Source organism: Ureibacillus sp. FSL E2-3493 (genome assembly GCF_038077515.1).
Lineage (GTDB): Bacteria > Bacillota > Bacilli > Bacillales_A > Planococcaceae > Ureibacillus > Ureibacillus halotolerans.
In genome coordinates this window covers 3,637,501-3,692,500 of the sequence record NZ_JBBOPK010000001.1, presented here as the reverse complement: position 1 = coordinate 3,692,500, position 55,000 = coordinate 3,637,501, and the positions used below count along the sequence as shown (strand labels likewise).

The 55,000-nt window shown below is 38.0% G+C and carries 42 protein-coding genes, 1 tRNA gene, 5 rRNA genes, 1 other RNA gene, 1 pseudogene and 1 other annotated feature (2 of these 51 running past the window's edge); of the genes and pseudogenes, 11 read left to right on the top strand and 39 right to left on the bottom strand.

What is annotated here, in order from left to right; all coding sequences use genetic code 11:
- From MHH69_RS18915 to MHH69_RS18845, 15 genes and pseudogenes are all read right to left on the bottom strand, one after another.
- A protein-coding gene (locus tag MHH69_RS18915) for a winged helix-turn-helix transcriptional regulator (protein WP_122973749.1) crosses the window boundary here: on the bottom strand, positions 1 to 251 show its 5' portion. It extends 142 nt beyond the left edge of the window; the window shows 251 of its 393 coding nt (coding positions 1–251); the start codon lies at positions 249 to 251; the stop codon falls past the left edge of the window.
- Positions 252 to 970: 719 nt separating this feature from the next.
- Positions 971 to 1,086, bottom strand: a 5S ribosomal RNA gene (rrf, locus tag MHH69_RS18910).
- Positions 1,087 to 1,146: 60 nt separating this feature from the next.
- A 23S ribosomal RNA gene (locus MHH69_RS18905) occupies positions 1,147 to 4,066 on the bottom strand.
- A 455-nt stretch (positions 4,067 to 4,521) separates the two neighbouring features.
- A 16S ribosomal RNA gene (locus MHH69_RS18900) occupies positions 4,522 to 6,074 on the bottom strand.
- Together the 16S, 23S and 5S rRNA genes form the textbook arrangement of a ribosomal RNA operon.
- 353 nt (positions 6,075 to 6,427) lie before the next feature.
- Entirely contained in the window at positions 6,428 to 6,697 is a 270-nt protein-coding gene (locus MHH69_RS18895; protein ID WP_122973260.1) for a pro-sigmaK processing inhibitor BofA family protein, read from the bottom strand.
- 62 nt (positions 6,698 to 6,759) lie between these two features.
- Positions 6,760 to 6,972: a YaaL family protein gene (locus MHH69_RS18890; RefSeq protein WP_174232708.1), complete on the bottom strand. Its 213-nt coding sequence runs from the start codon at positions 6,970 to 6,972 to the stop codon at positions 6,760 to 6,762.
- A 363-nt stretch (positions 6,973 to 7,335) separates the two neighbouring features.
- Complete coding sequence (gene recR, locus MHH69_RS18885; protein ID WP_122973262.1) at positions 7,336 to 7,932, bottom strand: recombination mediator RecR; 597 nt, start codon at positions 7,930 to 7,932, stop codon at positions 7,336 to 7,338.
- 12 nt (positions 7,933 to 7,944) lie between these two features.
- A complete protein-coding gene (locus tag MHH69_RS18880) occupies positions 7,945 to 8,259 on the bottom strand; it encodes a YbaB/EbfC family nucleoid-associated protein (protein WP_122973263.1) in 315 nt (104 codons plus the stop codon).
- Between the two features lie 62 nt (positions 8,260 to 8,321).
- Positions 8,322 to 10,091, bottom strand: coding sequence for a DNA polymerase III subunit gamma/tau (gene dnaX / locus MHH69_RS18875; protein ID WP_341362921.1), 1,770 nt, complete (start codon positions 10,089 to 10,091; stop codon positions 8,322 to 8,324).
- 707 nt (positions 10,092 to 10,798) lie between these two features.
- On the bottom strand, positions 10,799 to 10,990 hold the full coding sequence (locus tag MHH69_RS18870; protein WP_122973265.1) for a 4-oxalocrotonate tautomerase: 192 nt from the start codon (positions 10,988 to 10,990) through the stop codon (positions 10,799 to 10,801).
- Between the two features lie 27 nt (positions 10,991 to 11,017).
- Positions 11,018 to 11,806: a 2-keto-4-pentenoate hydratase gene (locus tag MHH69_RS18865; RefSeq protein WP_122973266.1), complete on the bottom strand. Its 789-nt coding sequence runs from the start codon at positions 11,804 to 11,806 to the stop codon at positions 11,018 to 11,020.
- Positions 11,807 to 11,816: 10 nt separating this feature from the next.
- A complete protein-coding gene (gene dmpG, locus MHH69_RS18860) occupies positions 11,817 to 12,833 on the bottom strand; it encodes a 4-hydroxy-2-oxovalerate aldolase (protein ID WP_122973267.1) in 1,017 nt (338 codons plus the stop codon).
- 30 nt (positions 12,834 to 12,863) lie between these two features.
- A complete protein-coding gene (locus MHH69_RS18855) occupies positions 12,864 to 13,745 on the bottom strand; it encodes an acetaldehyde dehydrogenase (acetylating) (protein ID WP_122973268.1) in 882 nt (293 codons plus the stop codon).
- 14 nt (positions 13,746 to 13,759) lie between these two features.
- Positions 13,760 to 14,341 carry a 2-keto-4-pentenoate hydratase gene (locus tag MHH69_RS18850; RefSeq protein ID WP_341362998.1) on the bottom strand — a complete coding sequence of 194 codons (582 nt, stop codon included), beginning with the start codon at positions 14,339 to 14,341 and terminating at the stop codon, positions 13,760 to 13,762.
- 42 nt (positions 14,342 to 14,383) lie between these two features.
- Positions 14,384 to 14,695 (bottom strand): annotated as a pseudogene (locus MHH69_RS18845) (aldehyde dehydrogenase family protein); the annotation flags it as partial.
- Between the two features lie 276 nt (positions 14,696 to 14,971).
- On the opposite strand from MHH69_RS18845, the gene MHH69_RS18840 reads away from it, so the two are divergent.
- Positions 14,972 to 15,763, top strand: coding sequence for an IclR family transcriptional regulator (locus tag MHH69_RS18840; RefSeq protein WP_122973269.1), 792 nt, complete (start codon positions 14,972 to 14,974; stop codon positions 15,761 to 15,763).
- 372 nt (positions 15,764 to 16,135) lie between these two features.
- On the opposite strand, the gene MHH69_RS18835 is transcribed toward MHH69_RS18840, so the two are convergent.
- The 9 genes from MHH69_RS18835 to ffs all read right to left on the bottom strand — a co-directional run bounded on the left by MHH69_RS18835 (position 16,136) and on the right by ffs (position 28,491).
- Positions 16,136 to 18,730 carry a VWA domain-containing protein gene (locus MHH69_RS18835; RefSeq protein ID WP_341362920.1) on the bottom strand — a complete coding sequence of 865 codons (2,595 nt, stop codon included), beginning with the start codon at positions 18,728 to 18,730 and terminating at the stop codon, positions 16,136 to 16,138.
- The gene (locus tag MHH69_RS18830) at positions 18,714 to 20,465 is read right to left on the bottom strand and encodes a vWA domain-containing protein (RefSeq protein WP_341362919.1); all 1,752 of its coding nucleotides are present in this window, start codon (positions 20,463 to 20,465) and stop codon (positions 18,714 to 18,716) included. Before MHH69_RS18830 ends, MHH69_RS18835 begins: the two co-directional genes overlap by 17 nt.
- An 11-nt stretch (positions 20,466 to 20,476) precedes the next feature.
- Positions 20,477 to 21,355, bottom strand: a complete 879-nt coding sequence (locus MHH69_RS18825) for a DUF58 domain-containing protein (protein WP_122973272.1) — start codon at positions 21,353 to 21,355, stop codon at positions 20,477 to 20,479.
- Positions 21,352 to 22,347, bottom strand: coding sequence for an AAA family ATPase (locus tag MHH69_RS18820; protein ID WP_341362918.1), 996 nt, complete (start codon positions 22,345 to 22,347; stop codon positions 21,352 to 21,354). The genes MHH69_RS18825 and MHH69_RS18820 overlap by 4 nt, the downstream gene beginning before the upstream one ends.
- Positions 22,348 to 22,363: 16 nt before the next feature.
- Entirely contained in the window at positions 22,364 to 23,788 is a 1,425-nt protein-coding gene (locus MHH69_RS18815) for a hypothetical protein (RefSeq protein ID WP_341362917.1), read from the bottom strand.
- 11 nt (positions 23,789 to 23,799) lie between these two features.
- On the bottom strand, positions 23,800 to 24,651 hold the full coding sequence (locus tag MHH69_RS18810; protein WP_341362916.1) for an ABC transporter permease: 852 nt from the start codon (positions 24,649 to 24,651) through the stop codon (positions 23,800 to 23,802).
- Positions 24,648 to 25,583: an ABC transporter ATP-binding protein gene (locus tag MHH69_RS18805; protein ID WP_122973278.1), complete on the bottom strand. Its 936-nt coding sequence runs from the start codon at positions 25,581 to 25,583 to the stop codon at positions 24,648 to 24,650. The genes MHH69_RS18810 and MHH69_RS18805 overlap by 4 nt, the downstream gene beginning before the upstream one ends.
- 2 nt (positions 25,584 to 25,585) lie before the next feature.
- Complete coding sequence (locus MHH69_RS18800; RefSeq protein ID WP_341362915.1) at positions 25,586 to 27,976, bottom strand: hypothetical protein; 2,391 nt, start codon at positions 27,974 to 27,976, stop codon at positions 25,586 to 25,588.
- Between the two features lie 249 nt (positions 27,977 to 28,225).
- Positions 28,226 to 28,491: signal recognition particle sRNA large type (gene ffs, locus MHH69_RS18795), an RNA gene on the bottom strand.
- A 161-nt stretch (positions 28,492 to 28,652) separates the two neighbouring features.
- On the opposite strand from ffs, the gene MHH69_RS18790 reads away from it, so the two are divergent.
- The 4 genes from MHH69_RS18790 to gltP all read left to right on the top strand — a co-directional run bounded on the left by MHH69_RS18790 (position 28,653) and on the right by gltP (position 32,384).
- Positions 28,653 to 28,744, top strand: a tRNA-Ser gene (locus MHH69_RS18790).
- 151 nt (positions 28,745 to 28,895) lie between these two features.
- Positions 28,896 to 30,143, top strand: a complete 1,248-nt coding sequence (locus tag MHH69_RS18785; protein WP_241559393.1) for an ATP-binding protein — start codon at positions 28,896 to 28,898, stop codon at positions 30,141 to 30,143.
- 14 nt (positions 30,144 to 30,157) lie between these two features.
- On the top strand, positions 30,158 to 31,033 hold the full coding sequence (locus MHH69_RS18780) for a response regulator (RefSeq protein WP_122973579.1): 876 nt from the start codon (positions 30,158 to 30,160) through the stop codon (positions 31,031 to 31,033).
- 79 nt (positions 31,034 to 31,112) lie between these two features.
- The gene (gene gltP / locus MHH69_RS18775) at positions 31,113 to 32,384 is read left to right on the top strand and encodes a glutamate/aspartate:proton symporter GltP (protein ID WP_122973580.1); all 1,272 of its coding nucleotides are present in this window, start codon (positions 31,113 to 31,115) and stop codon (positions 32,382 to 32,384) included.
- A gap of 17 nt (positions 32,385 to 32,401) precedes the next feature.
- Here the strand turns inward: gltP and MHH69_RS18770 are convergent, their stop codons facing one another.
- Complete coding sequence (locus MHH69_RS18770) at positions 32,402 to 33,043, bottom strand: RraA family protein (RefSeq protein WP_122973581.1); 642 nt, start codon at positions 33,041 to 33,043, stop codon at positions 32,402 to 32,404.
- A 184-nt stretch (positions 33,044 to 33,227) separates the two neighbouring features.
- Here MHH69_RS18770 and MHH69_RS18765 point away from each other — a divergent pair, with 184 nt between their 5' ends.
- A complete protein-coding gene (locus MHH69_RS18765) occupies positions 33,228 to 33,608 on the top strand; it encodes a sodium:proton antiporter (protein WP_122973582.1) in 381 nt (126 codons plus the stop codon).
- Between the two features lie 234 nt (positions 33,609 to 33,842).
- Here the strand turns inward: MHH69_RS18765 and MHH69_RS18760 are convergent, their stop codons facing one another.
- Both MHH69_RS18760 and MHH69_RS18755 read right to left on the bottom strand, forming a co-directional pair.
- The gene (locus tag MHH69_RS18760) at positions 33,843 to 35,066 is read right to left on the bottom strand and encodes a threonine synthase (protein WP_122973588.1); all 1,224 of its coding nucleotides are present in this window, start codon (positions 35,064 to 35,066) and stop codon (positions 33,843 to 33,845) included.
- A 225-nt stretch (positions 35,067 to 35,291) separates the two neighbouring features.
- Entirely contained in the window at positions 35,292 to 35,825 is a 534-nt protein-coding gene (locus tag MHH69_RS18755; protein ID WP_174232717.1) for an LOG family protein, read from the bottom strand.
- Between the two features lie 72 nt (positions 35,826 to 35,897).
- Here MHH69_RS18755 and MHH69_RS18750 point away from each other — a divergent pair, with 72 nt between their 5' ends.
- A complete protein-coding gene (locus tag MHH69_RS18750; RefSeq protein ID WP_341362914.1) occupies positions 35,898 to 36,656 on the top strand; it encodes an MBL fold metallo-hydrolase in 759 nt (252 codons plus the stop codon).
- A 46-nt stretch (positions 36,657 to 36,702) separates the two neighbouring features.
- On the opposite strand, the gene MHH69_RS18745 is transcribed toward MHH69_RS18750, so the two are convergent.
- The 3 genes from MHH69_RS18745 to MHH69_RS18735 form a co-directional block, all read right to left on the bottom strand.
- Positions 36,703 to 37,476: an SDR family NAD(P)-dependent oxidoreductase gene (locus MHH69_RS18745; protein ID WP_206613383.1), complete on the bottom strand. Its 774-nt coding sequence runs from the start codon at positions 37,474 to 37,476 to the stop codon at positions 36,703 to 36,705.
- Positions 37,477 to 37,692: 216 nt separating this feature from the next.
- The gene (locus MHH69_RS18740; protein ID WP_122973584.1) at positions 37,693 to 38,361 is read right to left on the bottom strand and encodes a deoxynucleoside kinase; all 669 of its coding nucleotides are present in this window, start codon (positions 38,359 to 38,361) and stop codon (positions 37,693 to 37,695) included.
- Positions 38,358 to 38,999, bottom strand: coding sequence for a deoxynucleoside kinase (locus MHH69_RS18735; RefSeq protein WP_122973585.1), 642 nt, complete (start codon positions 38,997 to 38,999; stop codon positions 38,358 to 38,360). The genes MHH69_RS18740 and MHH69_RS18735 overlap by 4 nt, the downstream gene beginning before the upstream one ends.
- 222 nt (positions 39,000 to 39,221) lie before the next feature.
- On the opposite strand from MHH69_RS18735, the gene tadA reads away from it, so the two are divergent.
- A complete protein-coding gene (gene tadA, locus MHH69_RS18730; protein ID WP_174232718.1) occupies positions 39,222 to 39,746 on the top strand; it encodes a tRNA adenosine(34) deaminase TadA in 525 nt (174 codons plus the stop codon).
- Between the two features lie 52 nt (positions 39,747 to 39,798).
- Here the strand turns inward: tadA and MHH69_RS18725 are convergent, their stop codons facing one another.
- Entirely contained in the window at positions 39,799 to 40,953 is a 1,155-nt protein-coding gene (locus MHH69_RS18725; protein ID WP_341362913.1) for an aminotransferase A, read from the bottom strand.
- Between the two features lie 261 nt (positions 40,954 to 41,214).
- On the opposite strand from MHH69_RS18725, the gene MHH69_RS18720 reads away from it, so the two are divergent.
- Together MHH69_RS18720 and MHH69_RS18715 are read left to right on the top strand one after the other, a co-directional pair.
- A complete protein-coding gene (locus tag MHH69_RS18720) occupies positions 41,215 to 42,528 on the top strand; it encodes a short-chain fatty acid transporter (RefSeq protein WP_122973497.1) in 1,314 nt (437 codons plus the stop codon).
- A gap of 111 nt (positions 42,529 to 42,639) precedes the next feature.
- A complete protein-coding gene (locus tag MHH69_RS18715; RefSeq protein WP_341362912.1) occupies positions 42,640 to 43,092 on the top strand; it encodes a DUF5412 family protein in 453 nt (150 codons plus the stop codon).
- Positions 43,093 to 43,217: 125 nt separating this feature from the next.
- On the opposite strand, the gene serS is transcribed toward MHH69_RS18715, so the two are convergent.
- The 3 genes from serS to pdxS form a co-directional block, all read right to left on the bottom strand.
- Positions 43,218 to 44,501 (bottom strand): serine--tRNA ligase, encoded by a 1,284-nt coding sequence (gene serS, locus MHH69_RS18710; RefSeq protein WP_122973499.1) that lies wholly within the window; start codon positions 44,499 to 44,501, stop codon positions 43,218 to 43,220.
- Between the two features lie 100 nt (positions 44,502 to 44,601).
- Positions 44,602 to 44,819: a binding site (T-box leader), on the bottom strand.
- A 69-nt stretch (positions 44,820 to 44,888) separates the two neighbouring features.
- A complete protein-coding gene (gene pdxT / locus MHH69_RS18705; RefSeq protein ID WP_122973500.1) occupies positions 44,889 to 45,494 on the bottom strand; it encodes a pyridoxal 5'-phosphate synthase glutaminase subunit PdxT in 606 nt (201 codons plus the stop codon).
- Entirely contained in the window at positions 45,494 to 46,378 is an 885-nt protein-coding gene (gene pdxS / locus MHH69_RS18700) for a pyridoxal 5'-phosphate synthase lyase subunit PdxS (RefSeq protein ID WP_122973501.1), read from the bottom strand. The genes pdxT and pdxS overlap by 1 nt, the downstream gene beginning before the upstream one ends.
- A 106-nt stretch (positions 46,379 to 46,484) precedes the next feature.
- Between pdxS and pdxR the strand changes: the two genes are divergently transcribed.
- Positions 46,485 to 47,888 carry a MocR-like pyridoxine biosynthesis transcription factor PdxR gene (pdxR, locus tag MHH69_RS18695; RefSeq protein ID WP_174232715.1) on the top strand — a complete coding sequence of 468 codons (1,404 nt, stop codon included), beginning with the start codon at positions 46,485 to 46,487 and terminating at the stop codon, positions 47,886 to 47,888.
- Between the two features lie 34 nt (positions 47,889 to 47,922).
- Here pdxR and asnB read toward each other — a convergent pair whose 3' ends face one another.
- The 5 genes from asnB to MHH69_RS18670 form a co-directional block, all read right to left on the bottom strand.
- A complete protein-coding gene (gene asnB, locus MHH69_RS18690; RefSeq protein ID WP_122973502.1) occupies positions 47,923 to 49,758 on the bottom strand; it encodes an asparagine synthase (glutamine-hydrolyzing) in 1,836 nt (611 codons plus the stop codon).
- A gap of 153 nt (positions 49,759 to 49,911) precedes the next feature.
- Positions 49,912 to 51,210, bottom strand: coding sequence for a D-alanyl-D-alanine carboxypeptidase family protein (locus MHH69_RS18685; RefSeq protein ID WP_148037837.1), 1,299 nt, complete (start codon positions 51,208 to 51,210; stop codon positions 49,912 to 49,914).
- Positions 51,211 to 51,383: 173 nt separating this feature from the next.
- A complete protein-coding gene (gene guaB, locus MHH69_RS18680; RefSeq protein ID WP_122973504.1) occupies positions 51,384 to 52,850 on the bottom strand; it encodes an IMP dehydrogenase in 1,467 nt (488 codons plus the stop codon).
- Between the two features lie 691 nt (positions 52,851 to 53,541).
- A 5S ribosomal RNA gene (rrf, locus tag MHH69_RS18675) occupies positions 53,542 to 53,657 on the bottom strand.
- A gap of 60 nt (positions 53,658 to 53,717) precedes the next feature.
- Positions 53,718 to 55,000: ribosomal RNA gene (locus MHH69_RS18670) — 23S ribosomal RNA — on the bottom strand (it continues 1,637 nt past the right edge of the window).

The window sequence follows — 55,000 nt, the reverse complement described above, 5'->3', positions numbered from 1 at the left end:
TCGGGATACACTTTACGATGAATGATTCCATCCTCCATCAGCTCTCTTAATTGATTTGTTAGTATTTTATGTGATATTTTTGGAAAAATTTTTTGCAATTCACTAAATCGATGTGGTCCCTCTACACCTAGATGCCATAAAATAACCACTTTCCATTTTCCACTTATAATCGATAAGGTTAATTCTTTCTCACAATGAAAGTCACCATTGCTAATCTTTTCTTTTATCTCATCGCGTAATCTATCGGTCATAATTTTTGACTCTCCATTCACAAATTTCAATATAGGCAACTAACATACCTTACTATTGTTTAGTATATCATTATTAAATCTAGATAAATGAAACTACGCTTAGCTGGTATATGTATGTCAACTAACAAAATATCAATGATACTCTTTTGAACCTCAAGTTAAAGATTAAATCCTGAAAGCTGCGAAGCGCGATGACACGTCGAAAAACTGCGTCATCTGCGTCAGTCCGATGCTCATGTAACGAGTCACACTGCGCTTCGAGCCTCCTTGATTCCTTGTTTTCCTCGGTCCTCCCACTTCTCGAGATTTTCCTTCTGTATTTTTGATTGTTCTTAAACGCGCCGATTAAAGCCTTCGGCTTTTTGTACGTTGAGGGCTTTTTAGGTATAAAAAAGACCACTGAATTTTCAGTGGTCTCTGTTGCCTAGCAACGTCCTACTCTCACAGGGGGTACCCCTCAACTACCATCGACGCTTTCTGCGAAGCGCGATGACACGTCGGAAAACTGCGTCATCTGCGTCAGTCCGATGCTCATGTACCAAGTACACTGCGCTTCGGGCTTCCTTGATTCCTTGTTTTCCTCGGTCCTCCCGCTTCTCGAGTTTTTCCTTCTGCATTTTTGATCGTTCTTAAACGCGCCGATTAAAGCCTTCGGCTTTTGTTTGTTGGGGGCTTTTTGGATATAAAAAAAGACCACTGAATTTTCAGTGGTCTCTGTTGCCTAGCAACGTCCTACTCTCACAGGGGGAAGCCCCCAACTACCATCGGCGCTAAAGAGCTTAACTTCCGTGTTCGGTATGGGAACGGGTGTGACCTCTTTGCCATCATCACTAGACTATTTAGTTGAGAGCTTGTTCTCTCAAAACTGGATAAAGACATTGAATGCATTCAAGATTTGGTTAAGTCCTCGATCGATTAGTATTCGTCAGCTCCATGTGTCACCACACTTCCACCTCGAACCTATCTACCTCATCGTCTTTGAGGGATCTTACTTACTTGCGTAATGGGAAATCTCATCTTGAGGGGGGCTTCATGCTTAGATGCTTTCAGCACTTATCCCGTCCACACATAGCTACCCAGCGATGCCTTTGGCAAGACAACTGGTACACCAGCGGTGTGTCCATCCCGGTCCTCTCGTACTAAGGACAGCTCCTCTCAAATTTCCTACGCCCACGACGGATAGGGACCGAACTGTCTCACGACGTTCTGAACCCAGCTCGCGTACCGCTTTAATGGGCGAACAGCCCAACCCTTGGGACCGACTACAGCCCCAGGATGCGATGAGCCGACATCGAGGTGCCAAACCTCCCCGTCGATGTGGACTCTTGGGGGAGATAAGCCTGTTATCCCCGGGGTAGCTTTTATCCGTTGAGCGATGGCCCTTCCATGCGGAACCACCGGATCACTAAGCCCGTCTTTCGACCCTGCTCGACTTGTAGGTCTCGCAGTCAAGCTCCCTTGTGCCTTTACACTCTACGAATGATTTCCAACCATTCTGAGGGAACCTTTGGGCGCCTCCGTTACCTTTTAGGAGGCGACCGCCCCAGTCAAACTGTCCACCTGACACTGTCTCCTACCCCGCTAAGGGGTATGGGTTAGAATTTCAACACAACCAGGGTAGTATCCCACCGACGCCTCCCTCGAAGCTGGCGCTCCGAGTTCTCTGGCTCCTACCTATCCTGTACAAGTTGTGCCAAAATTCAATATCAGGCTACAGTAAAGCTCCACGGGGTCTTTCCGTCCTGTCGCGGGTAACCTGCATCTTCACAGGTACTATAATTTCACCGAGTCTCTCGTTGAGACAGTGCCCAGATCGTTACGCCTTTCGTGCGGGTCGGAACTTACCCGACAAGGAATTTCGCTACCTTAGGACCGTTATAGTTACGGCCGCCGTTTACTGGGGCTTCAATTCAGAGCTTCGCTAATGCTAACCCCTCCTCTTAACCTTCCAGCACCGGGCAGGCGTCAGCCCCTATACGTCACCTTACGGTTTTGCAGAGACCTGTGTTTTTGCTAAACAGTCGCCTGGGCCTATTCACTGCGGCTCTCTCACGAGAGCACCCCTTCTCCCGAAGTTACGGGGTCATTTTGCCGAGTTCCTTAACGAGAGTTCTCTCGCACACCTTAGGATTCTCTCCTCGACTACCTGTGTCGGTTTGCGGTACGGGCACCTCCCGCCTCGCTAGAGGCTTTTCTTGGCAGCGTGAAATCAGGTACTTCGCTCAATAGAGCTCCCCATCACAGCTTGGCGTATTAGGAAGCGGATTTGCCTACTTCCACGCCTTATTGCTTGGGCGCGCATATCCAACAGCGCGCTTACCTTATCCTACTGCGTCCCCCCATTACTCAAACGGCGGGGAGGTGGTACAGGAATATCAACCTGTTGTCCATCGTCTACGCCTATCGGCCTCGACTTAGGTCCCGACTAACCCTGAGCGGACGAGCCTTCCTCAGGAAACCTTAGTCATACGGTGGATGGGATTCTCACCCATCTTTCGCTACTCATACCGGCATTCTCACTTCTAAGCGCTCCACCAGTCCTTCCGGTCTGACTTCAACGCCCTTAGAACGCTCTCCTACCACGGACATCAAAGATGTCCATCCACAGCTTCGGTGAATCGTTTAGCCCCGATACATTTTCGGCGCAGCGTCACTCGACCAGTGAGCTATTACGCACTCTTTAAATGATGGCTGCTTCTAAGCCAACATCCTGGTTGTCTAAGCAACGCCACATCCTTTTCCACTTAACGATTACTTTGGGACCTTAGCTGGTGGTCTGGGCTGTTTCCCTTTTGACTACGGATCTTATCACTCGCAGTCTGACTCCCGTGTATAAATATCTGGCATTCGGAGTTTGTCTGAATTCGGTAACCCGAGATGGGCCCCTAGTCCAAACAGTGCTCTACCTCCAGTATTCTTAATCACGAGGCTAGCCCTAAAGCTATTTCGGAGAGAACCAGCTATCTCCAAGTTCGATTGGAATTTCTCCGCTACCCACACCTCATCCCCGCACTTTTCAACGTGCGTGGGTTCGGGCCTCCAGTGAGTGTTACCTCACCTTCACCCTGGACATGGGTAGATCACCTGGTTTCGGGTCTACGACCACGTACTTAATACCGCCCTATTCAGACTCGCTTTCGCTACGGCTCCATCTTCTCGACTTAACCTTGCACGTAATCGTAACTCGCCGGTTCATTCTACAAAAGGCACGCTATCACCCATTAACGGGCTCTAACTACTTGTAGGCACACGGTTTCAGGTTCTATTTCACTCCCCTCCCGGGGTGCTTTTCACCTTTCCCTCACGGTACTGGTTCACTATCGGTCACTAGGGAGTATTTAGCCTTGGGAGATGGTCCTCCCGGATTCCGACGGAATTTCACGTGTTCCGCCGTACTCAGGATACACTCAAGAGAGAATGAACTTTCGACTACGGGGCTTTTACCCTCTGCGGCAGACCTTTCCAGGTCGCTTCGCCTAATTCATTCCTTTGTAACTCCATATAGAGTGTCCTACAACCCCAAGAGGCAAGCCTCTTGGTTTGGGCTATTCCCGTTTCGCTCGCCGCTACTCAGGGAATCGAATATTTTCTTTCTCTTCCTCCAGGTACTTAGATGTTTCAGTTCCCTGGGTATGCCATCATGACGCTATGTATTCACGTCAAGATACTGTTCCATTACGAACAGTGGGTTCCCCCATTCGGAAATCTCCGGATCAAAGCTTACTTACAGCTCCCCGAAGCATATCGGTGTTAGTGCCGTCCTTCATCGGCTCCTAGTGCCAAGGCATCCACCGTGCGCCCTTCATAACTTAACCTAAAAAGTTAGTTACTGCTTTTCTTATAAAGAAAAGACTTAAGAACTACACAATCAAATGCGTCCTCGACGAATTTGCCGTCCAGATTTTTATTTTAAAAATGTCTGCTTTGCAGATGTTTTTAAAATTAAATACCTCTAAAAATCTGTGACATCCGCCGGAGGCTTTTTTATTATTCTGCTTTAGCTGAATAATAAAAATTTGCTTGAATTTTATTGCTTTCAATGTCGTTTTATCCAGTTTTCAAAGAACAAGACTACTGACTTCAGTCACATCGTGACTTTGCATCAGTGAGATTACTCCGTGCAGTTTTGCGACGAAAGCTTTGAGTTACCTCTTAGACTTTTCTTCGCGGCAGGAGCAAGTTTGAAGTTTCATTTCTGAACCTTCAAAACTGAACACAAAACGTTAATGTTGATTGACCTTGGGTCAATCATTCCGTTATATATCCTTAGAAAGGAGGTGATCCAGCCGCACCTTCCGATACGGCTACCTTGTTACGACTTCACCCCAATCATCTGTCCCACCTTCGGCGGCTGGCTCCAAAAGGTTACCTCACCGACTTCGGGTGTTACAAACTCTCGTGGTGTGACGGGCGGTGTGTACAAGGCCCGGGAACGTATTCACCGCGGCATGCTGATCCGCGATTACTAGCGATTCCGGCTTCATGTAGGCGAGTTGCAGCCTACAATCCGAACTGAGAACGGTTTTATCGGATTAGCTCCCCCTCGCGGGTTGGCAACCGTTTGTACCGTCCATTGTAGCACGTGTGTAGCCCAGGTCATAAGGGGCATGATGATTTGACGTCATCCCCACCTTCCTCCGGTTTGTCACCGGCAGTCTCCTTAGAGTGCCCAACTAAATGATGGCAACTAAGAACAAGGGTTGCGCTCGTTGCGGGACTTAACCCAACATCTCACGACACGAGCTGACGACAACCATGCACCACCTGTCACCACTGTCCCCGAAGGGAAAACTATGTCTCCATAGCGGTCAATGGGATGTCAAGACCTGGTAAGGTTCTTCGCGTTGCTTCGAATTAAACCACATGCTCCACCGCTTGTGCGGGCCCCCGTCAATTCCTTTGAGTTTCAGTCTTGCGACCGTACTCCCCAGGCGGAGTGCTTAATGCGTTAGCTGCAGCACTAAGGGGCGGAAACCCCCTAACACTTAGCACTCATCGTTTACGGCGTGGACTACCAGGGTATCTAATCCTGTTTGCTCCCCACGCTTTCGCGCCTCAGCGTCAGTTACAGACCAGAAAGTCGCCTTCGCCACTGGTGTTCCTCCAAATCTCTACGCATTTCACCGCTACACTTGGAATTCCACTTTCCTCTTCTGCACTCAAGTCCTCCAGTTTCCAATGACCCTCCACGGTTGAGCCGTGGGCTTTCACATCAGACTTAAAGGACCGCCTGCGCGCGCTTTACGCCCAATAATTCCGGACAACGCTTGCCACCTACGTATTACCGCGGCTGCTGGCACGTAGTTAGCCGTGGCTTTCTAATAAGGTACCGTCAAGGTACAGCCAGTTACTACTGTACTTGTTCTTCCCTTACAACAGAGTTTTACGATCCGAAAACCTTCTTCACTCACGCGGCGTTGCTCCATCAGGCTTTCGCCCATTGTGGAAGATTCCCTACTGCTGCCTCCCGTAGGAGTCTGGGCCGTGTCTCAGTCCCAGTGTGGCCGATCACCCTCTCAGGTCGGCTACGCATCGTCGCCTTGGTGAGCCGTTACCTCACCAACTAGCTAATGCGCCGCGGGCCCATCCTATAGCGATAGCTAGATGCCATCTTTCAACATCTCATCAGGAGATAAAATGTATTATTCGGTATTAGCCCCGGTTTCCCGGAGTTATCCCCAACTATAGGGCAGGTTGCCCACGTGTTACTCACCCGTCCGCCGCTAACGTCAAAGGAGCAAGCTCCTTATCTGTTCGCTCGACTTGCATGTATTAGGCACGCCGCCAGCGTTCGTCCTGAGCCAGGATCAAACTCTCCATAAAAGAAAATTTGATAAAGCTCTAAATTTACACTGGCATCATAATGATGTCCAAAATTTCGTTTCAACTATTAAGTTAAAACTGTATTTCATTAACGTTTTGTTGTTCAGTTTTCAAGGTTCATTTGTCACTGTGTTTCTTAAGCAACTTTTAAATTATATCACATTATCACTTTTAAGTCAACAACTTTTTAAATTTAAAATGTTGCGTCTCATACGACAGCTTTAATATTATATCAACTCAATATTCAAAAATCAATATCTTTTTTTGAATTTAAGTAAATTTTTGATATCGCAAAAGCGACATGTATTAATATATCACTATAACTTTAAATATGCAATACCTTTTTTCATTGATTATTGAAATACGGTTAAAACACCAATACATATTACACCTGGTATTCCTAAAATCGTTATTGTTAATGCTGAAAACAAGTTAACAGGAACAATAATATCATAACCATCAACTATAATATGGGCTATGTAAAGTAAAGCAAATGAACAAGCTAACTTAAACCATAAAATAGCTAACTTTTCAAAAACAACACTAAACCCTATTTTTCTTCCTATTAAGATACCAAAAAAGAGTAGCGCACAAACAACACCAATTACAATGTATGTTGTCAATCATATCCTCCTCAATAATGTATTCATAGGAGCATATGCTTTTACGTCTACTCTTATTATGTTCATTTAAGTAATATTTTTCGAATTCGTGCTTCTTTAAATAAATAAAAATGAATACTTTCCGCAATTTTACGTTGTGCAATGATTTCAAGATCGTAATCATCTACTAACCCTTCAATCACTTTTGCGCTATTCCAATCTTCTTTGGTCTCTTTTATAAGATGAATTAATTTTTCATCGAATTCTTTTTTTAATTTCCCCTTACGGCTAAACATCAACTACTCCACTCACCTTATACCAATTTACAGGAAAGACATATAATGATAAATAAAAAATTCACTACTTTTATTAGGTTAGTACTTGACCTAACACTAATCAGCTCAAGAAATTTTCATTTAAAAGGATAATTAGCGGTATCAGCTAACTTAAAAATCCATTTTTTTAATGAGAAACTTTATATATGTAACAGTTCCCACCTACTTCAAAGGAAAAAGAATACTGATACACATTACTAACTTATAAATCTATCATATTTTGTTTTTTGAATGGCTTCAACGATATAGCCATTGAGTTTAAATAGAAAGTATAAACAACAAGTTGAATTTCTCCGAAATTAGAAAGAGAAATTAGTGTAATGATTATAGTTCACGTCTTCCTTCTAATGCTTTTGATAAAGTAACTTCATCTGCATATTCTAAATCCCCACCTACTGGTAACCCATGGGCAATACGAGTCGTACGAATTCCCGATGGTTTAACAAGGCGAGATATATACATCGCTGTTGCTTCACCTTCAATGGTAGGATTTGTAGCTAAGATTAATTCCTGTACTCGTTCATCCTGCAAGCGAGTAATTAATGACGCGACATTGATATCCTCTGGTCCAACGCCATCCATTGGTGAAATAGCACCGTGTAGTACATGATACAACCCTTGATAATCACGCATTTTTTCCATCGCAATAACATCTTTTGGATCTTGGACTACACATATAGTGGAAACATCCCGTGTTTTATCAGAACAGATTTGACAAGGATCTACGTCTGTAATATGACCACAAACAGAACAATACGTTAAATTTCGTTTCGCATCGACTAAAGCTTTTGCAAAGGATAAAACTGTATCTTCTTTCATTGTCAAAACGAAAAATGCCAGTCGAGCCGCAGTTTTCGGACCGATACCTGGCAATTTCATAAAGCTATCAATTAACTTTGATATTGGTTCAGGGTAATACATTTTTGTTTCCTCCTAAAATGGAAGGTTTAAGCCTTGTGTGAATTTACCCATTGTTGCAGTAGTTGTTTCTTCTACTTTCTTTAATGCTTCATTTGTAGCTACAACCATTAAATCTTCTAACATTTCTACATCATCAGGGTCTACTACAGAAGGGTCTAAATTAACACTAAGGACTTCACGTTGTCCATTCATCGTTACTTTAACCATACCGCCGCCAGCAGTACCTTCAAATTCTTTTGCGTTTAATTCTTCCTGTGCTTGCATCATTTCTTTTTGCATTTTTTGCATCTTTTTCATCATACCTTGCATATTGCCCATTCCACGCATTATAAATTCCTCCTAATATACATTTTGACCTTATCTAAATCGATAACATCAATTTTTGAATTTTAATCTTCAACTACCTCAACAAAGTCTTTACCAAACATTTTCTCAGCTTCTGCGATTAAAGGGTCTTCAGAAGCAATCTCTTGCGCATCATCGATAAATGGATCTTCATGGATATTTTCCTGAACCAGTGCCCCTTCATGATCAGTTGTTTCTTTTTTCTGATTTAATCCGTTTTCTTTAATAAAGCTTTGACGCAATGATATCCAATCATTTTCAGGAATACATAATAATTCATACATTGTTCCTGTTATTTGAGAGAGAATTTGAGAAAAGAGTGTTGTAAACTCTCTGTTTTCGGCAACCATTCGACAATGAATATCATACTTGAATTTTACCACAAATGCACTACTTGATGCTGCAACCGGTTCCGCTTCAGCTAATAATGCCGCTTGTGATTTTTGTAACTGACTTAATGTTTGCGCCCAAGCACTTTTAATTTGATGAATATCTTGTTTTGTTGCCCCTTTTAATACTTCACGAATTCTACCAACAGGCGCGTTGTAACCAGTCGTTTTTGCTCGAGGACGTGGCGCTTCCTTCTGTTGAATTGCAGGGTTACCTTGTGCTGAAATCCCATTTTGCAATTGTAAAGTTAACTGTTGAACCATTTTTTCAAGATTCGCCACTTTTTCATTTACAGCAGGGTCAACACTGCCTCCAACATGCCCATTCACCACACTGCTATTTTGAACTTGAGCCATTTTTAATAAAGCCGTTTCCAAATAGATTTTAGTATGATGGGAAAAACGCATTTCTTGTTGCGTTTTAGCTAGTATATCGATATATCCGTAAAGTGTATCGGCGTTAAATTCATGAGCTAATGTTATAAACTTTTCTTCCGATGTTACTAATTCCAGCAATTCAGTTAAATCACTACTTGTTTGTAATAACAATAAATCTCGAAAAAAAGTAATAAAGTCTTCTGATAATCGAACCGGATCCTTACCTTCAGCTATTAATTCTTCTAAAGAACTTAATACTTGTGCAATTTCTTTATTTTTTAATGCAAAGGCTATATCGTAAAAGACGTCTTGGCTAATCGACCCGCTTACAAGAAGAGCATTTTCTAACGTTAACTTATCCCCACTAAACGATACAACTTGATCTAATAAGCTTAATGCATCACGCATCCCACCAGCTGATGCTTGCGCAATTACCTTTAAGGCTTGTTCTTCAAACGGTAAATCAATATCCTCTAAAATAATTTTCATTCGTTCTAAAATATCATTAGAAGATAAACGTTTAAAATCAAAACGCTGACACCTTGAAATAATTGTCGCAGGTAGTTTATGAGGCTCCGTAGTCGCTAAAATAAAAACGGCATGGGGAGGCGGTTCTTCTAACGTTTTTAAAAGTGCATTAAAGGCACTAGTAGAAAGCATATGCACTTCATCGATAATATACACTTTGAAACGAGCATTAGCTGGAGCAAATCTTACTTTCTCAATAATATCCCGCATTTCTTCAACACGGGAATTCGATGCCGCATCAAATTCAATAACATCTGGATGGGAACCTTCTGTAATACTTAAACATGTAGGACATTCATTACACGGTTCCTTTGTTGGAGCTTTTTCACAATTTAATGCTTTAGCAAAAATTTTCGCAGTACTTGTTTTCCCAGTCCCTCGAGGACCTGAAAATAGATAAGCATGGGTTGTTTTATTTGCCTCTAGAGCATTTTGAAGGGTTCTTTTTACATGTGTTTGACCTGACATTTCTCGGAAACTTTGCGGCCTATAAACACGGTAAAATGCTTGATACGTCAATTTTTTCCTCCCCTTCTAAGTTCACGATTTAAGTAGCTACATTATAGCATAAAACAAGAGTGCTTTTCTTCTTTGAATGGATCAAAAAAACAAACTTATTAATAATAGCAAAAACTAGTTTATATATTAGTGTAATACATTTAGTAAAATATCCCCCGAAATAGATAAAAGGTTATTTAGAGTGTATCCATCCATACTCTAATTAACCTAATTAAAAATTCAATGTTACTTAAAACTCTGTCCAACCAACCGAGGAAATGAAATATAGTACAAAATAACGACCGATATACCTATCCAAATCATAAAACAATGGTGCCATAAATTTAATCCAAACTCCAAAGGTTGCCTTCGCAATAGCAACGATCCCCACGTAGCTCTGAAAGTAGGTATAATCAATTTCCATTAACCACTACCAAATTGGATAGATGTTACTAGCACTTGATTGTATATAAAGTTAAAGCCATGCACCAACGAAAAGTAATATTAAGTTTAACCGAAATGGGAACCAAAATTCATGAGTTTCATACTACGCTTGACGACCATGAGTATGCAGATTTAATTAAAAGAACAGGTTAATATCCGAAAAATAATTTCCCTCCATTTTACTTGAGAATTTTTAACTGTATTTAAAGAAAAAATAATTCTACCTAATAAAAAGAGTTATCTCACTAACTAATTGAGATAACTCTTCGTTAACATTATTCTCTTTACCTTCCTAACTTCTTAGCACTGGTGCCTCCAATCCCCCAATGGGATTTAGGAACTTCGCTGACGACTATACGAATGCTTTCTGAAGGAGCATCTAATGATTTGCTGACCGCCTCTGTTACATCCGCTATTAAACCTTCTATTTTTTCTGGAGGTCGCCCCTCCATAATTTGAATATTAATGAACGGCATTACTCTACCTCCTAATTGAATGAACAACTATTTTTTAACAAAAAAGGATACTTCTCCGATACCTCCAAGCTTCACTTGCACAAAGTCTCCAGCAGAAAGTCGGATAGCTTCCGTTAAACCTCCAGTTAAAATCGGTTGTCCCGCTTTTACCTTTTGTCCCTTTCTACTAATCATATTGGCATATCGAGCAACTGAATTTGCTGGGTGACCAAGTACTGCTGCACCTGCTCCTAAAGCTTGCACCTTACCGTTGATTGATAACGTGACACCTACCATATCTAGTGCTACATCTTCTGGGTTTCGCAAGTTAGTACCGAATACAGCTCCCCTCGCTGATGTGTTGTCCGCAATGACATCTGGCAGTGTAAAATTAAAATTTTCGTATCGGCTATCAATAATTTCAATTGCAGGGAATACGTATTCTGTTGCATCTAAAACATCTTGGACTGTAATATTCGGTCCTTCTAGATCTTTTCCTAAAACAAAACCAATCTCCGGCTCTACTTTTGGATGGATATAATCAGATAATGAAATAAAGTCTCCGTCCTCTACTATCATATAATCAAAGATGTAACCATAAATAGGATCTTTGACGTTCATTTGTTTCATTTTTGCTTCACTTGTAATCCCCATTTTTGGTCCAACAATTTTATAACCTTGCTCTAACTTCTGTTTAATAAGCTCTTCTTGAATCATATAAGCTTCCTCAATTGTTAATGTTGGATATAATTGAGCAGTAATTTTTTCAATTTCTTTCTTATCTTTTTCTGCGTTGTGGACATACTCTGTAAGTTCTGCGATTAAATGATGGTTCATCAAGCTCCTCCTACCCGATTGTTATTTTCTCTTTAGAGAGTTCAGCAGCTACGTCGACAATCATATCTTCTTGACCACCAACTACTTTTCTTTTCCCTAACTCCATTAAAATATCTCGGGAATCGACGCCAAATCGTTGGGCTGCACGTTTAGCGTGTAATAAAAAACTAGAGTAGACGCCTGCATAACCTAACGTTAGACTATCTCTATTAATAATTTGTGGTTCAAGTAAAATTTTTGAAACGATATCTTCTGATACATCCATTAATTTATATAAATCAATACCTGTTTTTATACCCATCCTTTCTAACACGGCAATTAAAACCTCTGTTTGAGTATTGCCTGCTCCTGCCCCTAAACAACGAATGCTTCCATCAATTCGAGTTGCCCCTTCTTCAATGGCAGCAAGGGTGTTTCCCATGGCAAGGGACAAATTGTTATGAGCATGAAAACCAATATTAATAGCAAGTTCATTTTTAAGCGCCTTCACTCTTTCTCGGACTTCATTCGGCAATAGTGCTCCAGCAGAATCTACAATATAAACTGTATCTGCACCGTAACTTTCCATTAATTTAGCCTGCTCCACTAACTTCTCTACTGGAGCCATATGACTCATCATTAAAAAGCCGACTGTTTCCATTCCTAAATTTTTCGCCGTTTCGATATGTTGTTTTGAAATATCAGCTTCAGTTACATGAGTAGCAATTCGGGCCATTTTAACGCCTATTTTTGATGCCTCTTTTAAATTTTCAATAGTACCAATTCCTGGAAGTAACAACACAGCAAGTTTTGAAAAATCTACAACAGATACAGCAGCTTCTATTAACTTCATTTCATCCGTTTTAGAAAATCCATATTGTAAGGATGAACCTCCTAAGCCGTCTCCATGGGTGACCTCAATATAAGGAACCTTTGCTTCATTTAATGCTTTAGCAATAGTCGCCACTTGATCGACTGTATATTGATGGCCAATGGCATGACTTCCGTCCCGTAAGGCTACTTCCGTAATGATTATTTCTTTTTCCACTTTAAGTATCCCCCCTCTTTTAAAAAGCCTCTATACAATTGTTTCCATACGGTGTTTTGCAAATTCTTCTGCCACTTTAACAGCTGCTGATGTCATAATATCTAGATTCCCAGCATACTTCGGTAAATAATGTCCAGCCCCTTCGATTTCAAGGAATACTGTAATTTTATTGTCTTCAAATATCGGTTCTGTACGTAATTTATAGCCTGGTACGTAAGATTGAACTTTTTCTACCATTTTATAAATAGAATCGGCTACAAGCTCTTGATTAACTTGATTATTGTTCACAATGGCGTGAACAGTATCTCTCATCATAATGGGTGGTTCAGCAGGATTTAAAATTATTATTGCTTTCCCCTTTTTTGCTCCTCCCACTACTTCGATAGCTTTCGCTGTTGTTTCTGTAAACTCATCTATATTTGCCCTTGTTCCTGGTCCTGCACTTTTACTGGAAATGGTAGCCACTATTTCGGCATATTCAACACACTCCACTTTATTGATTGCGTGAATAATAGGAATGGTAGCTTGGCCTCCACATGTAACTAGATTGACATTGTCAGTATCTAAATGAGCACCTAAATTAACAGGTGGTACAATGAAAGGTCCAATAGCAGCAGGAGTTAAATCAATCATTTGTTTACCGAGTTTTTTTGCAACTTGTGCGTTATGAATATGGGCATTGGCACTGGTCGCATCAAACAAAATATCCACACTATTTGGATATTGAAGCAAACCGTCAATACCATTTTCAAACACTTGATAGCCATCCCTTTTTGCACGTTGCATTCCCCTTGAGGATGGATCTACTCCCATTACTGTAGTTAATTCCAGTACTTCGGATCGGGCTAACTTCATCATTAAGTCCGAACCAATATTACCAGTTCCAATGATTCCGACCTTTACTTTGCTCATAACCTTTCCCCCTTTTACTCAGTAAATGAAACTGCTACTTCTCCAAGTTCAGCAAATTTTGCACGACAACGATCTCCAGGTTTCACTTCAATAGCAGCAGATAAAGCACCTGATAAAACCACTTCTCCAGCTTTTAGAGCTACGTCGTAATCTGCAAGTTTATTTGCTAACCATGCCACGCATTTTGCGGGATTTCCCAAAGCAGCTGCCCCTACTCCTGTATTTTGCAATACATCATTGTGATAGAGCGCCATACCTATTTGCTTTAAATCGACTTCCGTTAATATGAACGCAATTTCCGCCTCAACTTTTGGCTGTAGTAATTTTTTGAAAGAAAGACTATCTCCATTTTTAAGTTCCATTCCATCTAACAAATGACCAAAATCAGGTTCCCCAACCCCTAACATTGTTTGCATAGACTTGGACGTCAACCCAATTTTCTTACCTGTAATAGTTTGGCCAGACTGCACTTGTTGTTGAATTGTATATAACTGAATCTTATAAGCATCATCAACATGAAGATCGGGATTTAAAGCTGTTACAGGTTGAACCCCTTCGCCAATATTCCAAGCATTTGCTAGGTGATTAGAAAACATTTTAGTATCAAGTACATTGGTTTTGTTCACTAAAAGCGCCTCCTAAAGTTTAATCGTAATATTGGACAATTCAGTGTAGAAATCAAAGCTGTGAGCTCCACCTTCACGACCAAGGCCGCTATGTTTCATACCTCCAAATGGTGTGCGTAAATCACGTAAGAACCATGTATTGATCCACACCATCCCCGCTTCAATTTGGCCAGCAATACGATGGGCACGTTTAATATTTGTTGTCCAAAGGGAAGCACTTAGTCCATAATGCGTATCATTTACTTGTTCCAATAATTCTTCTTCCGTATCAAATGGTATTACCGTTACAACAGGACCAAATATCTCTTCACGAACACATCGAGAGTCTTTGCCAATCCCTCCACTTTTGAGTGTGAATAATGTTTCTTTACAAATTCCAACTTTTCACAACTCTAATTTTAAACTCATTATAAGAACTACCACCTTCAATTCAAATAAGGCTGTTCCTTTATACGGAACAGCCTTAAACTTTTTTAAATTTTATAAAATTTTGCTAACTGTACAAAGAAACACCGAGGATAATTGGGGGTTTATATACTTTTAAGTATAAAATTAGTAAAATATAAAGAAAAAGTCCCCTTTTTGAAACATAAAGGAGGAATGGTAAACATGGGGAATGATTCGAGTATGTTATCCTCTGTAAAAAATACCCTGCTTATTTTAAAAAGCTTCAACGTCAATAACCCTACCATGCGAGTTAGTGATTTAGCTAAATCATTAGGTTTAGCCAAAAGTACTGTGAGCCGAATAATGAAGACGCTCGCTAGTGAAGGTTTCGTAGTAAAGGATCCCAAAACAAAAGAGTACCGCTTAGGGTTAACGATTTTAACACTTGGAGGATTAGTCTCAAATGATTTTGAGTTTAATCAAGAAACAATTCCTGTTTTAAATGAAGTAGTTGAAAAAACAAAAGAAACGGCACACTTAGCGATATTAGATGGGCTTGATACAATTTATATTAAAAAGAAAGAATGTAACCATCCTGTTCGAATTCTGACCCATATCGGGCGGCGAAATCCAGCCTATTGTACGAGCTCTGGAAAAGTGCTCCTTGCCTTTCATAGTGAAAACTTAGTAGAAGAAATTATTGACAATGGCTTATACCCATTTACGAAAAATACTATTACGAACCCTGATATATTAAGATCCGAAATAAAAAAAATTAAAGAACAAGGTTATGCAGTTAGCACTGAGGAACTAACAGAAGGAACTCGATCTGTAGCAGCACCCATTCGAGATCATACAGGCAAAGTAATTTATGCCATTAATGTTGTTGGACCTATTCAAAGAATGCACGATTATAAAATTCCTTCTATTGCTCGCATTTTAATGCAGGCTGCAAATGAAACTTCTGTAAGATTAGGTTATAATGCGAGGTTATTCAAATCATAAGGCAAGCACTTAGTAGACTGTGCTAAGAGCTATTTACAAACCGTTTGAAGATTAATTAGAAAAATCGGATATACAGGAAACAAATAATCTAAGCGCTCTTACTAAATGTAAGAGCGCTTAATTTTTGAAGGGTTCTTTTGACGTGTAATTGACCGGACATTTCACAAAAAGATTGCGATCTATATACACGGTAAAATGCTTGGTATGTCAACAGTTTCCTCCCCTTCTTAATTCTTTCGTTTAATAGTTATGTTTTAGCATAGGTCTTGTTAGCATTTCCTTACCGACACTAAAAAAGAAGATCATTTATAAGAATTAGATTTTCAAAATAAATAGGAGCCGCTAATTAATTAACAGCTCCTACTAACCTTACTACTTTTTCTTCATCTCTTTTAATAGTTGTGCAACATTTGTTTCTTCTTCAACAACTTGTTTTTCGGATACTAAATTTTTTGAGCGTACAGTTTGTAAAAAAGACCATCCGAAACGGCGAATTGTAATATCGATAAAGAATAACAGCATACTCAATAATACAAGCCAAGTTGTAATATTTTGTTTTTCTGCACTTTTTTGTGTAAACTCTCGGAATGCTTCTGAAGGTTCTTCTAAAAATTTACCGCCAGTTCTTTCACTTATTTGAGTTAATAACGTTTCATTTGGAGGATGCAACTCATATTCTGCGCTATATGGAATCGTTAATCCTGCCTGGTATATCGATCCATCTCCACTCGTAATTCTGAAAAATACTAGACCTGGGTCAGCTTCAACTACCGTTCGGACTTTACTTGCCGAAATAGGATCAGATTGAACATCGAGTTCCTCTCCGGATTCGTCCACTACTGCCACATCTAAAAAGGCAGCTTGATTTGTTGGGTCAGTAATTACAAAGGAACCTTCCGAGTCACGGCGAATATCATAAGCAATATCGTTATAAGTTGGGAACAATCTTGAAACAGCAGTTTGCCAGAAGTTGGGCCATTCCTCCCAACGAGCCCAATCTCCAGTCCACGCTCCCGAAGAATCGGATGTAAAGGCAATCGTTTTTCCTAACCCATATTGCCATTCTGCTAATACAGGGTCCTCCTTCTCACTTTCAGCAATAACCGTCGCTGTTTGTTTGGCTGTCGTCCCTATATAAGCATTCATTTGTGGAACACCATTTTTAAAAAGATCATTCCACCCTTCGGCATTATAAATAACCGGATAGAACGGATTATCTTCGATATAAGTTCTCGAAACCATCGCTGTTTCACGGGATAAAATAGAAGGAATCGTTGTTTCATCAATTACACTATAGTAACGTCCACTTCCTAATTCACTTAGCGATTCAAGTAGAACTCCATCAGCATCTGCTCCAATAGCGACCGTTGATAACGTTATATTATTCCCTTTTCCTTCTTCGATTAAATCTTCATAGCTATTTTGGGTATACGACTGTCCATCGGTTAATAAAATAATATGTTTTCGCTGTAATGATAAGTCTGCTAAATTTTCATACGCCATTTCCAACGAAGAATAAATTTCAGTACCTCCACCCGGAGCGATTGATAAAATTGTATTGACCGCTTTTTCCTTATCCTTTAACGGGGCTGTCTCAATTATCTCCCACGGGCGATCATCGAAGGCAATAAAACCTAAAGTATCTTCTTCACGTAACAGTTCAACCGAACGAGCAGCAGCTTCTTTGGCTAATTCAATCTTGGGCCCCATCATACTGCCAGAACGATCGAGAACTATAACGAGTCCAAGGGAAGGTAATTGTTGTTTCCCCTTCACTTCCATCTCGACCGGCAGCAAAGCTTCAATCGGAGTTTTAAAATATCCTCCAAGTCCAAAGCTATTTTCCCCGCCGACCATCATAAAACCGACTCCGAAGTTTTTAACAGCTTGCTCAATAATGCCCATCTTTTCTTCCCCAACTAAATGACCTGGGATATTATCAAAAATAATCGCATTATAGTGTAAATAACTTGATAAAGAATTCGGTAATTCACTTGAAGGCATTACTGTATATTGAACAGAATTAGTACCTAATGCTGAAGCAATAGGGGATCCACCCTCTCGGTCACTGACAATTAATAAACGAGGTGTGCTTTGTACCATCGTAACACTCGTTAATTGATTGTTTTCTAAAATTGCATCTTCCTCCACTTGAACAAGAGCTTCATATTTAACGAGTCCTTCCGCTTTTCCAACATGGCGGTAAGTAAATGTATTTGTTCCCTCTTCTAATTGTATTGCTTCTTGGTGTATGAGTTGATCATTTTCATATAAATACAATTCACCTGTTGCCTGAGAAGTTGCTTCAATTTCTGTTTCTAGCTGTTGTTGTTCTCCTGCATAAGCCACTTGTGGTGTCGTAAAGCTTCGAATCGATACGTCTGCATTCACCTCTTTACTTAACTCCACAATATCAATGGAGACATTGGAATTCGTTAACTTTGTTAGCTGTTCCGTTACATCCCCTTTTGTCTCTAATCCATCGGTTAATAAAACAATTCTTGTCGCCTTTTCTAGATCAACGATACCTGTTGTGAGCTGTATTGCCTGCGCAATATTTGTTTCACTTTCCTTTGTCATTTCACTCAGTTCAGGAACATGCTCCAACGAATCAGTAAGAATTGACTCTGTTTGAAGATCCGAAGCAAAGGAATAAATTCCTACAAGATGGGAATTTTTTTTAGACTGTAAGCTTTCTTCAATAAAAGCAACAGCTTGATCTGTTGTCCCTTCTACCGAAGCAGATCGGTCAATTAAAAAGACTACTTGCTCTTCTTTAACTGGTAAAAGTAAATAAGGTGCGGACAGGGCAAACACTAACGTTAAAACAGCAAGTAATCGAATACCAAATACAATTTGCTGATTTTTTCTTAATTGTTTTCGATGATGCCACCATGTCCAAACAAAATATCCTAGTAGCGGGATAAGTAACAATAGAGCAAGTGGGTAATCAATTCGCAAATCCACGTCTTCTTTGCACCTCCCACTCAATAACTAGTATGAATAAAATAGGGATTAATAGCCATTGGATAAATGATTGCTTCGTTTCTTCCTCTTCTCCACTATTTTGTATGACACCTAATTCAAAGCTCGTCCCTTCTTGAACAGTACGTTCCTCTGGTGAGAGCTGTACAATGAATTGTTTTTCTTCTTCGTTCGAGCGAATGGAGTATAGACCTGGTTTTACTGGCGCACGAAACTCACTACCACTCTCAATGGATGAAACATATTCATCCTCTCCAGAATAGATAGACCATTCCCCTGTTGCTAACGGTACTGATCGGCTTTCATTTGGCGAAAAAGTACCTAAATTTTCAGTTCCTCCTACTAATTCATTTTGTAGTCCCCATAAAAAAAGTGGAAATGAAGGGTGTAATGGCCAGTCAGTAGACTGAATATCAGCTAAAATAACAATATCTCCTCTAGCTGAACGTTGAATAAATGGCTTTTCGCCAATAGTTGCAATAGTTTCAAACTGGTCAAACGCAGGATAGATTGAATGGACGTAAACATCTTCTAATGAACTAAAAGCAAATAATGCATCATCAGATACATCTACAAGACTATTGATTTCCTCAGCTACTTCATCGTTACGACCTATTAATACGATTGAGGTATCGGTTTTCCCTAAAAGTTCTGCTTGATTTGTTACGATAATTACGTCTTTCATTGCTTCAAGCTGATCTGATGGGGCAATTTTAACGTCCTTATTTAATGCTTGGAACCCCTTTTGCACTAGCTGGTGCATTTGTTGATCAATTACAATTTGGGACATACCACTTCCCAACAAAGTCATCATCGTATTATCCTCTTTATAATGATCATCCACTTCTATATTGACTGTTAAAGCTGAAACTAATGGCAGTGTATCAAAGGTTTTTGTTAATTCCTCTTTACCCTTTAAAGTTACTTGTTCCGAAATGAGAACATTACCTGTTTCATCCATTAAATTTAACTCCGTTACTTGTTCTTCATCTGTCTCATTTTTTAATTGAACGAGGGCTAAAGCATTATCTTCCGTTGTAGTAGCTGCAAAACGGGTAATCGCCACATTTTTCAGGTCTTTACTTGCCCCATGGACAATCCACTTAATGTTTTCACTTTCAATAGGTAACTCGCCACGTTCTACAGAATCGGTAAATAAATACATCGAAGTAGAAGTATCTCCAATAAATGCTTGAGCCATATCAATCGCCTTCGTTAGTTGTTCTTTTTCGTAAGTCACTTCTAGATTGTTAATCGCTTTATGTATGACAGAGGGCTCCGTTTCTTGTCGTACAATAACTTTAGGTTCTTCGCCTGTTGTAATAATAGTTACTGGTTTCCCGCTTAGTTCATTAACTAAAGTATTCATTTCTTCTTTATGACGTTCAAAGGTTGTTAACCCGCCGTCTTCCAAGAGCATAGTGGCAGAAGTGTCAACAATCCAAATCGATTGCTCCCCAGCAAGTTCCGTTTGTTTGATAAATGGGTTCATTAAAGCTAAAACAAATAAAAGGAGGGCTAATAACTGTAAGTACAGGAGCGCATTCCTTTGTAAATGCTTCAAATATGGAGAAGCCTTTGTTTCCTGCATCACTTCGTCCCAAAAGATAGTAGAAGATACTGGTTGATCTTTATATTTTTTACGGAAGAAATAATAAATGAGGACAATTAATGGAAGGATAGCGGTCCATAAATAGATTAAATTACTAAATCCCATACCCCTTCACCTCACTGCACCCAATTTAACTTAAATAATTTATGAAAAATAGCAGTTTGTAAACCATCCTCTACGATAAGCTGGGTTTTCCGAATCCCAAAACGATGAACTAAAGTTTCAAATTCACTTTCATGGGTAGTCCTCGCTTTTTCATAATTGGCTATTACACGATTTGATACGGACACATTTACTTGTTGAGAGGTTTCCGAATCGATAAGACGGACATCCCCTGTATAGGTCGGATTTAATTCATCCTTCGTTACAATTTGAATACAGCGTACATCTCCTGCAAAACGGGGTAAACGTTTAAAAAATTGTTCCCACTCTGCAATCGCCTCTAAACCATCCGTAATAATAAAAAGCACTGTACTATCCTTTGGTAAAACTTTAATTCCTTCCTTGGCAAAACTACCGACTCCACTAGCCATCTCTAAATTTGAAAGGACTTGTAGAAACTGTTTTCGATAACTTGCCCCTTTTCTTCTAAAAGGAATAGCATTTGTTTCACCTACATAGGAAAAGGTCAACCGATCATCCCGATTTAATACCATCAACCCAATGGCAGCTGCAATTTGCCGCGCAAAAACCCATTTTTTTTCTTCTCCCATTGAACGGGTTGCATCTAATAATATGTGAACTCTCATTTCTTGTTCATCTAAAAATCGTTTAATATAGTACTTTTCTGTTCGTGCATATACATTCCAATCAACTTGTCTAACGTCGTCTCCTAACGTATATTCGCGGAAATCAGAAAAATCAAGGGAGGATCCAAACCGTCCTGAACGATGAGAACCTTTATGCTGTCCCCGTAATTTCGATGAGGTAGCGATCGATAAACGACTTACTTTTGCAATCCATTCATCAGGAAGAATTAATGGCGAAGTGCTCATAACCCTACTCCTTGTTGAATCGTTGTAAGAATAGTTTCAATCATATCATCTGCTGTCTTACCAGATGCCTCGCCCTCATAATTCATCATCATTCGATGACGCAATGCAGGCTTTGCCACCGATTTTATATCAGCAATGGAAACGTGGAAACGACCATGCAATACCGCACGGGCCTTCGCTAGTTTAATAATACTTTGTAAACCTCGGGGACCACTGCCGTACATAACAAATTGCTTAACTTCTGGATGAGAATCTTCTCCTTCTGGATGGGTAGCCACTACTAAATTCACCGCATACTCCATCATTTCTTCAGCTACCAATACTTCTTTTACCATTTGTTGAGCTAAAATGATGCTATCACTATTCATTACTTTCTCTAAATCTACTTCCAATGCCCCAGTAGTACGTTTCATAATTTCCATCAGTTCTTGTTTAGAAGGATATGGTACTAAAATTTTGCATAAAAAACGATCCATCTGAGCTTCTGGTAAAGGATATGTCCCTTCCATTTCTATTGGATTTTGTGTAGCGAGAACAAAAAAAGGCTTTGCCATTTTCTTTGTATCCCCAAGTATTGTTACAGTCTTTTCACCCATTGCCTCTAACAGTGCACTTTGTGTTTTCGGTGTTGCGCGGTTAATCTCATCTGCTAACACCATTTGACTAAATATAGGTCCAGGCTGGAAGGCGAACTGCTGCTTTCCATTTTCAGTTCGTTCAATAATATTCGTTCCAGTAATATCTGTCGGCATTAAATCCGGTGTAAATTGAATACGAGAAAACGATAAATCGAGCACTTCCGAAATTGTCCGTATTAACATCGTCTTCCCCAATCCAGGCAATCCTTCTAATAAAGCGTGCCCATCTGCTAAAATGGAGTAAAGGGTAAATTCTATTACTTCTTCTTGTCCTACGATAAATTTTCTAATTTCATTTTTTACTTGATGCAGTTGATTGCTCATTTCGTTATATTGTTCTTCATTAAACGCCATCATATCGTCCTCCCACTTATTCCGACTCTATCGATGAGAAATAAGATTGTACAATATCTTGTAAATCCTTTGGTAATTGCATTCTTTCTGAACTTTCGATGTAGCTATCTTTATAATCGCCTATTACTTCTTCATAAGGTCGAATAGTTCCTTTCGTTACCGGCACTTGCCCTTTTTGCTCTCCTACAGCTTTTCCTTCATTTAATGGCCCACCATCAACAGTCGTGTCACTGCTTCCACCAATACGTTCGGGAATTGATAAGGAATCACGACTCCCTTGGCCTAATCCAGCTCCACTGCCTCCACTAGACCCTTGACCATTTCCACTCCCAGAACCACTTCCTTGGGAACCATTACCTTGACCCTGTCCTTGGCCTTGACCCTGTCCCTGACCTTGACCATTCTGCCCATTACTGTTTTGATTTTGGTTACCGTTGTTCCCTTCCTGACTATCACCTTGTTGGCCATCATTTTGGCTATCACCGTTGGAATCGCTTTGTTCTCCAGAAGAATCTCCTTGTTCTCCTTCATTTTCAGCTGATTCGGAACCTAATTCACTAGCAATTGCATTTTGTAAATCGAAACTAATAGGTTTACCTAATTTACTTAAAGTAGTTTGAGAACTTTTCGCTGTATCTGTAAGACCTTCTTGCAAAGCTGCTAATTCCTCTAGCTGCTTCTGTTCTTCCGCCGATAAGCCGCCAGAATTTTCTGCATTTTCTTGTTTGGCTAATGCCTCTTTTTCCTTAAGCTTTTGTTCCTGCAATTTTAATTCCTTTTGTTTTTTCACTACTTCACGAAGAGCTTCTTCAGAACTTTCGATATCCTTTAATTTATTTGATAGCTCCTGTAGTTGCTTTTTCACCTCATCATTCATTGCTTTTTTCTCCAACTTTGCTACTTCTTTTTCTATCTCTTTAATGACTTCTTGTTCTTTTTCAACTTCAATAGCTTCTTGTTGCGTCGCTGAAGGGAAGAAAGACAATATGCCAATTCCTATCATCAAAAGCATAATTCCAATTAATACTTTAGGCTTCCAAATAACTTTCTGCCTTTTTTTAAACCGATCAAATGCCTTCGGTGACTCATTTTCGGCCTTTTGGATAAGGGTTTGCACTAATGGATTCTTTTTATCTATAAATGAAAGGGCCGTTACAAGCTCATTATGAGGATAAAAGGCATCTAAACGATGTAACGCCTCCTTTTCCCTTATCCTTTTCCACCATATATAAATTCCTACAGCAAAAAGAATACCGATTCCAACGTAAATCGCAACTTCCCTATAATAAGGAAAGACAAACAGGCGGGATACAACGAGAATCGTCGCACTTAAGGCAAGGCAAAGGAATATTCCATATTGTAATTGAACTAATAAACGCTCCATATTAAGACTTCTTTTAGCCCGACGAATAAAATGCCCTAACAGGTTTCGACGATTCATCGTCCTTCCTCCTATCGATTTGTTTTCATGTTTGCCCGTAATTTACGGATGGCCACAAATAAACAAAATACTGTAAGTAATATATAAAAAATTAAGTAAACTACCCAAATTGGCAACGATATACCAACTACCGATTCCAAACTATTTGCCATTTCCGGATAAAGAATTGTCACCATTAATGCACCAGGGTTAATGCTCGCCCAAAAATAAGTAATAGGTGCAAACGGTGTTACTGTACTCATACCCATTGACATTTGTTCCATCGAAACACCCATAAAGAAGAAGAAGGCGGTAATTCCTCCTAGAAAAATCATTGCACCATATGTCGCAATCATTGATACAATTGTTTTCTTTGTTATTGTTGAAAACATTATTCCTATACTACCAATAGCAACGAGTGTTATTAAGTATAAAAGGAAAATCGTTACAAATTGGGAAGGCGATACCCCTCCAAATAAAAATACAAGACTATATAACGGCAACCCTGCCAATAACATTAGTACTAAAAAGGCAACTGACGATAAAAGTTTACCAATGATAATTTGAGTAGAACTTTGGGTTGTAGTCAGTAGTATATTTAATGTTTGTTTCTCTCGTTCTGTACTAATTGCACCCGCTGTTAATCCTGGAGTTATAAACATTACTAATCCCATCTGAAGCACACTTAAAACAGCGAACATCGTGAAGCTATCATCTGGTCTAAAAAAATTAGTACCTGTAAATTGTGTGCGGATTAATAAAAATCCTGCCACGAAAATACATAAAACAGCTAAGTAAAACATTAAGCCAGAAAAACTTTTAAAGGCGCGGAATCGCAATTTTAATTCCTTTAATAATACTGGATTCGAAAAACGATCCATCATGCTTCATCCGCTCCCTTCGTAATAGCCATAAAGACATCTTCTAAGTTCTTTTCCTCTTCGGTTAACGTATAAATCGGAATATCAGCAAGTAACGCCTTTCGTAAGAGCTTCACTTGATCTTCCGTTTTCCCTCGATAATTAAAGGATATTTCATTTCTACTGTCAGCTACTTCAATAGAGGAGATAAAAGGATCCTCTTCAAAGAAGTCCCGTGCCCTTTCCATTTGCTCTAATACTTTCACAATGATCCGTTTATCTCCTTGCAACTGCTCCTGAATCGCCGCCACATTACCATGGGCAATAAGCTTTCCGTTATCAATTACACCTATTTCATCACACATTTCCGCTAACTCCGGTAAAATATGCGAGGAGATTAAAATTGTTTTTCCCATAGATTTTAAATGCTTTAAAATATCTCGCATTTCGATTCGGGCACGCGGATCTAATCCTGATGCAGGTTCATCTAAAATAAGCACCTTTGGATCGTGAATAAGAGAACGAGCTAAGCAAAGACGTTGCTTCATACCACGAGATAGTAAATCGACATATTCATATCGTTTATGTGAAAGGTTAACAAGCTCTAATAACTGCGGGATAAGAACTTGCCTTTCCGCAGCAGAAAGACCATAACTTGCCCCATAAAAATCTAAATATTCATCGGCTTTTAGTTGATCATAAACTCCAAAGAAATCAGGCATATAACCAATTAGCTTTCTTACTTCTTTCGGCTCACGAACAACACTTTTACCGTTTATAAACGCGTCACCAGATGTAGGTGATAAAAGAGTAGCTAGTATAGAAAAAGTAGTAGATTTACCAGCACCATTGGCACCTACGAACCCAAATACAACTCCTTCATCTAATGACAAGTTTAAGTTATTTAATGCAACAAATGAGCCGTATTTTTTAGTTAATCCTTTAATATCAACCATCATTATTGTGCCACCCCCTTAATTTCTACATCTGGCATTCTAACTGGTGTTCCTAAATAATCATTTAATCGGACTAGCATTTTAATTTGTCCATCTGTTGATACGTATTGATCTAAATTGTCTTTAAAGGTTATACTCGCTTCTTGAATATCTTCAAATTGTGAAGTTTTTATATTCCATATAGCTATCTCAAGTCGATTAGATGCTTTATTCGAAACAGATAGTTCTGTCCAGGAAGAATTTTCGATTAACTCTGATGGAATTTGAACTGTATAGTTATAATCGCCTTTGTCTAGATACCATTCATTCGATGATTCACTTGTTAATTCCATATAACTTGCAGCATTTGTTGGCTCTACATATTCTTCTAACGTATCTTTATTTAAAGTAAATCCACCTGAAAGTTCCATCTTCGGCTCAAATGTTTGAGCAATATACGCTACTGGTGAGACTTCAGCATTCCCATCTAATTCAATGCCCACTAACGATTCATCTGTCCACGCTATGATTGTAGGAGCATGGTCATCCTGAATTAAGCCACCTGCTCCATACTTTACTTTTTCTAAACGCATTGGTAATAAGTCATCTTTCGATTGTGGAGCATTATATCCGTAGTTTGTAATGGCCGGTGAAAGTAAAACGGAATTTTTTACTTGTTCCAATACTTTCAATGTACCTTCCGATTCAATATCTCCTAATTCTATTTCTTTTGTACCCGACCAAATAGTCACATCATTCAATTTAAACGGGAAATGATTCGTTACAGTCCCTTCGATTAACCCGTCTTTTACTGTCAACTGAATATCCATATTCCCTGCATTTTGAATGGTTGTTTCCCCAACAATCGATTGAACAGACCAGTAATTTAAATTTCTCAATTGAATAATAGAACCATTTGCACGTTCTTTAACATAGGATTTTTCATGTAAAACATTGTCAGCTGGACTTGAATAATAATAATCCATACCTTGCGATGCAGTAGCAGTAGTATTTTCATCTAGATTAAACGTAAAATCTCCACTGCGATTTGTTAAAATGGTCTCCATATACTTACCAGTTAAACTATCTCCTTCTACTTTATAAAAAGCAGCTTGTTGTATTTGAGACTGCATTAAACGATCCTTTGCCCCTAAAATGAAAAGACAAAGGGATAAACCAATGGATAATAGTGGAATAAGCCACCAAGCATGTTCCCGCTTATCCATTCTTTTTAAAATAAAGTAAAGCATTGGTCCAATAAATAAAATGTAAATAATAATGACAATGACTAGCATAGTCGTCGATATTTCAAAGGAAGGAAACAGTTCATTTACACTTCCCACTTCATGGGGAAGATAGTCGTTGAAATTACCAAAATTCATTGCAAAGCTATTATTTTGTACTGTAGTTTGTAGTTTTAAAATTTCAGATAGTAATTTTGAATAACCATCCATTGAAGCAAGTGGTTGATCTCCTAGGGAGAATGTCGTTTGAATAATTTGCCCGCTGCCTAGAGTTTTTTTAGAAGCTAAAATTGTGTTTCCATCTGCTAGTAGACGATGACTTCCTTCCTTTTCAGTCGCCTTATATACATCAATATCTTGCGTAAACACACCATTTTGGGATAGTGTCTTTAATCTCTCCTGAGATACAGTGACTTTCTCATTTGAAAGTGATAATGGAAGATAATCTTTAAAAATTCCTACAGAAGCCTCTACTTGGTCAGAGGCACCGATTAAAAGAACTCCCCCCTTCTCAACCCAACTATATATTGCGTTTTGTTGTTCCTCAGAAAAGTCTGTTAGGCTAATTTCATCGACAGCTAACACATTAGCCATCGCTAGCCCTTTTTCATCAGTTGGAAATTCATAATTTTTTAATTGATTTAAATTAAATACTTCCACATTGAAAGTAGAATACTGTCTTAAACGTAAGAGAGAAGAAAGCCGGTCACTATTTTCAGTCAGCGTATAGATAAAAGTTGCTTCTTGTTCATGAAATTGAGGTTTGACGGTCTTACTACCCGTGTATTTAACCATTTCACCATCTTCAATTCCACCTTCATAAAAATAAAATAAAGTTTTTTGAGGACTACTATACATATAGTCTTCTGCAAGTCCATTTAAGTAAATTTGAATTTCCTTTGTTTCACCCTCAGCTATATCTAATGGGTATACTAAGCCGGAACCCATTGAATAAGATTCAGCTGCATCGATGACTAAATCACCTGAAAATGCCGTACCATTATTTGTGATCGTAAGTTTTAATGGAACCGGTGTATAATATTTAACTTTATTAGATATTCCTGCTTCTGCTTTTACATCCAATTTAGGCGCTGCACTAGCAGTATCTATATGTAGAAAATTAAAAATGAATGCAAAAAATAAAATAGCTAAAATATTTTTCTTTAACAAAATCTCAACCCCTTAATCCCCTTTTTTAATTGGTACGTCTATTTTACATTTAAGTTCCATTTTTACCAAATTAATAATGAATTCTTAAAAAATTGTTCGCATTGTTCGTATAAATTAATAAAAAGGGTGACAATTTAGGAGAGGTACTCTTGATTTAAGATGTAATAAAATAAAAAAGACGAAATGAACATAAACGTTCATTTCGTCTTTTATTCATGCCTTTTTAGGCTTTTATTATGCACATTAAAGCCGTGCACCTTTCTTCGACAGCCGTACATAAGCGTTACTCTTGTCGCCAGCTCAGGTTAGGCTACCCCGCGGCACATGGGTGAAACCACTTAATGCTGCTTCCTTCCGGACCTGACATGGTTCATGGGTACCCATTGCGCAGGACCCAACCTTCAACACTACGTGCAAGAGGCAGACCAAACATACGGACAGCCTCAGAAAGGACTTCAGTCTCGCTAGAGCGGATTGCGAGTTACAGGGCACCGCTACCTCCCCACCTAGCACGGCATAAACTAGTATACTTTATTATTGAGGGAAAATGCAATGTTTAGTTCTGGTAATAATGGAAAAGTTGAAATCTTTTTTTAAAAAACTTTCCCTTCTACTTATTTTCTACTTATTTGTTGACCATAATATAGTTATATGATATATTTTTCTTTGTCGAAACGGAGGCATACCCAAGTCTGGCTGAAGGGATCGGTCTTGAAAACCGACAGCGGGTTAAACCGCGCGTGGGTTCGAATCCTACTGCCTCCGCCATTTTTATTTACTATATGATGATAACATCCGTTACGTAACGTAACGGATTTTTTTGTAGAAATTCCATTCGAGTACTAAAACTGATAGCAGTTATAGTACTTTTTTAATTTATAATGAAAAAACACTCATTAATAGAAGGTGAAGTCTTTCCATGGAATATATGAAAGCCCTTTCAAAAGTTAATCGTTGTACGATTGCAATCCTTGCTACTGCTTTACTTACCGCAATTGGTAGTGAAATTAAAATAATGCCCTATGAAGAAGCACCTTTCCGTTTTGGATTAGGCAGTATTATTTTTTTTATTGCCGTATTAATACGTACTGTACCCGTTATTACAACGGGGATTATAACCGGTTTAACCGTCGTACTATTCCGTTCATTGTTAGATAGCCTATTTTATGAACAACCTTTTATAAATGCATTAATCGAACATTTCCCAGCAGCCCTTTTTTATTTTTCATTTGCTGTATGTTTGTCTATTTTTAATATAGAAAAATATAAAACAAAACCTTTAACTTTAGGGTTGATGGCTTCTTTATTTGAAATCATTAGTAATAGTATTGAGCACCTTTTTACTACTCTATTTGTAACGAAAATACCTATTAATGCAGAGGAAATTTTTTTACTTATTACGATTGCCCTTTTACGTAGTTTTTTTGTTGTTGGATTATATAGCTCAATAATCATTGCTGAAAATAAAAAGCAAGTTCAGCAATTATTAAACATTGGCTCCAATTTATATGTGGAAACGTTATATTTACAAAAATCAATGAACCAAATTGAACAAATTACCGCTTCTAGCTTTGATTTATATAAACAATTAGCAACGGTTCATTCCGAATTAAGCATAAAAGCATTAATTATTGCTCAAGAAATTCATGAAGTGAAGAAAGATCAGCAACGTATTTTTGCTGGATTGTCGAACATTGTAGAAAATAAACAATCCGATCATTATTTAATGTCGGATTTACTTTCCCTTGTTTCAGAAGCTAATCAAAAATATAGTGTGCTTCTAAAGAAAAATATTCAATTTAACGTATTACTAAATGAAGATTTTCATACACATGCCCATATTCAATTACTTGCCGTATTAAACAATCTAGTCGCCAATGCAGTAGAAGCAATTGAAAACGAGGGGGCGATTACCATTTCGGTTGGTATGAAAGCCGATGAAACAAATATTATAATTGAAGATAATGGGATTGGTATTCCAGAACATTCCCTTCCAGTTATCTTTGACCCAGGTTTTACTTCGAAATTTAATGAAAAAGGCGAGCCTTCCACGGGAATTGGCTTATCCCATGTACAAGCAATCGTAGCAAAATTACACGGTAATATACATGTTGAAAGTAATAAAACAACAAAATTTATCATTACAATCCCGACAAATATGTTATAGAAAAGGAGAAAGACATGCGTTATTTCATTGTTGACGACGACCGTGCAAGTCGAAAAATGTTATCAACTATTATTAATGAAAGCGAGCTAGGAAGTGTCATCGGTGAAGCTTCCAACGGTCAAGATGCTATCCCTCAAATATTAGCTATCCAACCCGATTTCGTATTAATCGATTTACTAATGCCCAAACTAGATGGTATCACGACAATTGAAAAATTACGTGAAAATCTTTATGAAGGTCATTTTATAATGATTTCTCAAGTTGTAAATAAAGAAATGGTTGCCCAAAGTTACGAAAAGGGGATAGAATTTTTTATTCATAAACCCATTAATAAAATCGAAGTTGAAACGGTTCTTCGGAAAACAGAAGAACAATATCGCTTAAAAAATTCTATTTTAGCCATTAGACAGTCATTATCCCATTTTGCTGAGGATAAAAAACATGTTAAGAAAACGTCTAGGGACCATGTTCAATCCATTTTAAATGATATGGGTATTGTCGGTGAGGTAGGCAGTGAGGATATAACAAATATTATTGAACTTTTACTTATGGATAAATATAAAATTTCTCCACTCCCACCACTAAAAGAATTATATGAGAAAGTGGCAAGTTTAACGAAATCTACAGCGGATGATATCGTAAAAGAAAGTAAAGCGATTGAACAACGCATTCGTCGAACAATTTTAGCTGCAATGATTAATCTTGCTAATTTGGGAATTGTTGATTATACAAATTCAGAATTTGAATATTATGCCCCTCGTTATTTTGACTTTACCGAAATTCGATCACTAATGCGTCAAATCGAAGAAAATAATCAACGAAAAGCGAAAGTAAATATCAAAAAATTTATTCAAGTGTTATTTGCTGAAATAATTAGCAAAGTGGATTAATCGGATTTTGTCGGATTTTGTAAGTCATCCATATACTATTATTATGGACTTGTCCTACATTTGATTGGGGGGGAGAAAATTGAAAAAATTTAAACTTAGTTTAGCTTCTCAAATAATAATCGGTCTAGTATTAGGGATCATTGTAGGTGCTATATTCTATGGTAACCCTAATGTAGAGAAATATTTACAACCACTTGGTACGATCTTTTTAAATTTAATTAAAATGATTGTTGTCCCAATCATCGTCTCTACACTTATTATCGGTGTAGCTGGTACTGGGGATATGAAACAACTTGGCCGCCTAGGTGGTAAAACTTTAATCTACTTTGAGATTATCACAACAATTGCCATCGTTGTTGGTTTAGGTGCAGCTAACATTTTCCAACCAGGTGAAGGCATTAACATGAATGAATTAACTCAAACCGACATTTCATCTTATGTTGAAACGACAGAATCGGTTGAGCATGAAGGTGGCGGCTTATTAGATACTATTGTTAGTATTGTCCCAACCAATTTCATTCAGTCAATGGCTGAGGCCGATATGTTACCTGTTATCTTCTTCTCTGTATTATTTGGTTTAGGGGTAGCAGCAATTGGAGAAAAAGGGAAACCTATACTTGATGTGGCGCAGGGCGTTGCAGATGCGATGTTCTGGGTTACAAACCTTGTAATGAAATTTGCACCAATTGGTGTATTTGGTTTAATCGGGGTTACAGTATCAAAATTCGGTTTATCATCTTTAATCCCACTTGGAAAATTAGCACTTCTTGTTTATGGTGCAATGATATTCTTTGTACTTGTTGTATTAGGAATTACAGCGAAAATTGCTGGTGTTAACATTTTTAACTTATTAAAAGTATTAAAAGAAGAACTGATTCTTGCTTATTCTACATCTAGTTCTGAAACCGTTTTACCACGTATTATGAATAAAATGGAGAAATACGGTTGTCCAAAAGATATTACTTCTTTTGTTATTCCAACTGGTTATTCCTTTAACTTAGATGGTTCAACATTGTATCAAGCAATTGCTGCACTATTTATTGCACAAATGTATGGTATCGATTTAAGCATTACAGAACAAATTACATTAATGCTTGTATTAATGGTTACTTCAAAAGGGATTGCTGGTGTTCCAGGCGTATCATTCGTTGTTCTTTTAGCAACACTTGGATCCGTAGGTATCCCACTTGAAGGACTAGCATTTATCGCTGGAATTGACCGTATTCTCGATATGGCCCGTACAGCAGTAAACGTTGTCGGAAACTCTTTAGCAGCTATCGTTATGTCAAAATGGGAAAAACGTTTTGACGAAGATAAAATGGAAGCATACAATGCTGAATTAGCTAAATAAACATTTAAAGCCGCAAATTATTGCGGCTTTTTTATATTCGATACGGCCTTTGCTAAGTAAGCTCGAATAGATTCTTCCCCATTTCCTAACGCTTCCTTTTCACGAGCTTCATCCTTTGCAATCTTTTTCTCAGCGGTTTCAACAATCTTTTCAATATCCTGTTGTGGAACGACGACAACACCATCGATATCCCCAATAATAAAATCCCCAGGGTGAACCGTTACATTTCCAACTGAAATTGGACAATTAACAACTCCCCCTCCATTTTTAAATCCTGCTGCAACTGTTGTGCCTAATGCAAAAACCGGGAAATCTAAATCATGAATTGCGGCCATATCTCGAATTACACCATCTACAACAAAACCTTGTACACCTATTCCCTTTGCAAGGGAGACGACGAAATCACCCGCTACAGCTCGATTTGTATTTCCTTTAGCATCAATAACTAAAATATCACCCTTTTGTGCCATACTAATCGCTTCTAAAACCGCACCATTTTCTCCATCTGGTAAACGTACTGTTATAGCTCGTCCTGCAATTTTAAAATGATCTGCTAACGGCTTAATCTTACTATCCAAATTTGTATGTCCACCTGTAGCATCCGAGATTGCTGTCGTTGGTAAAGCGTAAAAACGTTCCTGTATTGTAGTCGTTTCCATTTTTTTGCCCTCCAAATTAACAAAATATTGTAATAATTTAAATTCTATAGGATTATTATAGGAAGTTAAATAGGTTAATTTAATTAGACTTATGTGATCGTTCCCGATTAAAAGTAGAGGAAGTGGTTAAAATGGTGGGGAAGCATACTCTTCGATTCATTACATCCAATGAGGAGTGATAAATATGAAACGGAACCGATTGATTATGCAATATAAAAAAGAAAATGGAGAAACTGGTTATAAAATGGTTTCCTTCGACATTGATGTTATTGCTAAGCATACAGGAGGGCTTGCACCAACCATTCTTTATTTTTATGATAATCAAGATGTAACGGAAGACGTGCGAGCTATTCGTTTCGGATTAGAGCCTCCTTCCTCCTACATCGATGACTATGATCAATTTCAAAAACTATTATATAAAAAAGAGCAACGAGCAATTAACAACTTATATGATACGATTAGCATCCGTCCTAAACATATGTCGACAACAAAGCAAATTTTATGGAGCTTTGGTGTTTTACTGTTAATGACCATTCCGCTACTAGTAGCGATAATTTTAAAATAATCTTACTCAAAATAAAAAGTATCCCTTATGTTACAGTAATTCTCTACTGATCAACACAAAGGATACTTTTTATTTGATTATTGTTCTATATTTCCTTCTACACCAAGATCTTCTACCTGTATGCTATCACCAAATGCTGGTTTTAAAGTTTCCTCGTATGCTTTTTGAAAGAATTGTTCTTCCCTTAGTGCTTCCAGCTCTTCCTTTTACCTTTCCAGCAATCATGTATAACCTTTAATTTTTTATTAGAATCTGTTGACCAGGTTGAAGAGTTTCAACATCTTCTATCTCAACAGTTTCAGGATATTTCAAACCTAATCCAGTATTTAAACATACAACATGTTCGTCTTCTCGAATCCATCCTTGTTCACGTAAAGTTTTAACAGCTGCGAATGTAGCTGCCCCTTCTGGACAAATAAAATTACCTTCTAGTGAGGCTACTAGTTTTTGAGCTTCCAGTAATGCTTCCTCCGATACGGCGATAGCACATCCTTTCGTTGCATAAATTCCTTCTAATACTAAAAAATCACCTAAAGCCTTCGGAACATTGATGCCAAATGCACATGTTGTTGAATTTTCAAAGAAGACGGATTCTTTCTCTCCTTTTTTCCACGCTTCTACAATTGGGGCGCATCCTTCTGCTTGAACAGCTACTAACCGTGGCAACTTCCCCTGTTCAATCCACCCTAATTGTTGTAGCTCTAAAATAGCTTTATAGATTCCGATGATGCCTACACCTCCACCCGTTGGATATAAAATCACATCGGGCACTTTCCACCCTAATTGTTCAACAATTTCATAACCCATTGTTTTCTTACCCTCTATCCGATAGGGCTCTTTTAATGTAGATGCATCATAAACCCCTTGTTCCTGTACTAAGCTTCCTACAACTTTTCCAGCATCACTAATTAAACCGTTAATTAAATATAAATCTCCACCAGCAATATATACTTCCTTTCGAGTAATTTCAGGAGCATCTAATGGCATGACAATTGTTGCTTTTATATTCGCCTTTGCTGCATACAATGCCCAGGCAGCACCTGCATTACCATTAGTCGGCATTGCTAGATGTTTTACCCCTAATTCCTTTGCTTTTGAAATTCCCACACTTGCACCACGAGTTTTAAAAGAACCCGTTGGTATAATCCCTTCGTCTTTCATGTATAAATTATTTAATCCATAATCAGCTCCTAAATACGGCAGTTTTTTTAATGGCGTCATTCCTTCTCCTAGCGATACTACATTTTCTTGATGATGGACTGGAAGTAGCTCATGATATCTCCACAAAGTATTAGGGCGATTTTTCATGTCCTCACGGTTAATAGTTTCTTTTACTTTTTCTAAATCATAACGTACTAGTAACGGGGAGCCACACTGACATAACTGCTGAATTCGATTTTCTTCATAAGTTTTACCGCACTTTGGGCACTCTAAATGAGTAATATAACTATATTTCATCATCGTCACATTCCCTCCTAGAATTAAAAAAGGCAACAATAATCCATCAAAATATAGATCATTGCAGCCTTTGGTTGTCCAATAAGCCAACTATTAAACTAAATTTAATATCAGTTTTCCGATAAGTCAACTATGTTTGTAACTTTTTCTAAATTTTCTATTTATTTAAAACAAAAATTCTTTTTACTCAACACTTGATGACATCGATTTATCAAAAAGAGCATCCTATTTATTCAAAATAGCTATAATATCATTAACGTTCGTCGCCACTTTTAGTATACTGCGTTGTTCTTCACGTATAAATCCTTCCTCGAACATCTTTTCAAAATGTTGGATGAGGGCATCATAAAAGCCATCTATATTATATAAAATGACAGGATTTTCATGTAAACCAATCTGTGCCCATGTAAACACCTCGAAATATTCATCTAGTGTTCCACACCCACCTGGTAAAGCGATAAAAGCATTTGAAAGATCAATCATTTTCTTTTTACGGACATGCATCGATTCAACAAAATGAATCTCCGTTAAGTGCAAATGGGCAATTTCCCTTTTTTGTAAATGCTCTGGCATAATCCCAATAACTTCCCCATTATGGGCAAGGGCAGCATCCGCCACTGCACCCATTAAACCAATGTTGGAACCACCATATACAATTCCAATCTTTTCTTTTGCCAATCTCTCGCCTAATTCTTTTGCACTTTCTATGTAAATTGCACTTTTCCCTGTCTGTGATCCACAATAAATGGCTACGTTCATTTTTTATACCTCCATGTCAATTTGATACAATACAAGAATAACATTAAATTTTCAAATAGAAGGAGAAGAGCGATGAAAATTTACCCTCTTGGAGTTGGTGGAGCTTTTACCAAAACAAACTTCCATAATAACTATATCATTCATTTAAATGAAAAATGCCTATTAATTGATGCTGGCTCTACATTGCGATATAGCCTTCGTGAAGCTGGATACCATTATACCGATATAGATGTTGTCTTTATTTCCCATTTACATTTTGACCATGTCGGTGGTTTAGAGGAAATGATCATGCAACGGTTTTGGCAATTTAATAATGGGCAACATAGTCCGCTAAAAACGACGATTATTGTTCATGAAAAATTACTTACTTTATTAAAAAGTTTACTTAGCCACGGACTTGCAAATCAAGGGCGAACAGTTGAGGATTTTTGTAATTTTGTTTGTTTAAAAGAAAAGGAAGTTTATAAAATAGAGGATTATTCCTTTACAATTTTTGATACTAGTTATACCCATGCAGATGGATTGCTTAGTTTTGGATTTAAATTAGCATCCTTGCAATCCAATATTGTATTTACTAGCGATGTAAAACGTCTAAAAGAAGCGAATATTATTGGGCAAGTTGATGGGAACACGGTCGCCATTTTCCAAGATGTCAGCTTTACCTTTAATGGTGTCCATGCCACATTACAAGAAGTGCTCGATTATTACCCTAAAGAATACTATTCAAAACTTTATGCCATGCATTATAACGACAATGTTGAACAATTTCAGAAAGTCATTGACAGCGCCAATATAAACATTGTAAAAAAAGGTGAAATTCTTCACTTTTAACTAAAAAACGGGAAGAGAAAATCCGATTCTCTACCCGCTTTTATTTTTATAATGCACCCATACCGCCATCTACGCGATATTGAGCTCCAGTTATAAATTTACTGTCGTCTGAAGCAAGGAATAAAACTAAATTTGAAATATCTTCTGATTCTCCATATCGACCTAATGGAATGGATTTTTCCATATTCGCTTTAGCTGCCTCAGCTTGTCCAGGAGCAAAACCTTCTTCTAAAGAACGCATCATTCTTGTATTTACAGGTGATGGGTGAATAGAATTTACACGTACTTGGTAAGGTGCTACTTCTAGCGCTGTTGATTTTGTTAAACCTACAACTGCATGCTTCGAGGCAACATAAGGAGTAACGTCTGGACTTCCATGTAATCCTGCAACAGAAGAAGTATTAATAACACTACCGTAACCTTGTTCTTTCATAACAGCTAAAACATATTTTAATCCTAAAAACACACCACAGACATTAACGGCCAATACTTTATCTAAATCCTCTACTTTTTGTTCAGTAATTGGGGCAACTTTACCTTCTATACCCGCATTATTAAAGAAGATATCAATTTTTCCAAACTGCTCTACCGTTTTATTAACATAATTTTTTACTTCTTCCTCTTTCGATACATCGGCCTGAACGACAATTACTTTTCCAAGGGATTCTAACTCAGCTTTTGTTTCATCAAGAGATTCTTGGAATAAATCAACTAATACAACTTTTGCCCCTTCTTCTAAAAAGCGTTTTGCAGTAACTTTTCCAATTCCTCCTGCTCCACCGGTAATAATCGCTACTTTGTTTTCTAGTTTACTCACCATAAAAACCTCCCATTTTTTGTTGTAATCGCTTTCAAAAGAGGTTAGAGCTCATATTTAATATAGATAAATAATGAACACCACTCTATTTTAGGATAGTCTCTAAAATTTGAAAATTCAATAAATTAGACTTTACAAAATTTTTCTAATCGCTTTATTTCATGAAAAAAAGCCTCCCTACAAAAAGTTCGTAGAAAAGGCTTTGATAAAGTTTGCTATTTATTTACGTAAATGACTTGTTTGTTTTAACATATATGCAATTCGTTCCACAATGTTTTCGATTTGGTCTGGATTTGCCATTAAATCATAGTCATTAATGTCTAAACGTAATACAGGACATGAATTGAAATTATTAATCCAGTTTTCATATCGTTCATGCATTTCAATCCAATAATCTTTCGGTGTTTGTTGTTCCATTTCACGACCGCGTTCTTGGATACGGCCAATGATGTCATCGATTGGACCTTCTAAATATACAAGTAAATCTGGATGAGGGAAGTATGGTGTCATAACCATAGCTTCAAATAAATTAGTGTACGTCTCATAATCGGTCGGATTCATTGTTCCTTTATCATAATGCATTTTCGCAAAAATGCCTGTGTCTTCGTAAATCGAGCGATCTTGAACAAAGCCGCCACCATATTCGAAAATCCGTTTTTGTTCCTTAAAACGTTCGGCTAGGAAGTAAATTTGTAAATGGAAACTCCATTTTTCAAAATCATCATAAAATTTATCTAAATAAGGATTCGTATCAACCTTTTCAAAGGATGTACGGAAATGTAAAGCTTCTGCAAGAGCCTTTGTCATTGTTGACTTCCCTACACCGACAGTACCTGCTATCGTAATCACTGTATTCGATGGAATTTGATATTTTTCTCTTAAATTCATTCTTGATTTGTACTCCTTTGTTGTAGCTTCTCTTCTACTAATTGTAATATTTGTTGTAAATCATTTTGATTCCTTACGAAGTCGATTTGGTCACCATTAATTTGGATAACAGGAATATCAGGGTGCATCATTTCAAAATGTTGAATAAACTCATGGTAGTCTTTAGCTAATCGTTCTATGTAATCCCGGGTAATCATTTTTTCAAACTCTCTACCGCGCATTGCAATCCGATTCATCAATGTATCTAAACTAGCATGTAAATATATCACCATATTTGGGCGCGGCATATCAGCTGTTAAAATATTATAAATGGCTTCATATTTTTCATATTCAGAAGGTTTTAATGTTCGTTTTGCGAAAATTAAATTTTTGAAAATATGATAGTCTGCTACGACCGGAGATCCTACCTGTAACATATGTTTTTTAATATCCGTTAATTGTTTATATCGATTACAAAGGAAGAACATCTCCGTTTGAAAGCTCCACTCATCAATATTTTCATAGAACTTCCCTAAAAACGGGTTTTCATCCACAATCTCTTTCAATAGATGATAGTCAAAGGCATCCGAAATCGCCTTTGATAACGACGTTTTCCCTACACCAATCGGACCCTCGACTGTAATAAATGGAACAGACAATGAGAAGTCCCTCCTTTTAGTCTAATTCGTCAATGCTATTCATTTTATCATATCAACTTGTCGAAAAACAGAGACAGTGATTGAAGTTCATAAGTAATTATTATAAAAATCAAACAAAAGTTACTAGAGTTAAAGAATTGTTCCATTTTCTCCAAGCGAATATTAGTGAAAGTTCATTTTTCCCAATGACCGTGATACACTTACAAGCAAGGAGCGATGTACGTGAATATTTTTGATAAAGATCGCAAATTCATGGAAGAAGCGATAGTTGAAGCAAAAAAGGCAGCAGCATTAGGAGAAGTACCAATAGGTGCCGTTATCGTTTATGAAGATAAAATCATTGGACGGGCCCACAATTTAAGGGAAACTTCACAAAATGCCGTAACCCATGCAGAATTAATGGCAATACAACAAGCATGTGAAACTATTGGTAGTTGGCGTTTAGAAGAAACAACCCTATATGTAACATTAGAACCTTGTCCAATGTGTGCAGGTGCTATTTTACAATCCCGTGTTCCTCGGGTTGTGTATGGAGCGAGAGACATGAAAGCTGGTTGTGTAGACTCATTATATCGTCTATTAAATGATTCCCGCTTTAACCATGAATGCGAAGTTATAGAGGGCATTTTAGCAGATGAATGTGGTCAATTGCTTACTAATTTTTTCCGTGCTATCCGGGAGCGAAAAAAGGAAGAGAAAAAGGCGAGAAGGCTTTTATCTCAACAAGAAAATAATAAAGATATATAAACAAATATAAAAAAAGTCGAATTCTACTTTATAGAATTCGACTTTTTTCTTATTAAAACTTTCCTAAAAATTTCTCTAATCGATCCATACCCTCTTTTAAAACTTCTAATGGCTGCGCAAAGGAAAGACGAATATAACCTTCACCAAAGGAAGAAAAAGCACTCCCTGGTACCGTCGCTAGTTCCTGCTCCTTTAATAAGTCGATACAAAAGTCAAAAGAACTCATTTTAGTGTGTTTAATGGACGGGAAAATATAAAAGGCACCATTTGGTTTTACTACATCCATTCCCATCCCAACAAGGCGATTATACACATAATCACGACGTTCTTTATACTCCTTTTTCATTTCAACAGGATCATTTAAACCAGCTGTTAACGCTTCTAGAGCCGCATATTGGCTTATAGTTGTCGCACAACTAATGTAATAACCATTTAATTTAGTCATTTCTTTTGTTAAATAGCTTGGTGCAAGGGTATAGCCTATTCGCCACCCCGTCATAGAATGGGATTTGGACACACCATTTATAACAATCGTTTTTTCACGCATTCCTTCATAGGCAGCAATAGATTGATGAGATTTTTCATAAATTAATTCACTATATATTTCATCTGATATAACAAAGATTTCCTTATCCTTTAATAAAGAAGCAATTTTTTGTAATTCTTCCCCTTCAATAATCGTACCCACTGGATTGCATGGTGAAGGAAGGATAATACATCTCGTTTTATCTGTTAAATGTTGTTGGATTCGTTCAGCGGTTAAAACAAAATCTGTATCTGCTGTATCAACACATACTGGTATTGCCCCACATAATTCAATAAGTGGTATATATCCTGGGTATGCAGGGGCTGATAAAATCACTTCACAACCTTCCTCTAAAATCGTTCGTAAAGCAATCGTCAATGCACCCGATGCTCCGTGAGTTACGATAATTTCATCTAGTGGATTGTATGTTAATCCATATTGATTTTCATAAAATTGAGAAATTGCTTTTCGTAATTCGGGTATCCCTGCATTAGGAGTATACGATGTGAAGTTTTGGTCAATTGCCCATTTTGCTTTATCCTTCACATGCTGTGGTGTCGGAAAGTCTGGCTGACCGATTGTTAAATTAATGGCATTTGGATAATCCACCAACATATTCGTAAACTTCCGGATACCAGACAGTTCAATTTTCTTTAAGTTTTTATAAATTAAATGTTCCATTCATTTTACTCCTTCACCTTTATTTATATATACCTATTCAATACGCCCACCTTTATTATAAAACATTCCTCTAAAGGACAACTTATTTAATTTCAATAACATTAGAAAATTCTAATAAAAGGAGTATTTCTCTGTATGTTTTTCCAACGATCCAACTATTTTTTAAATATGAAATAAATGCCGATTTTATTTCATATGATGCAGTGAAAAATACTTTTTTAAAGTATTTTATGAATTTATAAGAAAGGAGAAGGTAGAGAGTTGAAAACATTAACGAAAATTTCTAATACGATTATGGAAAAGTATTTACCAGATCCTTATATTTTCGTAGCGATTTTAACAGTATTAGTTTTGTTACTCGGAGTTGGATTAACCGATAGTTCTCCATTGGATATGGTCATCTATTGGGGAGATGGATTTTGGGGTTTACTGTCCTTCACAATGCAAATGGTCATTGTATTAGCTGCAGGTCATATTCTAGCTAACAGTCCATTATTTAAAAAGTTTTTATCCTCTATGGCTAGTAAAATTAAGAAACCAAGTATAGCTATTATTGTCGTTACATTTATCTCGTTAATTGGATGTTGGATTAACTGGGGTTTCGGACTAGTCATAGGTGCTTTATTTGCAAAGGAAATTGCAAGACAAGTTAAAAAAGTGGATTATCGTTTATTAATTGCTAGCGCATACTCTGGATTTGTTATTTGGCATGGGGGCTTAGCTGGTTCGATTCCCCTTTCTATCGCAACAGATGGGCATCCTTTTTCGGAATTAATGGGGGTAGTCCCTACTTCCGGTACAATATTCACACCTTATAATTTATTTATTGTTCTTACAATTGGTCTAACTTTACCGTTCTTCAATCGCTGGATGATGCCGAAAGAGGAAGATGTAGTTGAAGTGGATCCAGCATTATTAGAGGAAGAGACGCAATCATTTCCTCCTGCCGAAAAAACCTTTGCTTCATGGACGGAAAGAAGTACATTTTTAACGATTTTAATTGGACTTATAGGGCTTTCATATTTAATTTATCATTTTGTAACAAAAGGCTTTTCATTGGATTTAAATGTTGTGAACACGATTTTTATTATTTTAGGTATCATTTTCCACGGTACTCCCCAACGTTTTTTAGCAGCTGCACAGCAAGCGATTAAAACAACGACAGGGATTGTATTTCAATTCCCTTTTTATGCAGGAATTATGGGCATGATGACCGCTTCTGGTTTAGCCATTGTGTTTTCGGAATGGTTTATTAACATTTCGAATGACGTTACTTTTTATTTATTTACTTTCTATTCTGCTGGACTAGTGAACTTCTTTGTTCCATCAGGCGGAGGTCAGTGGGCCGTACAAGCTCCCATCATGCTAGAAGCAGCTCAGACAATGGGGGCAGATTATGCAAAAACTGCCATGGCCATTGCATGGGGCGATGCTTGGACAAATATGATTCAGCCATTTTGGGCTTTGCCTGCCTTAGCAATTGCAGGGTTAAAGGCAAAAGATATTATGGGCTTTTGCCTATTCGTTCTAATTTTTACTGGGATAATTATAAGTGTCGGATTCCTATTATTTTAATAAAAAAATAACTTTCACTATGCATATTGCTTCTTTGGCAATATGCATTTTTTTATTAAATTGGAACAAAGTGTATCGTATTACGTTTCCTTCTACAAAGGGGGCTTTCATATGTGTAAAGTAGTAAAATGGCTGGTAATATGTATCGCCCTATGTTTTATTTATTTCATTACCAATTATTTCACCTATGACTTTATCCAGTTTGATGGTGAAAAAGATGGAAAAGCTATTACGTCTCCAGATGGTTCCTATTCCGCTCAAGTTTACTATCAAAATTATGGTGGGGCTGCAGGCGGGGTAAATATGTTTGTTAATGTTATTTTTCATTTAGAAGATAATATCGAGCGAACAGTTTATTTTAGTGATGCAAAAGGAAATGTCCGATTAACTTGGCTAGATGGGAATATACTTTCCATTACAAATTATAACGAATTTGAAAATAGAAATATTAATTTAATAGTTGGAAAAGAAATATATGACGAATTAGGCTCAGCTTGTAGCCATTATAAAATGAAGAAAAAATATATATGTTACAGCTCTGAACAATCTAAAAACGGCTCGTAAAATAAGACCTTCTTTACTGAGTTACTAGGAAAGTATCTTCTATGTAATGGTGGGGATTGCACACTAGTCCATACATAATCAATGCAAAAAAAGAGTAGCAAAAAATTTGCTACTCTTTTTACAGTTTATTTATTAGGGGCAATTACTTCTTTACCACCCATATAAGGTCGAAGTACTTCCGGTATTACGACACTTCCATCTTCTTGTTGGTAATTTTCTAAAATGGCTGCTACTGTACGGCCAATTGCTAAACCTGAACCGTTTAATGTATGAACATATTCTGGTTTTGCTCCTTGTTCACGACGGAAACGAATGTTTGCGCGACGAGCTTGGAAGTCTTCAAAGTTAGAACAAGAAGAAATTTCACGGTACATATTTTGAGTTGGCATCCATACTTCCAAGTCATATTTTTTTGCAGCTGTAAAGCCAAGATCTGCTGTACACATTAATAATTTTCGATAAGGTAATCCTAATAATTGAAGCACTTTTTCAGCATGCCCTGTAAGTTTTTCTAATTCATCATAAGAATCTTCAGGTTTAACAAAACGAACTAACTCCACTTTATTAAATTGATGTTGGCGAATTAAACCGCGAGTATCACGACCGGCAGATCCTGCTTCAGAACGGAAACAAGAGCTATATGCTGCAAAGCCCTTCGGTAAAATTTCTCCATCGATAATTTCATCGCGGAAGAAGTTTGTCACAGGTACTTCAGCTGTTGGAATCATAAAGTAGTCCGTATCCACTAATTTGAATACGTCTTCCTCAAATTTCGGTAATTGTCCCGTTCCAGTTAAGCTATCTCGATTCACAATTACAGGTGGTAACATTTCTTCATACCCATGTTCTTCTGCATGTAAATCCATCATAAAGCTCATTAAAGCCCTTTCTAAGCGAGCCCCTAATCCACGGTAAAATACAAAACGGCTACCCGTTACTTTTCCAGCACGTTCAAAATCTACAATTTGCAGGTCTGTAGCTAAATCCCAGTGGGGTTTGGCTTCAAAATTAAAGTTTGGCAATTCACCCCACTTTAATACTTCAATATTATCGTCTTCTGTTTCCCCTACAGGAACTGATTCGTGGGGAATGTTCGGTAAACGCATCATCATGTATTCAAATTTTTCTTCCACTTCACGCAGTTCGTTATCAAGTTGTTTAATTTCTTCTCCAACTTCACGCATGCGGGCGATTACTTCATCTGCATTTTCTTTGTTTCGTTTCATAATTGAAATTTGTTCTGATACTTTGTTGCGTTCTGCTTTTAATACTTCCGTTTTCGCAATTAAATCCCGGCGTCTTCCATCTAATTCCTCAAACTCATCGAAATTCCCTAAATCTTCATTACGAGTAAGAAGAATTTTTTTTACTTCCTCATAATTTTCACGGACACGTCTAATATCTAACATGTTGATTCCTCCATTTTTTGATTTATAAAAGTACTACCATTGCACCCCTGTCACTTTACTTTGCTAGAGCAATAAAAACATAAAAAAGCCCTCATCCCTAAAAAGGGACGAGAGCTACCCGCGTTGCCACCCTAATTGACTAGACAAACCATCTATCTAATCCACTTATCTCATAACGGCTTTTCAACCGGCCAGAACCTACTGCTAATTCAGCTCGGCAACTCAAGGACGGATTCACAAGGGTTTTTATCAGCTTCCACCAGCCGCTGACTCTCTAGAAAAAACGTGCTTGTTACTACTTCCTATCATCGATGTTAACATATATTTATTGACTATAGTGTTCCCCATTAAAACATTTTAATGAAAGATAAATTTAACCATAGAGTACTATATGCTATTCAATTTTGCAAGAGAAGTGTTATGACATTGTTTAATCATTTCCACAAAATATTTCAGAATACGAACATCTTCTGTTAATTCTGGATGAAAGGAACAGCCTAAAAAATGGCGATCACGGGCAAGTACGATCCGTTCATCTTGTTTCGCTAATACTTCTACTTCTTTTCCTACTGACACAATATGGGGAGCACGAATAAAAACTGCTGGAATATCTTCACCAATATCTTTTATTGATAACTCTACCTCGAAACTATCTACTTGTCTCCCATAAGAATTTCGCTCAACAACTACATCCATTAAACCTAAATGGGGCGATTCGTATCCAACTATTTCGTCAGCTAATAAGATTAAACCTGCACACGTTCCGAATATAGGCAATCCGTTTTGGGCCAATGTTCGAATCGGATTCAACAGTTCATATCGATCTAATAGTTTTCTTATTGTTGTACTTTCTCCACCAGGTAAAATTAGTCCATTAAGATCTTTTAAATCTTCTACACTTTTGACAAGGACTGGCTCACAACCAAGCTTTTCAATTTGATCAATATGTTCTCTAACGGCACCTTGTAAGGCTAATACTCCTATTCTCCACATTACCATCCACGCTCCTGCATTCGTTCACTATCAGACAGTGTCGCAATATCAATTCCTTTCATTGGTGTACCCAGCTCTTTAGAAATTTCTGCAATTAATTTATAGTCTTTATAATGAGTTGTTGCTTCCACAATAGCACGGGCAAACTTCTCAGGGTTTTCCGATTTGAAAATACCAGAACCTACAAATACGCCATCTGCTCCTAGTTCCATCATGAGTGCAGCATCTGCTGGTGTCGCAATTCCACCGGCAGCAAAATTGACTACAGGTAGGCGTCCTAGTTTTTTAATTTCAACGAGCACTTCAAAAGGTGCACCTAATAACTTTGCTTCAGTCATTAATTCATCTGTACTCATTCCAACTACCCGACGTACTTGCGCATTCACTTTACGCATATGACGAACGGCCTCAACAATATTTCCTGTACCTGGTTCACCTTTAGTACGTAGCATCGATGCCCCTTCTCCAATGCGACGGGCTGCCTCCCCAAGGTCACGGCAACCGCATACAAACGGCACAGTATAATCACTTTTTAATAAATGGAATTCTTCATCGGCCGGTGTTAATACTTCACTCTCATCAATATAATCAACACCCATCGCTTCTAACACTCTAGCTTCCACAATATGGCCAATTCGCGCCTTTGCCATAACAGGGATTGTTACAGCATTCATCACTTCTTCAACGATTCGAGGATCCGCCATACGGGCTACTCCTCCCGCTTTACGAATATCTGATGGTACTCTTTCTAATGCCATAACTGCAACGGCACCTGCAGCCTCTGCAATTTTTGCTTGTTCGGCATTAATGACGTCCATAATAACGCCACCCTTTTGCATTTCTGCCATTCCACGTTTTACTCGTTCTGTTCCAACTAATTTCATTTTAAAAAACCTCCCCTGCTTTATTGATTTTTAGTATAATCAATATTGACCATATAAAAAGAGTCAATATTACAAAATATAACAAGGTCAGTTAGGGGTGGGGCAGTTGGATATGCTCATATTTGAACTAGAAAAAAATAGTTCTAAACCTTTGTATGAACAGCTTTATATTGGAATGAAAAATGCAATTATTACAAAACAAATTGACGTCGGGACAAAATTACCTTCTAAACGGAAGCTTGCCGATTTTTTAAATATTAGTCAAACGACGATTGAAATCGCCTATGGACAATTACTTGCTGAAGGTTATATTACTTCGAAACCACGGGTAGGTTTTTTTGTAGAAGAGATTGATACGCTTCCTTATGTTGAAAAAGAACAGTCTAAAGTAACCATCGAAACGCGAATCACTAAAAAATATCAATATGATTTCCATCCAGGGAAAATAGATACCGAGTCCTTTCCCTTTACCCTATGGAGAAAATACGCAAAAGAACTTTTTGACAATACTTCAAAGGAATATTTACAAGTTGGGGAACCTCAAGGTGAATATGAATTACGATTTGAAATAGCAAATTATTTATACCAATCTCGAGGGATTATTTGTAATCCGGAACAAATCGTCATTGGATCAGGGACAGAACAATTACTTCCAATGATTTTGCGCTTACTTGAAGATAGTTCAAAATTTGCTCTAGAAAACCCAGGATATTCGGCAATACCTCGAATCCATTTACAAAATAATGCAATTCCTATTCCCGTTGACGAAGACGGTTTAATCGTAGATGAGTTGGAGAAAACCGACGCTAACATTGTTTATATCACACCATCTCACCAGTTCCCTACTGGGGCAGTGCTATCAGCTGCTCGAAGAACACAACTACTGAAATGGGCTGCTGTCAAAGGGACAAATCGATATATTATTGAAGATGATTATGATAGTGAATTTCGTTATATTGGAAAACCGATTCCAGCTCTGCAAGGAATGGATAAAAATGAAAAAGTAATTTATATGAGTACCTTTACAAAATCATTAATGCCTTCATTACGTGTTGCTTATTTTGTATTACCTTCTACTCTTTTGACAGCCTATAAACAAATATTTAGCGATTATTCCGCAACTGTTCCTAGATTTGATCAACATATTTTAGCAAACTTTATGAAAGACGGTCATTTTGCAAAACATTTAAATCGTATGCGCAAAATTTATAGAAAAAAACATGATAAACTTACGAACACTTTCGAAACCTTTTATCCTGAAATTACTATTACAGGAGACCAAGCCGGCATGCATGTTTTAATATCTGTCCCATTAGAAAAAACTGAACAAGAACTAAAGCAACAAGCCAATGAACTGAATATTGCTGTTTACCCTGTATCGGATTATTTATTAAAACCAATTAAATACGAGCGTCCTACCTTTTTACTTGGTTTTGGTGGGATTGACTTAGTTGATATTGAGCCAGCCATCCATCAATTAATGGCTTGTTGGGGTATTCGAAAAAAATGAAATAAGAGGGAGTCTCCTAATGAGACTCCCTCTTTTATTGGTCGATTAATTGAATATTATAATGTTCAAACCAGCGATCGATTTGAATTAAGTAGGCTAGTAATTGGGGACCTGCCATTAATTGTCCAAACCATGGTACTTTAAATGAAGCACCACCAGAAAGTACGAGTTGTTCCAATTGTTCCTTTTCAAACAATTCATGTAGAATCGACTCTTTCCTTTGAAGAAGACTATTTAATAGTTCTTTCACTCCCTCTGTATAAGCAGGGTGATACGTCTTCGGATATGGATTCTTTTTCCGATATAATACTTCTTCTGGTAACAGACCTTCAACCGCTTTTCGTAACAGTCCTTTCTCCATATTTCCCACGTTTTTCATTTCCCAAGGAATATTCCAGACGTATTCTACGATTCGATGGTCTGCAAATGGGACTCGAACCTCTAAACTTCCACCCATACTCATCCGATCTTTTCGTTCCAATAATGTTTGCATAAAATAACGCATATTTAAATAAAATAGTTGTCTTTGTTTCGCTTCTTTTGGATTTTCCCCCTCAAGTGTTGGAGAATCTTTTACTGTTTCTTCAAAGGCATGTTTCATAAATTCCTTTAATTGTAGTTTCGACTGCCATTCTTTTCGTAAAAATCCTTCCCTTTCATCGATGGAACGAATCCATGGGAACTGGTCATAATCTTTATGGAACCACGGATATCCACCAAATACTTCATCGGCACATTCTCCTGATAAAGCTACTGTAAAATTTTCTTTAATAACGCGGCAAGCGAGTAAAAGTGAACTATCAATATCCACCATACCTGGTAAGTCACGTATTAACATTGCTTCTTCTAACTTATCTACTAAATCCTTTTGAGAAAGAATTATATCAAAATGTTTCGTATGGAAAGTTTCCGTCATTTTATTTATCCAATAGCTATCCATAGAGGTTTGGAAATCATTTTTTTCAAAAAATTGTTCGTTTCCTTCATAATCAATGGAATACGTATGGAGAGTACGCCCTTCTTCATTGTACGTATTCGCAGCAATAGCAGTAATAATACTGGAATCCAACCCGCCGGATAAAAATGTACAAAGTGGGACATCAGAAACTAGCTGACGTTTAATTGCATCTGTTACTAAAAAACGTACGTGCTCTACGGTTTCTTCAAAGGACTGTTCGTGCTTTTGACTTTTTACATTCCAATAACGCCATTTCTTTAAACCTTCTTTTGAAAATGTTAAAGCATGCCCTGGCTCTAATTCCTCAATTCCTTTATATACTCCATTACCAGGTACACGAGAAGGCCCGATGCTCAGTAGAGCTGCTAAACCTTGTCGATCAATTTGAGGCGTTATCGATGGGTGGGCAAGTATTGCTTTAATTTCAGATCCAAATAAAAAAGAACCTTCACTTAAAGAATAAAAGAAAGGTTTTACACCTAGACGATCCCTAAAAGCATATAACGTTTCTTGTTGTTCGTCCCATACAGCAAAAGCATAGATTCCATTTAAATAATCCACACACTGCTCTTTCCATTCAATAAAAGAGGCTAACAACACTTCTGTATCTGAAGATGTTGAAAAAGTGTACCCTCTTTTTAATAATTCTTGGCGAATCTCATCCGTATTATAAAGTTCTCCATTATACACGATGACATAGGATGCATTTTGGTGTATCTTCGTCATTGGTTGTTTACCACCAATTAAATCAATAACAGCTAAACGACGATGCCCTAGTAGAGCATGTGTGCTGCACCATACATTGCCATCATCAGGTCCTCTCTTATTTAACGTTTCCGTCATTCCTTTAACAATCTCTTCACTGTTCTTTATCGACCTTGTAAAATCAATCCAACCTGTAATGCCGCACACTTTATCACGCTCCTTCACCTACTAGCTTATGAAGACTTTGGGCAAACTTATTTTGTCCAAGAAAAAAAAGATTGTGAATAGCTATCGCTAAATATAAAAAAGCTGTCCTATAAGCTTTTGCTTACAGAACAGCTTTATTTGTTGCAACATTAATTAAAATAATCCACCAACGAATCCAGAAATACCATCCCAAATATTCCCGAAGAAGCTACCTACTCCTTGGAAGAATAATGAAATGACTCCTGCACGTTCTACGTTACTCGTTGTTACTACATTTGTAGAATAACTTTCCCCATCGATAAATCCGTAATCCGTTCCTTCAGTTCGTTCAATTACAACTTTACCAACGACAGTCCCTTTTTTCACATCCGCTTCAATTGATTTTTGATCTAAAACGACTTTAGGGACATATAAATCTTTTTCATTTGTTTTAACCATGAAAGAAATTGGTTCTTCAACAGCTATTTCTACTTTATCTTCTTTTCCTTTAGTTACATCAATTGTTTCGTTGCCTTTAAATTGATAGTTAGCAGGAACAATCTCTTCTTTTTTAAATTGTCCGAAACCATAATCAAATAATTTTTTCGCAGCATCAAAACGTGCTAAACGTGATTCATTTCCCTTTGCATCTACAGCATTCATAACCACTGCTATTAAACGTGTCCCATTACGTTCTGCCGTTCCTGTGAAACATTGTCCAGCAAAAGGTGTAGAACCCGTTTTAAGGCCGTCTACGCCTTCATATTGGCTTACTAAGCCTTTTAACATCCAGTTCCAGTTTTCCATTTCAATTTGGTCATCTGTGCCTTCACGGAAGTATTTTTTTGGAATACTAGATGTTTCTAAAACTTCCGGATGATCCTTTAATAGATGATAGGCTAATTTTGCCACTGATTTTGCTGGCATAACGTTTTCATCTTCAGCTTTTGTACCTTCTGGATGCATACCAAATAAATCCGAATTATTTAATCCAGTAGAGTTAACAAATTTATAGTCTTCTAAACCGATTTCTTCAGCTTTTTCGTTCATCAATTTGATAAACTCAGTTTCAGATCCAGCAATCGTTTCAGCTATTGCTGCCGTTGCTGCATTGGCTGAGTAAATTGCCATTGCTTCATAAAGTTCCTTAATTGTATAAGTACCATCTTCTCTTAACGGTACATTACTTAATGCACGATCTTGTGACATTTTATATGTATACTCATTAACATGGTACTGCTGATCCCAAGAAATCTTGCCTTCTTTAACCGCATCTAAAAGAATATACTCTGTCATCATTTTTGACATACTCGCAATTCCTAAAGGTTGATCAGCGTTTTCTTCATATAATATTTTTCCTGTTTCAGCATCGATTAATATCGCAGCAGATACATTTATACCTAAATCTGTTTCAGCACTTGCATTACTTGGTGACATAACAAACATGCTGATTAACAGAAGTGGAATCATCATTAGGCTAACCCAAGATGTTTTCTTAGATGTTCTCACAAAAAAATACCTCCATTAAATTTTTTAATCTACTTTCGTCATTTTATCATAGAAAGTGCAAGAAAAATATTACGTTTAAATAAAAAAGCACTTTATTAACATCTACCATAGACGTTAATAAAGTACTTAGGTTCCATTTATTGAATAGAATAGTTTGGAGCTTCTTTTGTAATCTGAACATCATGGGGATGAGATTCCCGAAGTCCTGCTCCAGTCATACGAATAAACTGTGATTTTTCTCGTAAATATTCTAAGTTAGGCGCTCCACAATATCCCATACCTGCACGAATACCACCAACTAATTGATGGATCGTATCTGCTAATGGTCCTTTATAAGGAAGACGACCTTCAATACCTTCAGGAACTAATTTTTTCGCGTCTTCTTGGAAATAACGATCTTTAGAACCTTTTTCCATTGCTGATAATGAACCCATACCACGATAAACTTTAAAACGGCGACCTTGGAAGATTTCCGTTTCACCAGGAGATTCTGAAGTACCTGCTAGTAAAGAACCAAGCATTACAACATGTCCACCTGCAGCAAGTGCTTTTACGATATCACCTGAATATTTAATTCCACCATCTGCTATTATTGTTTTACCCATTTCACGAGCAACAGTAGCACAATCATAAACAGCAGTAATTTGAGGTACCCCAACACCCGCTACTACACGAGTAGTACATATTGAACCAGGTCCAATACCAACTTTTACAACGTCTGCACCAGCTTCAAATAATGCGCGTGTAGCTTCTCCAGTTGCAACGTTACCGGCAATGATTTCTAATTCTGGGTATGCTTCACGAATTTGTTTTACCGTTTCAATTACGCCTTGTGAATGTCCGTGTGCTGTATCAATTACTACAATATCCACTTGAGCTTCTACCAGTTTTGCAATACGTGGCATTGTATCTTTTGATACACCAACAGCAGCACCGACTAATAATCTTCCTAAATTATCTTTAGCTGCATTTGGAAATTCAATAACTTTTTCAATGTCTTTAATTGTAATAAGACCTGTTAATTTACCATCCTCATCAACAATTGGTAATTTCTCAATTTTATATTGTTGAAGAATTTTTCCAGCTTCTTCTAATGTTGTACCAACAGGAGCTGTAATAAGCTCTGCTTTCGTCATAACATCTTCAATTTTTAATGAGTAATCAGAAATAAAACGTAAGTCACGGTTTGTAATGATACCTACTAATGTTAAATCTTCCTCATTTTTTACAATTGGCACACCCGAAATGCGATATTTACCCATTAAATGCTCTGCATCATATACTTGATGTTCTGGCGTTAAAAAGAACGGGTTCGTAATTACGCCATTTTCAGATCGCTTAACTTTTTCAACTTCTTCAGCTTGTTCTTCAATACTCATATTTTTATGAATAATTCCGATTCCACCTTGGCGAGCCATTGCAATAGCCATTTTTGATTCAGTAACAGTATCCATACCTGCACTTACAATTGGAATATTCAGTTTGATCTTTGGAGTAAGTTGTACTGATAAGTCCACAGATTTTGGTAATACTTCTGAATGTGCTGGTACTAATAAAACATCATCAAATGTTAAGCCTTCTTTGGCAAATTTCGTTTCCCACATTTCGTAAATGCCTCCTAGTTCTTAAAGAATATTAATTGTAAGATTATCAACATGAATTGTAAGTGTCAAGATTCTCTAAAAAGAAAGATTATTCCGATTATTTATACTCCCATTTTAAAATAATGAACCAACCTTGATTATTATTTACTTAACTTCGAAATTTATTAAGTAACGATACAGAATTCTATAGATCACTTTTTTAAATATACTTTTTTCTATCACTTTTTAATGTAAACGAATTCAACTAAGTTTCGGTAAATTTTCCTCTTTTAATTTCCACTTATTATTATTAGTGCCTGTTTCTAAGTTTTTATTAAGACTCAATTTATTTACCTATCATTTTTATAAACGTACTGAACTTTGGGGGCTTACTGAAATTCAATGGTCACTATTTGCCTAGCAACGTCCTACTCTCACAGGGGCACCCCTCAACTACCATCGACGCTTTCTGCGAAGCGCGATGACACATCGGAAAACTGCGTCATCTGCGTCAGTCCGATGCTCATGTACCAAGTACACTGCGCTTCGGGCCTCCTTGATTCCTTGTTTTCCTCGGTCCTCCCACTTCTCGAGTTTTTTCTTCTGTACTTTTGTTTGTTCTTAAACGCGCCGATTAAAGCCTTCGGCTTTTTGTACGTTGGGGGCTTTTTAGGTATAAAAAAAGACCACTGAATTTCAGTGGTCCTTGTTCGCCTAGCAACGTCCTACTCTCACAGGGGGAAGCCCCCAACTACCATCGGCGCTAAAGAGCTTAACTTCCGTGTTCGGTATGGGAACGGGTGTGACCTCTTTGCCATCATCACTAGACTATTTAGTTGAGAGCTTGTTCTCTCAAAACTGGATAAAGACATTGAATGCATTCAAGATTTGGTTAAGTCCTCGATCGATTAGTATTCGTCAGCTCCATGTGTCACCACACTTCCACCTCGAACCTATCTACCTCATCGTCTTTGAGGGATCTTACTTACTTGCGTAATGGGAAATCTCATCTTGAGGGGGGCTTCATGCTTAGATGCTTTCAGCACTTATCCCGTCCACACATAGCTACCCAGCGATGCCTTTGGCAAGACAACTGGTACACCAGCGGTGTGTCCATCCCGGTCCTCTCGTACTAAGGACAGCTCCTCTCAAATTTCCTACGCCCACGACGGATAGGGACCGAACTGTCTCACGACGTTCTGAACCCAGCTCGCGTACCGCTTTAATGGGCGAACAGCCCAACCCTTGGGACCGACTACAGCCCCAGGATGCGATGAGCCGACATCGAGGTGCCAAACCTCCCCGTCGATGTGGACTCTTGGGGGAGATAAGCCTGTTATCCCCGGGGTAGCTTTTATCCGTTGAGCGATGGCCCTTCCATGCGGAACCACCGGATCACTAAGCCCGTCTTTCGACCCTGCTCGACTTGTAGGTCTCGCAGTCAAGCTCCCTTGTGCCTTTACACTCTACGAATGATTTCCAACCATTCTGAGGGAACCTTTGGGCGCCTCCGTTACCTTTTAGGAGGCGACCGCCCCAGTCAAACTGTCCACCTGACACTGTCTCCTACCCCGCTAAGGGGTATGGGTTAGAATTTCAACACAACCAGGGTAGTATCCCACCGACGCCTCCCTCGAAGCTGGCGCTCCGAGTTCTCTGGCTCCTACCTATCCTGTACAAGTTGTGCCAAAATTCAATATCAGGCTACAGTAAAGCTCCACGGGGTCTTTCCGTCCTGTCGCGGGTAACCTGCATCTTCACAGGTACTATAATTTCACCGAGTCTCTCGTTGAGACAGTGCCCAGATCGTTACGCCTTTCGTGCGGGTCGGAACTTACCCGACAAGGAATTTCGCTACCTTAGGACCGTTATAGTTACGGCCGCCGTTTACTGGGGCTTCAATTCAGAGCTTCGCTAATGCTAACCCCTCCTCTTAACCTTCCAGCACCGGGCAGGCGTCAGCCCCTATACGTCACCTTACGGTTTTGCAGAGACCTGTGTTTTTGCTAAACAGTCGCCTGGGCCTATTCACTGCGGCTCTCTCACGAGAGCACCCCTTCTCCCGAAGTTACGGGGTCATTTTGCCGAGTTCCTTAACGAGAGTTCTCTCGCACACCTTAGGATTCTCTCCTCGACTACCTGTGTCGGTTTGCGGTACGGGCACCTCCCGC

Bases quoted from the DNA above. Each gene is read 5' to 3' on its own strand.
- MHH69_RS18865 (WP_122973266.1), bottom strand. From the start codon at position 11,806: ATGAACCATCATTTAATCGCAGAACTTACAGAGTATGTCCACAACGCA.
- MHH69_RS18890 (WP_174232708.1), bottom strand. From the start codon at position 6,972: ATGTTTAGCCGTAAGGGGAAATTAAAAAAAGAATTCGATGAAAAATTA.
- pdxT (WP_122973500.1), bottom strand. From the start codon at position 45,494: ATGTGGAGAATAGGAGTATTAGCCTTACAAGGTGCCGTTAGAGAACAT.
- MHH69_RS18745 (WP_206613383.1), bottom strand. From the start codon at position 37,476: ATGGTGAGTAAACTAGAAAACAAAGTAGCGATTATTACCGGTGGAGCA.
- MHH69_RS18855 (WP_122973268.1), bottom strand. From the start codon at position 13,745: ATGAGCAAAGTAAAGGTCGGAATCATTGGAACTGGTAATATTGGTTCG.
- MHH69_RS18850 (WP_341362998.1), bottom strand. From the start codon at position 14,341: ATGTTTTCTAATCACCTAGCAAATGCTTGGAATATTGGCGAAGGGGTT.
- MHH69_RS18755 (WP_174232717.1), bottom strand. From the start codon at position 35,825: ATGAACGTAGCCATTTATTGTGGATCACAGACAGGGAAAAGTGCAATT.
- MHH69_RS18870 (WP_122973265.1), bottom strand. From the start codon at position 10,990: ATGCCGTTCATTAATATTCAAATTATGGAGGGGCGACCTCCAGAAAAA.
- MHH69_RS18785 (WP_241559393.1), top strand. From the start codon at position 28,896: ATGGAATATATGAAAGCCCTTTCAAAAGTTAATCGTTGTACGATTGCA.
- MHH69_RS18770 (WP_122973581.1), bottom strand. From the start codon at position 33,043: ATGGAAACGACTACAATACAGGAACGTTTTTACGCTTTACCAACGACA.
- MHH69_RS18765 (WP_122973582.1), top strand. From the start codon at position 33,228: ATGAAACGGAACCGATTGATTATGCAATATAAAAAAGAAAATGGAGAA.
- MHH69_RS18815 (WP_341362917.1), bottom strand. From the start codon at position 23,788: ATGAATCGTCGAAACCTGTTAGGGCATTTTATTCGTCGGGCTAAAAGA.
- MHH69_RS18725 (WP_341362913.1), bottom strand. From the start codon at position 40,953: ATGGAACATTTAATTTATAAAAACTTAAAGAAAATTGAACTGTCTGGT.
- MHH69_RS18760 (WP_122973588.1), bottom strand. From the start codon at position 35,066: ATGAAATATAGTTATATTACTCATTTAGAGTGCCCAAAGTGCGGTAAA.
- MHH69_RS18810 (WP_341362916.1), bottom strand. From the start codon at position 24,651: ATGATGGATCGTTTTTCGAATCCAGTATTATTAAAGGAATTAAAATTG.
- serS (WP_122973499.1), bottom strand. From the start codon at position 44,501: ATGTTAGATATTAGACGTGTCCGTGAAAATTATGAGGAAGTAAAAAAA.
- guaB (WP_122973504.1), bottom strand. From the start codon at position 52,850: ATGTGGGAAACGAAATTTGCCAAAGAAGGCTTAACATTTGATGATGTT.
- MHH69_RS18830 (WP_341362919.1), bottom strand. From the start codon at position 20,465: ATGGGATTTAGTAATTTAATCTATTTATGGACCGCTATCCTTCCATTA.
- MHH69_RS18805 (WP_122973278.1), bottom strand. From the start codon at position 25,583: ATGGTTGATATTAAAGGATTAACTAAAAAATACGGCTCATTTGTTGCA.
- MHH69_RS18740 (WP_122973584.1), bottom strand. From the start codon at position 38,361: ATGAATTTAAGAGAAAAATATCAAATTCCATCGAATACAGTGATTACG.
- MHH69_RS18750 (WP_341362914.1), top strand. From the start codon at position 35,898: ATGAAAATTTACCCTCTTGGAGTTGGTGGAGCTTTTACCAAAACAAAC.
- MHH69_RS18715 (WP_341362912.1), top strand. From the start codon at position 42,640: ATGTGTAAAGTAGTAAAATGGCTGGTAATATGTATCGCCCTATGTTTT.
- MHH69_RS18880 (WP_122973263.1), bottom strand. From the start codon at position 8,259: ATGCGTGGAATGGGCAATATGCAAGGTATGATGAAAAAGATGCAAAAA.
- MHH69_RS18820 (WP_341362918.1), bottom strand. From the start codon at position 22,347: ATGGCGTTTAATGAAGAACAATATAACGAAATGAGCAATCAACTGCAT.
- pdxS (WP_122973501.1), bottom strand. From the start codon at position 46,378: ATGAAATTAGTTGGAACAGAACGAGTAAAACGTGGAATGGCAGAAATG.
- MHH69_RS18825 (WP_122973272.1), bottom strand. From the start codon at position 21,355: ATGAGCACTTCGCCATTAATTCTTCCTGATGAATGGATTGCAAAAGTA.
- MHH69_RS18780 (WP_122973579.1), top strand. From the start codon at position 30,158: ATGCGTTATTTCATTGTTGACGACGACCGTGCAAGTCGAAAAATGTTA.
- recR (WP_122973262.1), bottom strand. From the start codon at position 7,932: ATGTATTACCCTGAACCAATATCAAAGTTAATTGATAGCTTTATGAAA.
- MHH69_RS18685 (WP_148037837.1), bottom strand. From the start codon at position 51,210: ATGATGATTCCACTTCTGTTAATCAGCATGTTTGTTATGTCACCAAGT.
- MHH69_RS18840 (WP_122973269.1), top strand. From the start codon at position 14,972: ATGGTAAACATGGGGAATGATTCGAGTATGTTATCCTCTGTAAAAAAT.